This window comes from Clostridium sp. JN-9 (assembly GCF_004103695.1).
GTDB lineage: Bacteria > Bacillota > Clostridia > Clostridiales > Clostridiaceae > JN-9.
On sequence record NZ_CP035280.1, the window covers coordinates 57,672 to 115,342 of the forward strand.

Sequence of the window (57,671 nt, forward strand, 5' to 3'; positions counted from 1 at the left end):
AAGAGATAAGGATTACATTATTAAAAGCATTGGGGCTTTGAATGCTGATAATAATAACCTTATCTCTTTTTGCCATATATTATTTATTATAAATTAAGATGTATCTTAGAAAATTCATAATATGATATAATAAATTTTGAGTTAATCATTAAATTGCATAGTGCAATATTAAAGGATAGAAGGGAATTGAATGGAAAAAGGACGGTATGAAACTACCATGACACCAGTAAAGGGAAGCAATGATGAATATATTATTAAAGATGTTATGGGGATAACCATTGGGCGGGTATATATAATAGAGTATTCGCTGCAAAATGAATACAGCCTTATAAGAATTAAGTTTTATAAACAGGGAAAAGAAAGTTATGGATATCTAAGAAACTTATTATTAAAGCTGCTAAGTACTATCTTTAATAACAGGAAAATTAATAAAATAAACATTATTGTTGATGAAGATAAAAGTGTAAGTGCATTTACAGATATAGGATTTACTTTAGAAGGAATAATTACAAACAGCTCCCTTATGGACAATGTTTTTAAAGATGAATATCTGTTTGCCATAGACAATGAAAAATTTAAGGAAGGCTCAATAGACAGAAATTTTACCTTAAAGGGTGAAAGGATAGAACTTAGATTATTAAGACCAGATAATGCAGAAGAAATGCTAAATTACTATAATAGAAATAAAAAGCATCTGATGCCCTTTGAGCCAAGCAGGGATAACAGTTTTTATACTTTACAGGTTCAAAAACATATTTTAATGGAAGGATACAGACAATTTTTATCCGGTACTGCTGTGAATTTTGGAATATACTTAAATGGAAATCTTATTGGTAAAATACAAATGTCCAATGTTGTATTAGGGGTTTTCAGAAGTGCATTTGTTGGATATTCAATTTCAGAGGAGGAACAAGGAAAAGGCTATATGAAGGAGGCCTTAAGGCTTTTTATAGATTTTGCATTTAATGAAATGGGCTTACATAGATTGGAAGCTTCTACTTTGGTTGATAATATAAGATCACAGAAAGTCCTTGAAGGCTGCGGATTTAAATTTTTAGGAATAAATGAAAAATATTTATATATTAATGGTGAGTGGAGAGATCATAAGGCCTATTACCTTATAAATGGCAATGATTAGTATATAAGAGTGCTTATGAACAATGAAAACTTATTCTGGTGTGTCTATATAAATAATTTGAAGGAAATCAGAGAATAAGCTAGGCTGCTTGAATTAATTTAAGGTGACAGCTTATATTACAGAAGATCAATTAATGTTTTGTGTTAGAATAACAAATGTCGCTTCTGAAAGCGCAGCATCTTAAAGTAGAATTTAAATTCTATTTTAAGGCAAAATGTTTTTCACGAAGATTGTCATAATTAAACTTAAAAAAATAAGTAAAAAAATTGTTGACAATATCGAATAAACATGATAAGATATAAAAGCTGTCGGATGACAGACATGATCTTTGAAAATTAAACAGAGAAGATAACAGGTAAAAACTTGTTAAATAAACCAGCAATTCTTTTATAGAGTATAAAGTAATGAGCAATCAAACTTTTAAATTGAGAGTTTGATCCTGGCTCAGGACGAACGCTGGCGGCGTGCTTAACACATGCAAGTCGAGCGATGAAGTTCCTTCGGGGATGGATTAGCGGCGGACGGGTGAGTAACACGTGGGCAACCTGCCTCAAAGAGGGGGATAGCCTCCCGAAAGGGAGATTAATACCGCATAACATTAGAGCATCACATGATGTTCTAATCAAAGGAGTAATCCGCTTTGAGATGGGCCCGCGGCGCATTAGCTAGTTGGTGAGGTAACGGCTCACCAAGGCAACGATGCGTAGCCGACCTGAGAGGGTGATCGGCCACATTGGAACTGAGACACGGTCCAGACTCCTACGGGAGGCAGCAGTGGGGAATATTGCACAATGGGGGAAACCCTGATGCAGCAACGCCGCGTGAGTGATGAAGGTCTTCGGATTGTAAAGCTCTGTCTTTTGGGACGATAATGACGGTACCAAAGGAGGAAGCCACGGCTAACTACGTGCCAGCAGCCGCGGTAATACGTAGGTGGCAAGCGTTGTCCGGATTTACTGGGCGTAAAGGGTGCGTAGGCGGATGTTTAAGTGAGATGTGAAATACCCGGGCTTAACTTGGGTACTGCATTTCAAACTGGATATCTAGAGTGCAGGAGAGGAGAATGGAATTCCTAGTGTAGCGGTGAAATGCGTAGAGATTAGGAAGAACACCAGTGGCGAAGGCGATTCTCTGGACTGTAACTGACGCTGAGGCACGAAAGCGTGGGTAGCAAACAGGATTAGATACCCTGGTAGTCCACGCCGTAAACGATGAATACTAGGTGTAGGAGGTATCGACCCCTTCTGTGCCGCAGTTAACACAATAAGTATTCCGCCTGGGGAGTACGATCGCAAGATTAAAACTCAAAGGAATTGACGGGGGCCCGCACAAGCAGCGGAGCATGTGGTTTAATTCGAAGCAACGCGAAGAACCTTACCTGGACTTGACATCCCCTGAATAACCTAGAGATAGGCGAAGCCCTTCGGGGCAGGGAGACAGGTGGTGCATGGTTGTCGTCAGCTCGTGTCGTGAGATGTTAGGTTAAGTCCTGCAACGAGCGCAACCCTTATCATTAGTTGCTACCATTAAGTTGAGCACTCTAGTGAGACTGCCCGGGTTAACCGGGAGGAAGGTGGGGATGACGTCAAATCATCATGCCCCTTATGTCCAGGGCAACACACGTGCTACAATGGTGGGTACAGAGAGATGCAATACCGCGAGGTTGAGCCAAACTCTAAAACCCATCCCAGTTCGGATTGTAGGCTGAAACTCGCCTACATGAAGCTGGAGTTGCTAGTAATCGCGAATCAGAATGTCGCGGTGAATACGTTCCCGGGCCTTGTACACACCGCCCGTCACACCATGAGAGCTGGTAACACCCGAAGTCCGTGAGATAACCGTAAGGAGTCAGCGGCCGAAGGTGGGATTAGTAATTGGGGTGAAGTCGTAACAAGGTAGCCGTAGGAGAACCTGCGGCTGGATCACCTCCTTTCTAAGGAGTCGACATGTAAGGATAACTTACATGAAAGCTTGGTTTACTTCTCTGTTTAATTTTGAGAGATCAAAAAACCTAAATGTTTTTTGGTTAATCTCTTTTGTTCTTTGAAAATTGCACAGTATAAAAAAGTTTACATTAAAGTTAAGGTATACAAAATACCTTTGTATTAAGATTACTTTATTTTAAAGGAAAATTGCTAGAAGCGAGCAATACAAGGAAGCAACTGAATGAGGAGCGGAGTTTACTCAAGGTAAATGAGCACCGCAGTGAAGGCAGCTGACGCAGTAATGCGAAGCTTATAGAGATTTTAAAGGTCAAGCTACAAAGGGCGCATGGTGAATGCCTTGGCACCAGTAGGCGAAGAAGGACGCGATAAGCTGCGATAAGCTTCGGGTAGGCGCAAATAGCCTGTGATCCGGAGATTTCCAAATGGGGAAACCCACATACCTAACGGTATGTACTATAAACTGAATTCATAGGTTTATAGGGTTATACCCGGGGAACTGAAACATCTAAGTACCCGGAGGAAGAGAAAGAAAAATCGATTTTCTAAGTAGCGGCGAGCGAAAGGGAAAGAGCCCAAACCAGGAACTTGTTCCTGGGGTTGTGGATAGATCAATATGTGAGACATCATTTAACTGAAGGTTCTGGAAAGGACCGCCGTAGAAGGTAACAGCCCTGTAAGTGAAAAAGGAAGTCTTAAAGATCTATTCCAGAGTACCACGAGACACGTGAAACCTTGTGGGAAGCAGGGAGGACCACCTCCCAAGGCTAAATACTAACTGGTGACCGATAGTGAAGAAGTACCGTGAGGGAAAGGTGAAAAGAACCCCGGAAGGGGAGTGAAATAGAATCTGAAACCGTGTGCCTACAACCGGTCATAGCACTTTAACGTGTGATGACGTGCTTTTTGTAGAACGAGCCAGCGAGTTACGGTATGTAGCAAGGTTAAGTACTTAAGGTACGGAGCCGAAGGGAAACCGAGTCTGAATAGGGCGACTAGTTGCATGCTGTAGACCCGAAACCGGGTGACCTATCCATGGACAGGTTGAAGCGGAAGTAAAATTCCGTGGAGGACCGAACCACATTGGTGTTGAAAAATCATGGGATGAGCTGTGGATAGCGGAGAAATTCCAATCGAACTCGGAGATAGCTGGTTCTCCTCGAAATAGCTTTAGGGCTAGCGTTGAGAATGAGTAGTGGAGGTAGAGCACTGAATGGGCTAGGGGCTGACAACAGTTACTGAACCCTATCAAACTCCGAATGCCATATACTTGAATCTCAGCAGTCAGACTACGAGTGATAAGATCCGTGGTCAAAAGGGAAACAGCCCAGATCATCAGCTAAGGTCCCAAAGTGTAAGTTAAGTGGAAAAGGATGTGGGATTTCTAAGACAACTAGGATGTTGGCTTAGAAGCAGCCACTCATTTAAAGAGTGCGTAATAGCTCACTAGTCGAGAGGTCCTGCGCCGAAGATGTCCGGGGCTAAAACTTACCACCGAAGCTATGGATGTACACTACGTGTACGTGGTAGAGGAGCTTCCTGTATGGGCTGAAGTCGTACCGAAAGGAGCGGTGGACTGTACAGGAGTGAGTATGCTGGCATAAGTAGCGAGAAATAAGTGAGAATCTTATTGGTCGAAAACCTAAGGTTTCCTGAGGAAGGTTCGTCCGCTCAGGGTTAGTCGGGACCTAAGCCGAGGCCGAAAGGCGTAGGTGATGGACAATCGGTTGATATTCCGATACCGCCAACTGACGTTATTACAAATGGGATGACGCAGGAGGATAGGATGTGCGCACTATTGGATGTGCGTCTAAGCACTTAGTCAGGTCAGACAGGCAAATCCGTCTGATCAATGATGAGGTGTCATGGGGAGCGAAATTATCGTCGCGAAGTATCCGATTCCACGCTGCCGAGAAAAGTCTCTATGGAGGAAGTTGGTGCCCGTACCGCAAACCGACACAGGTAGGTGAGGAGGTAGGTGAGGAGAGAATCCTAAGACCATCGGAAGAATTGTTGTCAAGGAACTCGGCAAATTGACCCCGTAACTTCGGGAGAAGGGGTGCCTGCCTCACGGCAGGCCGCAGAGAATAGGCCCAAGCAACTGTTTAGCAAAAACACAGGTCTCTGCTAAAGCGAAAGCTGAAGTATAGGGGCTGACGCCTGCCCGGTGCTGGAAGGTTAAGGGGATCCGTTAACGTAAGTGAAGCGGTGAACTTAAGCCCCAGTAAACGGCGGCCGTAACTATAACGGTCCTAAGGTAGCGAAATTCCTTGTCGGGTAAGTTCCGACCCGCACGAATGGCGTAATGACTTGGGCACTGTCTCGACAACAAATCCGGCGAAATTGTAGTGCAAGTGAAGATGCTTGCTACCCGCGATTGGACGGAAAGACCCCGTAGAGCTTTACTGTAGCTTAGCATTGAGTTTCGGTATTGTCTGTACAGGATAGGTGGGAGACTGCGAAGCAGGGGCGTCAGCTTCTGTGGAGTCACCCTTGGGATACCACCCTGACAGTACTGAGATTCTAACCGGTGGCCATGAAACTGGTCACGGGACATTGTTAGGTGGGCAGTTTGACTGGGGCGGTCGCCTCCTAAAATGTAACGGAGGCGCCCAAAAGTTCCCTCAGTGCGGTTGGAAATCGCGCGAAGAGTGCAAAGGCAGAAGGGAGCTTGACTGCGACACATACAAGTGGAGCAGGGACGAAAGTCGGGCTTAGTGATCCGGTGGTTCCTCGTGGGAGGGCCATCGCTCAACGGATAAAAGCTACCTCGGGGATAACAGGCTGATCTCCCCCAAGAGTCCACATCGACGGGGAGGTTTGGCACCTCGATGTCGGCTCGTCGCATCCTGGGGCTGAAGTAGGTCCCAAGGGTTGGGCTGTTCGCCCATTAAAGCGGCACGCGAGCTGGGTTCAGAACGTCGTGAGACAGTTCGGTCCCTATCCGTCGCGGGCGTAGGAAATTTGAGAGGAGCTGTCCTTAGTACGAGAGGACCGGGATGGACTGACCTCTGGTGTACCAGTTGTTCCGCCAGGAGCATGGCTGGGTAGCTATGTCGGGACGGGATAAACGCTGAAAGCATCTAAGCGTGAAACCCACCTCAAGATTAGATTTCCCATAGCGTAAGCTAGTAAGACCCCTAGAAGAACACTAGGTTGATAGGTTAGAGGTGTAAGCATGGCAACATGTTCAGCTGACTAATACTAATAGGTCGAGGGCTTGACCAAATAATTATACTGTGCAATTTTGAAAGAACAAGATTTGTTCTTTCATATAGATCTGGTAATGATGGCGTAAAGGCAACACCCGTTCCCATTCCGAACACGAAGGTTAAGCTTTATTGCGCCGATGGTACTGCAGGGGAGGCTCTGTGGGAGAGTAGGTAGTTGCCAGGTAATACTTGGTTCACTAGCTCAGTTGGTAGAGCACATGACTTTTAATCATGGTGTCCGGGGTTCGATTCCCCGGTGAGCCACCAAAAGACATTCAATTTTGAATGTCTTTTTTTATTTTTTGCTTGAAGGATTTCTTTTATCATATATAGAATTATGTATATAAATGATATGGTAAACTATATAATCATATAAACAAGTTTATGTAATAAAATAATATACCAGAGGTGTTTTTATATGAACGAGGAATTAGTTTTAAAAGAATTGTGTACTACAGACAGTCCAAGCGGAAGAGAGGATTTAATTTATAATAAGATAAAGGAACTATTTAATGGATTAGGTGAAATATCAATAAATAATATGAATAATATTTATATCCATAAGAAAGGAAAGGATAAATTTAAAGTTATGCTTATGGCCCATTCAGATGAAGTATTCTTAATGGTAACAGATATTTTAGGCAATGGTTTTTTAAAGTTTAATGCTATAGGCATAGATCCTAAAACACTGGTATCTCAGGAAGTAATAGTTCATGGACGGAAGGAGATACCTGGAGTTATAGGTATAAAGCCACCTCATCTTATGAAGGATGAAGAAAAAAAGCAAGGTATTAAAGCAGAACAATTACTTATCGACACAGGATTAGATGATGAAAATCTAAAAAAGCAGGTAAAGATAGGGGATTATGTTACTTTAAGCAGACAATTTTATGAATTACTCAATAATAATGTGACCTGTAAGGCAATAGATGACAGAGCCGGCATTGCAGCTATGTGGTCATGTGCAAATGAGTTAAAGCAGGCACAGCATGATGCAGATGTTTATTTTGTATGCTCATGTCAGGAAGAAGTAGGACATAGAGGAGCTAAAATGGCTGCATATGATATAAACCCTGATATAGGTATAGCAATTGATGTAACTTTTGACGGCGGAGAATTTGGTGATAAAGACAGAGAAAATAAATTAGGAGGCGGGCCTTCTATTTGTGTAGGTCCTAATGTTCATTGCAAATTAAGAGAAAAAATTATTGAAATAGCTGATAAGCATAATATACCATATCAGATTGAAGTGGAGCCGGGGAATACAGGTACAGATGCATGGGATATTCAGATTGCCAGGGAAGGAATAGCTACATTATTAATTTCTATTCCAATAAAGTATATGCATACAACTGTAGAAGTTGTAAATGTAGATGACATAAGAAATACAGGACTGCTTATTGCAGAGCTTATTAAGGAATTATCACAGGATGAATTGGAGGGATTATTTTGCTTTTAGAAACATTAAGTAATAGTTCAGGCCCATCTGGTTATGAAGGGGAAGTAAGAAAAATAATAAAAAGTGAGATAACAAACTTTGTTGATGATATAGTAATTGATAAAATGGGAAATATTATAGCACACAAAAAAGGTAAAGGAAAAAAGGTAGTTATAGATGCTCATATTGATGAAGTCGGATTTATAATAATTGGATATAATGATGATGGAACCTTAAAATTTAGTGCATTAGGCGGTATAAACAGCAAGGTAATTCCATGTAAGGTTGTTCTCATTGGAAAAAATAAAATTCCTGGTGTAATTGGACTAAAACCTATACATCTTCAAAGTCCAGAGGAAAGAAAAAATAATATAGGTTATGAGAACTGCTGCATTGATATCGGTGCCAAAGATAAGGCAGAGGCTAAAAAATATATTAAACTAGGTGACTATTGTGTCTTTGATACCAAATTTAATGAATTTGGAACTGGCTTAATGAAAGGAAAAGCATTTGATGACAGAATGGGCTGCGCTGTATTAATAGATGTATTGAAAGAAAGTTATGAGTGTGATTTGTATGGCGTTTTTAATGTTCAGGAGGAAGTAGGAGAAAGAGGAGCATATGCATCAGCATATAACATACAGCCTGATATAGGTATAGCTATTGAAGGTACAATTTGTGCAGATATGCCTAATATACCTGATCATTTAAAAGCAACTGAAATTGGAAAAGGTCCTGCTATTTCCATAATGGATAAAACCAGCCTTTTTAATAAGGAAATTATTAATGAAATAATTGAAGTAGGACATAAGAAGAACATTCCATATCAGTTTAGAAGAGCTGTAGCTGGAGGAAACGATGCTGGAGCAATTCATATGTCAGGACAAGGTGCTAAAGTTGCTACGATTTCTGTACCATGCAGATACATTCATTCTTCTGTTTCAGTATGCAGCATGGATGATTATACTAATACGGTAAAGCTGTTAAAGGAATATTTATACACTATATAAATTTTAAAGGAGATTTTTGTTATGGATAAATTATTTAATGAATTATTAGATACACTTTCACTAAGTGGAAGTGAGGAATACATAATAAAATTAATAAAAAAGAACCTGCCTGAAAATGTGGTAAATATCAATGAAGATAAAATGGGTAATCTTATAGTTAAAGTTGGCCAGGGAGACAAAAAAATAATGATTTGCACTCACACAGATGAAAAGGGGTTAATAGCATCATACATTGAAAAGGATGGAAAAGTCAGAGTAGAAAAAATAGGGGACTTTAATAATGAATCAGTGCAAAATAGCATAGTTTCATTTAATAATGGCATAAAGGGTAAACTTATAAGCAGCAATAATGAATTACTAATTGACTTAGGAATGAATTCCAGAGATGAAGTTTTAAAAAGTGGCATAAGAGAGGGGTATGTAGCAGGTATAACAGGCAGTATTGTAGATCTTAAAACAAAAATATTAGGCAGTAATATTAGTGATAAAGCGGGCATTTATATTTTACTTAAAACAATAGAACAGGTCAAAGAATTACATAGAGAAATAAATTTTGTGTTTTCTACCCAGGGACAGTTGGGAGGAAGAGGTGCAAGAGCAGCAGCATACAGTATAGATCCGGATTACTGCATAGTTGTTAATGCAATAAATTCTAATGATAAGGGTATTTCTATAGATAAAGGTCCAGTATTAAAAATAATGGATAAAACACTAATTGGGAATAATAAAATTATCAGTTTAATTGAATCAGCAGCAGAAAAAAATAATATTAATATACAGAGAACGTCAAATAGGGATTCCTCATTAGGTTCTTTTGTACACAAGGAGAGATCAGGAATACCTACAGCTGAAATTGATGTCCCATGCAGATATAAGGGATCCAGCATTGAATTGGTTAGCATTGAGGATATAAATAATACTGAAAAACTCATCAAGGATATAATTGAAGCCTAAATACGGAAGGAATATCAATGAAGAAAATAATTAAATGGATACTTTTTGCAGCATGGATGATAGTAATTTTCAACTTCTCAAGTATGCCTGCAGAAGCATCTAATGAAAATAGCAGATATGTAATATACATTTTCAATCTTTTAGGATTAAATTTAAATAGTATATTAGGAAACATGGCCAATTTTGCAGTAAGAAAAGCAGCTCATTTTACCGAATATTTTATTTTATATTTATTTGCATATAATGCTCTTACTGATTGTTATGACAAGAGAAAATGTTTGTGGATTTCTTTAATTATTGTATTTTTATATGCTTCCACAGACGAAATCCATCAGATATTTGTTCCAGGCAGATCGGGTAGATTTAGAGATGTTCTGATAGATACCAGCGGAGGAACACTGGGAATGATAATTAAGGGATTTAATTGTCACATTAAAAAAACATCCGTAAAATAAACTTTTGTAGAAATAGATTAAGATTAAGTGACAGATACAGGACTTTTATATGTACACTTCCAGGTACCAGAGTTATTGCATCAGTAGTTTTTAACTGTTAATGCAATAACTTTATTTTTTATCCAGCCAATTAAAATAATATGCATTAGGATTAATAACAAAATTATAAACTATGAAGAACATCTTTTAGTTTTAACCAGTCTGCTGTATACATTGATTTAAATTCATCATTTCTATTATAGGTTAAAGCCGATGGATGATACATGGGAAATATATTTCTTTTATTATCATTGTCCTGAATCAATGTTCCATGACATTGTCCTATGGAATTAAATTTTGTAAGTCTTTTAAGAGGGATATTACCAAGCGTAATTATTATTTTAGGATTAACTAATAATATTTCTTTATCCAAAATATCCCTAAACATTTCAATCTCTTTTGTCTTAGGAGCTCGATTACTTATGGTTGTTCTCCCGGTTTTTGAAGTGCTGATTTTAATTGGTCTTAAGAAACATGCATTGCTGATTCTGATTTGGCTTCTTGTTAAGCCTACTAAATTTAAATAATACTCCAGGTTTTTACCAGCGACTCCTACAAAGGGCTTATTTTCCTCTACTTCAGTTTTTCCAGGTGCTTCTCCGATAAACATTATTTCACATGGCACAGGGCCATTTCCTGTAATCCATCCACCAGTGGGCTCTTCTTTGTAACTTTCAGCAATTGATTTGATTTCCATATTAAGATCCTCTATTGCAAACATAATTATCTCCCTTTTTATTATATTAAGTACAAATCATATTTTAACATATTATGATGATTTTCATGCAAAATTACAAAGATATTTTGGATAAAGTCTAATAAACTCATTCTGGTGTATCAACACCCCAAATAATTAAATAAAGAAAGATATTAGGAGTATTATTAATATAATCTTAAAAGGTGATGTAATAATACTGTTGGTGTTTTATTTTTTATGATAAAATAACACATGTCGCTGAAAAACGCGGCAGCATCTTAAAATAGAATTTAAATTCTACTTTAAGATAAAATGTTTTTATGTATACTGTCATAATTAAACTTAAAAAAATAAGTAAAAAAATTGTTGACAATATCGAATAAACATGATAAGATATAAAAGCTGTCGGATGACAGACATGATCTTTGAAAATTAAACAGAGAAGATAACAGGTAAAAACTTGTTAAATAAACCAGCAATTCTTTTATAGAGTATAAAGTAATGAGCAATCAAACTTTTAAATTGAGAGTTTGATCCTGGCTCAGGACGAACGCTGGCGGCGTGCCTAACACATGCAAGTCGAGCGATGAAGTTCCTTCGGGGATGGATTAGCGGCGGACGGGTGAGTAACACGTGGGCAACCTGCCTCAAAGAGGGGGATAGCCTCCCGAAAGGGAGATTAATACCGCATAACATTAGAGCATCACATGATGTTCTAATCAAAGGAGTAATCCGCTTTGAGATGGGCCCGCGGCGCATTAGCTAGTTGGTGAGGTAACGGCTCACCAAGGCAACGATGCGTAGCCGACCTGAGAGGGTGATCGGCCACATTGGAACTGAGACACGGTCCAGACTCCTACGGGAGGCAGCAGTGGGGAATATTGCACAATGGGGGAAACCCTGATGCAGCAACGCCGCGTGAGTGATGAAGGTCTTCGGATTGTAAAGCTCTGTCTTTTGGGACGATAATGACGGTACCAAAGGAGGAAGCCACGGCTAACTACGTGCCAGCAGCCGCGGTAATACGTAGGTGGCAAGCGTTGTCCGGATTTACTGGGCGTAAAGGGTGCGTAGGCGGATGTTTAAGTGAGATGTGAAATACCCGGGCTTAACTTGGGTACTGCATTTCAAACTGGATATCTAGAGTGCAGGAGAGGAGAATGGAATTCCTAGTGTAGCGGTGAAATGCGTAGAGATTAGGAAGAACACCAGTGGCGAAGGCGATTCTCTGGACTGTAACTGACGCTGAGGCACGAAAGCGTGGGTAGCAAACAGGATTAGATACCCTGGTAGTCCACGCCGTAAACGATGAATACTAGGTGTAGGAGGTATCGACCCCTTCTGTGCCGCAGTTAACACAATAAGTATTCCGCCTGGGGAGTACGATCGCAAGATTAAAACTCAAAGGAATTGACGGGGGCCCGCACAAGCAGCGGAGCATGTGGTTTAATTCGAAGCAACGCGAAGAACCTTACCTGGACTTGACATCCCCTGAATAACCTAGAGATAGGCGAAGCCCTTCGGGGCAGGGAGACAGGTGGTGCATGGTTGTCGTCAGCTCGTGTCGTGAGATGTTAGGTTAAGTCCTGCAACGAGCGCAACCCTTATCATTAGTTGCTACCATTAAGTTGAGCACTCTAGTGAGACTGCCCGGGTTAACCGGGAGGAAGGTGGGGATGACGTCAAATCATCATGCCCCTTATGTCCAGGGCAACACACGTGCTACAATGGTGGGTACAGAGAGATGCAATACCGCGAGGTGGAGCCAAACTCTAAAACCCATCCCAGTTCGGATTGTAGGCTGAAACTCGCCTACATGAAGCTGGAGTTGCTAGTAATCGCGAATCAGAATGTCGCGGTGAATACGTTCCCGGGCCTTGTACACACCGCCCGTCACACCATGAGAGCTGGTAACACCCGAAGTCCGTGAGATAACCGTAAGGAGTCAGCGGCCGAAGGTGGGATTAGTAATTGGGGTGAAGTCGTAACAAGGTAGCCGTAGGAGAACCTGCGGCTGGATCACCTCCTTTCTAAGGAGTCGACATGTAAGGATAACTTACGTGAAAGCTTGGTTTATTTCTCTGTTTAATTTTGAGAGATCAAAAAACCTAAACGGTTTTTGATTAATCTCTTTTGTTCTTTGAAAATTGCACAGTATAAAAAAGTTTACATTAAAGTTAAGGTATACAAAAATACCTTTGTATTAAGATTACTTTATTTAAAGGAAAATTGATAGAAGCGAGCAATACAAGGAAGCAACTGAGCGAGGAGCGGAGTTTACTCAAGGTAAATGAGCACCGCAGTGAAGGCAGCTGACGCAGTAGTGCGAAGCTTATAGAGATTTTAAAGGTCAAGCTACAAAGGGCGCATGGTGAATGCCTTGGCACCAGTAGGCGAAGAAGGACGCGATAAGCTGCGATAAGCTTCGGGTAGGCGCAAATAGCCTGTGATCCGGAGATTTCCAAATGGGGAAACCCACATACCTAACGGTATGTACTATAAACTGAATTCATAGGTTTATAGGGCTATACCCGGGGAACTGAAACATCTAAGTACCCGGAGGAAGAGAAAGAAAAATCGATTTTCTGAGTAGCGGCGAGCGAAAGGGAAAGAGCCCAAACCAGGAACTTGTTCCTGGGGTTGTGGATAGATCATTATGTGAGACATCATTTAACTGAAGGTTCTGGAAAGGACCACCGCAGAAGGTAACAGTCCTGTAGGTGAAAAAGGAAGTCTTAAAGATCTATTCCAGAGTACCACGAGACACGTGAAACCTTGTGGGAAGCAGGGAGGACCACCTCCCAAGGCTAAATACTAACTGGTGACCGATAGTGAAGAAGTACCGTGAGGGAAAGGTGAAAAGAACCCCGGAAGGGGAGTGAAATAGAATCTGAAACCGTGTGCCTACAACCGGTCATAGCACTTTAACGTGTGATGACGTGCTTTTTGTAGAACGAGCCAGCGAGTTACGGTATGTAGCAAGGTTAAGTACTTAAGGTACGGAGCCGAAGGGAAACCGAGTCTGAATAGGGCGACTAGTTGCATGCTGTAGACCCGAAACCGGGTGACCTATCCATGGACAGGTTGAAGCGGAAGTAAAATTCCGTGGAGGACCGAACCACATTGGTGTTGAAAAATCATGGGATGAGCTGTGGATAGCGGAGAAATTCCAATCGAACTCGGAGATAGCTGGTTCTCCTCGAAATAGCTTTAGGGCTAGCGTTGAGAATGAGTAGTGGAGGTAGAGCACTGAATGGGCTAGGGGCTGACAACAGTTACTGAACCCTATCAAACTCCGAATGCCATATACTTGAATCTCAGCAGTCAGACTACGAGTGATAAGATCCGTGGTCAAAAGGGAAACAGCCCAGATCATCAGCTAAGGTCCCAAAGTGTAAGTTAAGTGGAAAAGGATGTGGGATTTCTAAGACAACTAGGATGTTGGCTTAGAAGCAGCCACTCATTTAAAGAGTGCGTAATAGCTCACTAGTCGAGAGGTCCTGCGCCGAAGATGTCCGGGGCTAAAACTTACCACCGAAGCTATGGATGTACACTACGTGTACGTGGTAGAGGAGCTTCCTGTATGGGCTGAAGTCGTACCGAAAGGAGCGGTGGACTGTACAGGAGTGAGTATGCTGGCATAAGTAGCGAGAAATAAGTGAGAATCTTATTGGTCGAAAACCTAAGGTTTCCTGAGGAAGGTTCGTCCGCTCAGGGTTAGTCGGGACCTAAGCCGAGGCCGAAAGGCGTAGGTGATGGACAATCGGTTGATATTCCGATACCGCCAACTGACGTTATTACAAATGGGATGACGCAGGAGGATAGGATGTGCGCACTATTGGATGTGCGTCTAAGCACTTAGTCAGGTCAGACAGGCAAATCCGTCTGATCAATGATGAGGTGTCATGGGGAGCGAAATTATCGTCGCGAAGTATCCGATTCCACGCTGCCGAGAAAAGTCTCTATGGAGGAAGTTGGTGCCCGTACCGCAAACCGACACAGGTAGGTGAGGAGAGAATCCTAAGACCATCGGAAGAATTGTTGTCAAGGAACTCGGCAAATTGACCCCGTAACTTCGGGAGAAGGGGTGCCTGCCTCACGGCAGGTCGCAGAGAATAGGCCCAAGCAACTGTTTAGCAAAAACACAGGTCTCTGCTAAAGCGAAAGCTGAAGTATAGGGGCTGACGCCTGCCCGGTGCTGGAAGGTTAAGGGGATCCGTTAACGCAAGTGAAGCGGTGAACTTAAGCCCCAGTAAACGGCGGCCGTAACTATAACGGTCCTAAGGTAGCGAAATTCCTTGTCGGGTAAGTTCCGACCCGCACGAATGGCGTAATGACTTGGGCACTGTCTCGACAACAAATCCGGCGAAATTGTAGTGCAAGTGAAGATGCTTGCTACCCGCGATTGGACGGAAAGACCCCGTAGAGCTTTACTGTAGCTTAGCATTGAGTTTCGGTATTGTCTGTACAGGATAGGTGGGAGACTGCGAAGCAGGGGCGTCAGCTTCTGTGGAGTCACCCTTGGGATACCACCCTGACAGTACTGAGATTCTAACCGGTGGCCATGAAACTGGTCACGGGACATTGTTAGGTGGGCAGTTTGACTGGGGCGGTCGCCTCCTAAAATGTAACGGAGGCGCCCAAAAGTTCCCTCAGTGCGGTTGGAAATCGCGCGAAGAGTGCAAAGGCAGAAGGGAGCTTGACTGCGACACATACAAGTGGAGCAGGGACGAAAGTCGGGCTTAGTGATCCGGTGGTTCCTCGTGGGAGGGCCATCGCTCAACGGATAAAAGCTACCTCGGGGATAACAGGCTGATCTCCCCCAAGAGTCCACATCGACGGGGAGGTTTGGCACCTCGATGTCGGCTCGTCGCATCCTGGGGCTGAAGTAGGTCCCAAGGGTTGGGCTGTTCGCCCATTAAAGCGGCACGCGAGCTGGGTTCAGAACGTCGTGAGACAGTTCGGTCCCTATCCGTCGCGGGCGTAGGAAATTTGAGAGGAGCTGTCCTTAGTACGAGAGGACCGGGATGGACTGACCTCTGGTGTACCAGTTGTTCCGCCAGGAGCATGGCTGGGTAGCTATGTCGGGACGGGATAAACGCTGAAAGCATCTAAGCGTGAAACCCACCTCAAGATTAGATTTCCCATAGCGTAAGCTAGTAAGACCCCTAGAAGAACACTAGGTTGATAGGTTAGAGGTGTAAGCATGGCAACATGTTCAGCTGACTAATACTAATAGGTCGAGGGCTTGACCAAATAATTATACTGTGCAATTTTGAAAGAACAAGATTTGTTCTTTCATATAGATCTGGTAATGATGGCGTAAAGGCAACACCCGTTCCCATTCCGAACACGAAGGTTAAGCTTTATTGCGCCGATGGTACTGCAGGGGAGGCTCTGTGGGAGAGTAGGTAGTTGCCAGGTAATACTTGGCCAGATAGCTCAGTCGGTAGAGCAGAGGACTGAAAATCCTCGTGTCCCTGGTTCGATTCCTGGTCTGGCCACCAATAGCACTTTAGATTTTATCTAAGGTGTTATTTTATTTTTTGATTATGTTATAAAAAAAGATCATATAACTAAAATTACATGATCTTTTTGCTAAATTCATTATTTTGTAAGAAAGGATAAAATGTTATCCACATGTTTATCAACTTTTACTTTTCTATATATATTTTCTATTATGCCATCCTCATTAATAATGAAAGTACTTCTCTCAATTCCAATGGATTTCTTACCATACATATTCTTCTCTTTTAAAACACCATATAGATTACATACCACTTCTTCAGAGTCTGATAGCAAAATATAAGGTATGTTCAGCTTTTTTATAAATTTATCATGGGAAGATAAGGAATCTCTGCTAATGCCCAATATTATTGTATTTAAATTAGAAAAGTTTTCATAATTATCTATAAAGCACAAGGCTTCTTTAGTGCATCCTGATGTATTATCCTTTGGGTAAAAATACAGCACTACCTTTTCACCTAAGAAATCCACCAGGGAATGATCTTTACCATCAGAACCCTTCAAATTAAAATTAGGAGCTTTATCGCCAATTTTCAATTCACTTATAGTTTTAACATTTTCCACATTAACACCTCAAATTTCATATAGTATTTAATTCTTATAAGTATATAATATAGTCATTATTAAATAATATCAAGTATTGCTAAAAATATAAATTGTTGCATTAGTAGATATCCATATGTAATAATAGATATGTTAATAATATTTTAGGATAAGGAGAGATAAAATAGTTTATAAATTTATATACAAGTATATTCTGGCATGATATAATATAATCACCAAAAAGGGAGTGATTATATTTGAGTAAGAACTATAAGCCTAAAGAATTTGCTGAATTATTAAATGTATCAGTTTTAACACTACAACGATGGGATAACGCAGGAAAATTAAAAGCATTTAGAACACCAACAAATAGGCGGTTTTATACTTATGAACAGTATAAAGAGTTTATGGGTATAACATCTTCTGGAAAAAAAGTAGTTATATATACAAGAGTTTCAACTTCTAATCAAAAAGATGATTTAAAGAATCAAGTTACATTTCTTAAACAATATGCTAATGCAAAAGGAATTATTGTAGATGAAGTGATTGAAGATTATGGGAGTGGATTGAATTATAATCGTAAAAAATGGAATAAACTTATTGATGAGTGTATGACATCTGAAATAAGCACTATAATGATAACCAATAAAGATAGGTTTGTACGATTTGGATTTGAGTGGTTTGAAGGATTTTTAGGAAAATTCAATGTAAAAATAATAGTAGTAAACAATGAAAGCCTTTCGCCAAACGAAGAATTAGTTCAAGATATAATCTCAATACTTCATGTTTTTAGCTGCAGGATTTATGGTTTAAGAAAGTATAAAAAAAAGATAGAGGAAGATGAAGAAGTTGAAAAAAGCATACAAAACAGAGATTAAACCAACAGAAGAACAAATAACTAAAATTCATCGAACAATTGGTGTAAGCAGGTTCATATATAACTTTTATGTTTCACATAATAAGAAAGTTTATGAAAAAGAAAAATCAAGATGTTAAAGCCTATTTTCCTAAAAACAATAAAACTGATTGGACTATTGAAAGGCATAGAATTAAAATACCAACTTTAGGTTGGGTTAGACTTAAGGAATACGGTTATATACCAGCTAATGGCAGAGTAACAAGTGGAACAGTAAGTCAGAAAGCTGATAGATATTATGTTTCCGTATTAGTTGATGAAGATATCCAAGTAAACAATAAACCCCATTCAGAAGGAATAGGTATAGACCTTGGACTAATGGATTTTGCAATTTGCAGTAATGGAATAACTAAAAAAAATATAAACAAAACTTCAAGAGTTAAAAAATTACAAAAGAAACTAAAACGTGAGCAAAGAAAGCTTTCAAGGAAATATGAAAGTTTAAAATTAAGAAATAAAAAAGAGAAAGGGGAAGCTGCTCGTCAAAATATCCAAAAACAAATAGGCAGAGTACAATGAAACAGGAATTTTCTCAGTATGGATACATTTGACCATATTTTGAGTAGCAGACTAGACATGGATAATAAAGTATTAGCTATTGTAAATGGAAGGGAAATAACAGAAAGGGATATGGAGGAAGCCATTATAAGATTTCCAAAGGAAAGACAGGCATTTTTCCGTTCAGATGAAGGGAGAAAGCAGCTTCTTGATCAAATAATATCCTTTGAATTAATTTATAACTATGCTGTTGATTCTGGACTAGAAAATGAAAAGGGATATATAGAATATTTAGAAAAAGCTAAGAAGGAATTACTTACTCAATGGGGAATAAACAAAGTTCTTTCTCAGGTTACTGTTACTGATGAGGAAGCAGAAGATTACTATAAAGCAAACAATCAGTACTTTAGAACAAACGAAGCAGTTTCAGCAAAGCATATTTTGGTGGATTCATTAGAAAAAGCTAATGAGGTTTTAGAAAAGTTAAACCATGGGTTGAAATTTGAAGATGCTGCTAAAGAATATTCAACATGTCCATCAAAAGCTCAGGGTGGTAATTTAGGTGAGTTTACAAGAGGACAAATGGTTCCTGAATTTGAAGATGCTGCTTTTAAACTAGATATAGGAGTAGTAAGCGAGCCAGTAAAAACACAATTTGGATATCATTTAATAAAGGTTAAAAATAAAAAAGAGGCCGCAAGCAAAGAATTTTCAGAAGTTAAGGACATGATAAAGAGCAGGCTGCTTCAGGAAAGACAAAATTATAAATATGTAGAAATGACAAATGATCTTAAGAATAAATATAATGTTGAAATTAAATAGATATTATTTATGTAAAAAATAATAATAAGTTTTCTATTATTTGGGTAATATATAGTGAAACTTGTCCAAGTGTATCTTTATAAGAAAACTAAAGTATTATTTAATTATTTAGAGTAATATGTATATATTACTCTAAATATAAGCATTATACTATTGTGACCATTAAGCAATCATGGTATTATAGTATACGTCGCTTGAGTGATATGTGATTTATAACAACAATTAAAAAAGTGTTGACAAGATTTCATACAGGTGATAAGATATAAAAGCTGTCAGATGACAGATATGATCTTTGAAAATTAAACAGAGAAGATAACAGGTAAAAACTTGTTAAATAAACCAGCAATTCTTTTATAGAGTATAAAGTAATGAGCAATCAAACTTTTAAATTGAGAGTTTGATCCTGGCTCAGGACGAACGCTGGCGGCGTGCTTAACACATGCAAGTCGAGCGATGAAATCCCTTCGGGGATGGATTAGCGGCGGACGGGTGAGTAACACGTGGGCAACCTGCCTCAAAGAGGGGGATAGCCTCCCGAAAGGGAGATTAATACCGCATAACATTAGAGCATCACATGATATTCTAATCAAAGGAGTAATCCGCTTTGAGATGGGCCCGCGGCGCATTAGCTAGTTGGTGAGGTAACGGCTCACCAAGGCAACGATGCGTAGCCGACCTGAGAGGGTGATCGGCCACATTGGAACTGAGACACGGTCCAGACTCCTACGGGAGGCAGCAGTGGGGAATATTGCACAATGGGGGAAACCCTGATGCAGCAACGCCGCGTGAGTGATGAAGGTCTTCGGATTGTAAAGCTCTGTCTTTTGGGACGATAATGACGGTACCAAAGGAGGAAGCCACGGCTAACTACGTGCCAGCAGCCGCGGTAATACGTAGGTGGCAAGCGTTGTCCGGATTTACTGGGCGTAAAGGGTGCGTAGGCGGATGTTTAAGTGAGATGTGAAATACCCGGGCTTAACTTGGGTACTGCATTTCAAACTGGATATCTAGAGTGCAGGAGAGGAGAATGGAATTCCTAGTGTAGCGGTGAAATGCGTAGAGATTAGGAAGAACACCAGTGGCGAAGGCGATTCTCTGGACTGTAACTGACGCTGAGGCACGAAAGCGTGGGTAGCAAACAGGATTAGATACCCTGGTAGTCCACGCCGTAAACGATGAATACTAGGTGTAGGAGGTATCGACCCCTTCTGTGCCGCAGTTAACACAATAAGTATTCCGCCTGGGGAGTACGATCGCAAGATTAAAACTCAAAGGAATTGACGGGGGCCCGCACAAGCAGCGGAGCATGTGGTTTAATTCGAAGCAACGCGAAGAACCTTACCTGGACTTGACATCCCCTGAATAACCTAGAGATAGGCGAAGCCCTTCGGGGCAGGGAGACAGGTGGTGCATGGTTGTCGTCAGCTCGTGTCGTGAGATGTTAGGTTAAGTCCTGCAACGAGCGCAACCCTTATCATTAGTTGCTACCATTAAGTTGAGCACTCTAGTGAGACTGCCCGGGTTAACCGGGAGGAAGGTGGGGATGACGTCAAATCATCATGCCCCTTATGTCCAGGGCAACACACGTGCTACAATGGTGGGTACAGAGAGATGCAATACCGCGAGGTTGAGCCAAACTCTAAAACCCATCCCAGTTCGGATTGTAGGCTGAAACTCGCCTACATGAAGCTGGAGTTGCTAGTAATCGCGAATCAGAATGTCGCGGTGAATACGTTCCCGGGCCTTGTACACACCGCCCGTCACACCATGAGAGCTGGTAACACCCGAAGTCCGTGAGATAACCGTAAGGAGTCAGCGGCCGAAGGTGGGATTAGTAATTGGGGTGAAGTCGTAACAAGGTAGCCGTAGGAGAACCTGCGGCTGGATCACCTCCTTTCTAAGGAGTCGACATGTAAGGATAACTTACATGAAAGCTTGGTTTACTTCTCTGTTTAATTTTGAGAGATCAAAAAACCTAAATGTTTTTTGGTTAATCTCTTTTGTTCTTTGAAAATTGCACAGTATAAAAAAGTTTACATTAAAGTTAAGGTATACAAAATACCTTTGTATTAAGATTACTTTATTTTAAAGGAAAATTGCTAGAAGCGAGCAATACAAGGAAGCAACTGAATGAGGAGCGGAGTTTACTCAAGGTAAATGAGCACCGCAGTGAAGGCAGCTGACGCAGTAATGCGAAGCTTATAGAGATTTTAAAGGTCAAGCTACAAAGGGCGCATGGTGAATGCCTTGGCACCAGTAGGCGAAGAAGGACGCGATAAGCTGCGATAAGCTTCGGGTAGGCGCAAATAGCCTGTGATCCGGAGATTTCCAAATGGGGAAACCCACATACCTAACGGTATGTACTATAAACTGAATTCATAGGTTTATAGGGCTATACCCGGGGAACTGAAACATCTAAGTACCCGGAGGAAGAGAAAGAAAAATCGATTTTCTAAGTAGCGGCGAGCGAAAGGGAAAGAGCCCAAACCAGGAACTTGTTCCTGGGGTTGTGGATAGATCAATATGTGAGACATCATTTAACTGAAGGTTCTGGAAAGGACCGCCGTAGAAGGTAACAGCCCTGTAAGTGAAAAAGGAAGTCTTAAAGATCTATTCCAGAGTACCACGAGACACGTGAAACCTTGTGGGAAGCAGGGAGGACCACCTCCCAAGGCTAAATACTAACTGGTGACCGATAGTGAAGAAGTACCGTGAGGGAAAGGTGAAAAGAACCCCGGAAGGGGAGTGAAATAGAATCTGAAACCGTGTGCCTACAACCGGTCATAGCACTTTAACGTGTGATGACGTGCTTTTTGTAGAACGAGCCAGCGAGTTACGGTATGTAGCAAGGTTAAGTACTTAAGGTACGGAGCCGAAGGGAAACCGAGTCTGAATAGGGCGACTAGTTGCATGCTGTAGACCCGAAACCGGGTGACCTATCCATGGACAGGTTGAAGCGGAAGTAAAATTCCGTGGAGGACCGAACCACATTGGTGTTGAAAAATCATGGGATGAGCTGTGGATAGCGGAGAAATTCCAATCGAACTCGGAGATAGCTGGTTCTCCTCGAAATAGCTTTAGGGCTAGCGTTGAGAATGAGTAGTGGAGGTAGAGCACTGAATGGGCTAGGGGCTGACAACAGTTACTGAACCCTATCAAACTCCGAATGCCATATACTTGAATCTCAGCAGTCAGACTACGAGTGATAAGATCCGTGGTCAAAAGGGAAACAGCCCAGATCATCAGCTAAGGTCCCAAAGTGTAAGTTAAGTGGAAAAGGATGTGGGATTTCTAAGACAACTAGGATGTTGGCTTAGAAGCAGCCACTCATTTAAAGAGTGCGTAATAGCTCACTAGTCGAGAGGTCCTGCGCCGAAGATGTCCGGGGCTAAAACTTACCACCGAAGCTATGGATGTACACTACGTGTACGTGGTAGAGGAGCTTCCTGTATGGGCTGAAGTCGTACCGAAAGGAGCGGTGGACTGTACAGGAGTGAGTATGCTGGCATAAGTAGCGAGAAATAAGTGAGAATCTTATTGGTCGAAAACCTAAGGTTTCCTGAGGAAGGTTCGTCCGCTCAGGGTTAGTCGGGACCTAAGCCGAGGCCGAAAGGCGTAGGTGATGGACAATCGGTTGATATTCCGATACCGCCAACTGACGTTATTACAAATGGGATGACGCAGGAGGATAGGATGTGCGCACTATTGGATGTGCGTCTAAGCACTTAGTCAGGTCAGACAGGCAAATCCGTCTGATCAATGATGAGGTGTCATGGGGAGCGAAATTATCGTCGCGAAGTATCCGATTCCACGCTGCCGAGAAAAGTCTCTATGGAGGAAGTTGGTGCCCGTACCGCAAACCGACACAGGTAGGTGAGGAGAGAATCCTAAGACCATCGGAAGAATTGTTGTCAAGGAACTCGGCAAATTGACCCCGTAACTTCGGGAGAAGGGGTGCCTGCCTCACGGCAGGCCGCAGAGAATAGGCCCAAGCAACTGTTTAGCAAAAACACAGGTCTCTGCTAAAGCGAAAGCTGAAGTATAGGGGCTGACGCCTGCCCGGTGCTGGAAGGTTAAGGGGATCCGTTAACGTAAGTGAAGCGGTGAACTTAAGCCCCAGTAAACGGCGGCCGTAACTATAACGGTCCTAAGGTAGCGAAATTCCTTGTCGGGTAAGTTCCGACCCGCACGAATGGCGTAATGACTTGGGCACTGTCTCGACAACAAATCCGGCGAAATTGTAGTGCAAGTGAAGATGCTTGCTACCCGCGATTGGACGGAAAGACCCCGTAGAGCTTTACTGTAGCTTAGCATTGAGTTTCGGTATTGTCTGTACAGGATAGGTGGGAGACTGCGAAGCAGGGGCGTCAGCTTCTGTGGAGTCACCCTTGGGATACCACCCTGACAGTACTGAGATTCTAACCGGTGGCCATGAAACTGGTCACGGGACATTGTTAGGTGGGCAGTTTGACTGGGGCGGTCGCCTCCTAAAATGTAACGGAGGCGCCCAAAAGTTCCCTCAGTGCGGTTGGAAATCGCGCGAAGAGTGCAAAGGCAGAAGGGAGCTTGACTGCGACACATACAAGTGGAGCAGGGACGAAAGTCGGGCTTAGTGATCCGGTGGTTCCTCGTGGGAGGGCCATCGCTCAACGGATAAAAGCTACCTCGGGGATAACAGGCTGATCTCCCCCAAGAGTCCACATCGACGGGGAGGTTTGGCACCTCGATGTCGGCTCGTCGCATCCTGGGGCTGAAGTAGGTCCCAAGGGTTGGGCTGTTCGCCCATTAAAGCGGCACGCGAGCTGGGTTCAGAACGTCGTGAGACAGTTCGGTCCCTATCCGTCGCGGGCGTAGGAAATTTGAGAGGAGCTGTCCTTAGTACGAGAGGACCGGGATGGACTGACCTCTGGTGTACCAGTTGTTCCGCCAGGAGCATGGCTGGGTAGCTATGTCGGGACGGGATAAACGCTGAAAGCATCTAAGCGTGAAACCCACCTCAAGATTAGATTTCCCATAGCGTAAGCTAGTAAGACCCCTAGAAGAACACTAGGTTGATAGGTTAGAGGTGTAAGCATGGCAACATGTTCAGCTGACTAATACTAATAGGTCGAGGGCTTGACCAAATAATTATACTGTGCAATTTTGAAAGAACAAGATTTTAATCTTTGTTCTTTAATTTAAATCTGGTAGTGATGGCGTGAAGGTAACACCCGTTCCCATTCCGAACACGAAGGTTAAGCTTCATTGCGCCGATGGTACTGCAGGGGAGGCTCTGTGGGAGAGTAGGTAGTTGCCAGGTAATTCAGCACTAAGCATAATGCTTAGTGCTTTTTATAATTCAAAAATAATTGCATTAATTATAATATATCAACTAATATTAGGTGTATAATGTGAATGTAAGAATCTGCATAATAAGATGAAAACATAATCTGTAAAAGGATAACATATAAAAATATTAGGAGATGATAAAAATGAGTTTAGATGCATTAAAAGAAATTATAGCAAAAAGTGAAAATATAGTATTCTTTGGAGGAGCAGGCGTTTCAACTGAAAGCAATATTCCAGATTTCAGATCTGAAAGCGGATTATATAAATCTAAAAATAAATTTTCATATCCCCCTGAAAAAATGCTAAGCCATAGTTTTTTTGAATCTCATACAGAGGAATTCTATGAATTTTATAAAGAGAAGATGATATTTAAAGATGCAAAACCTAATAAAGCTCATTATTCATTAGCTGAGTTAGAAAAAAGAGGAAAATTAAAGGCAGTAATAACTCAGAATATTGATGGATTGCATCAGAAGGCAGGATCTAAAAATGTATTAGAGCTTCATGGAAGCATACATAGAAATTACTGTACAAAGTGCGGAAAGTTTTTTGACTTAGATTATATTATTAACAGCTCAGATGGTATTCCAAAATGTGATTCCTGTGGGGAAGTTATAAAGCCGGATGTTGTATTGTATGAAGAACCATTAAATATGGATGTCATTGATAATGCTGTAAAATATGTTTCTAATGCAGACGTGCTTATTATTGGAGGAACTTCATTGGTTGTATATCCAGCTGCAGGTCTTGTAGATTATTACAAAGGAAATAAATTAGTGCTTATAAATAAATCATCTACACCATATGACAGGAGAGCTGATTTAGTGATAAACGATTCTATTGGAGAGGTTTTAAGCAGTGTAATATAAAATAGAAATGCTTAGCTGTAAATCCCTAATTTATAGATAAATAAAAGGTAAGAGCTAAACCTAATAGTTGTGATGAAAATTCAGCTTTGCTGAATTTTGTATAAACTCTTACTTTTTATCTCTTAGTTCTTACCTATAAAGGGATTAAAAGACTGTTGACATAATTAAATATTAATGTTACAATATACAAGCGATGATGTTATGTATGGCGCTATAGCCAAGCGGTAAGGCAGAGGCCTGCAAAGCCTTTATCCCCAGTTCAAATCTGGGTGGCGCCTCCAATAAAAGACACTTTGTAATTACAAGGTGTCTTTTATTTTACAACTGGTTCTAAAGTTGAAATTACTCCAGTCTTGCTATTTAAGGATACCCTGGCACCTATAGGTAATGTTAGCTTAGGATAGGAGTGCCCACTCATGAAGTTCATTAATATGGGCTTTTTTAAAGAAAATAAAATGTCTTCAAAAACCTGCTGCAGCGTTAAACTTCTTTCATAATGAGGCAGTTCACAATTTGTAAATTGGCCTAATATTAAACCGGCGCATTGATCTAATTTTCCAGCCAGGGAAAGCTGAGTAAGCAGTCTATCTACTTTATAGGGTTCCTCTTTAACATCTTCAATAAATAAAATATTATCTTTTGTATCAATTTCATATGGAGTACCTAGTGTGCTGCATATTAAAGATAAATTGCCTCCCACCAGTCTGCCTTCAGCTGTGCCAGGACAAATGCATTCACTTGGAAAGCCTTCGGGATTTTTTATGCTATAAGGTTTATTTCCATATAACAGTGTATTAAGAAAACTTTCTAATGTAAATTTATCGTTTAAATTGGAAGAGAGCATAGGGCAGTGAAAGGTAGTTAAGTTACACTTTAAAGCAAAATGATTAAGAAGGGTGGTTATATCACTAAAACCGCCAAATATTTTAGGGTTATCAGCAATTATATTAGTATCTATAAGAGGTAGAATTCTCATAGTACCATATCCTCCCCTTATTGAAAGGATCATATCTACTTCATCATCTAAGAACATATCCATAATATCACTGGCTCTATCCTTATCGCTTCCGCATAGATATCCGTATTTATCATAAATATGCTTTCCTTCTTTTATCTTAAATCCCAAGTTTTTTAGAATTTCTACATTAGATTTTATTGTGTCCTCTTTTTCCTTACTGGCTGGTGACACAAGTCCTATTGTAGAATTCTTTGTTAGTCTTTTACCCAACATAAAATATCAGCTCCAAATCTATTTATTTATTTTAAAGTGGCTTAAAAAAGATCTCTTTTTTTCAATATAAAAATAACAAAAACAGAAGCTAGTGCTGCAGCTAGATAAATCAGCCAAAATGAATTGGGATGGTTTGCAAGGGGGATACCCTGTACATTCATTCCAAAGGAACTAAAAATTATATTTGGAATGGCCATGACTATTGTGATAGAGGCAAGTAATTTCATGACAATGTTAAGATTGTTAGAAATAACAGATGCAAAGGCATCCATAGTGCCGCTTAATATATTACTATATATATTAGCCATTTCAATTGCCTGCTTATTTTCAATTATAACATCCTCTAATACATCCTGGTCCTCAGGATATTTTTGCAGCAGATCAAGTTTCAGCATTTTTTCAAGGGTGATCTCATTAGATTTAAGTGATGTTGAAAAGTACACCAGAGATTTTTCTAATGATAAAAGCTGAATTAATTCTTTATTTTTCATAGATTTATGAAGTTTCTTCTCAATGATAAGACTCTTCTTATCAATTTGTCTTAAATATATAAGATAATAACTTGCTATTCTATATAAAATCTGCAGAATGAATCTGGAACGTTTAAAAGTATAAAAAGATTTTACTTTATTATCAATGAAATCAGCAAGCATTCTACTGTTTTTTAAGCAGACAGTAATAATTTCTTTTTCAGTATGTATAATTGCCAGTGGATAAGTATCATATGTTAAGGAGTTATCCTCCATTTCAGTAAATGGGATGTCAACAATTACTAAATGATTATTTCCCTCAAAATCTAATCTTGATGTTTCCTCTTCATCTAAGGCTGCACGGAGAAACTCTAAGGGCGCGCCTGTTTTTTTAGAAACTAAAATTAATTCCTGATCAGATGGAGCCACAATGTTAATCCAGCAGCCTTGTTCAATTCCATCTATTGGTTGTAATTTTAGCGCATTGTTTATTTCTAATGTTTTATGTATTGAAATCATGGAAAGCAACCTCCAGAAGTTTATTTTAATTATATTATATACTATGGGGTATACATGTCTATAGTTATAGTAATGCTAATAAAATAATATTTATTGCTTTGCTGTGAAAACAAACTCAAAGTTAACTAAATGCAAGCTATATGGATTCATTCTTATATATTCAATTATATTGGCTGAAATAAATAAGAAACGGCCTAAATATAGCCCTAAGTGATGTAGATTATTGTTATAAACCCTAGTATAATAGCTTTGTTGGCAAAAAAACTTAAATAGGGGGACATGATTTTCATGTATAAAGAGTCAATTTTCAGGAGAAAAATATCTTCAGTTATTATGATATTATTAACTTCAGTAGTCTTACTGTACATAGCACAGCTGCTAAATAACTTTATTGTGTATGGATTTAAGGTAAGTAATTTTACAGGAGTATTATTTACATTGGCTGTTTTATTAGTGACACTTATAGAGATTCAAAAATGTAAGATAAGCTATACCTATTCTATAATAGCTAACCAGTTTATTATTCATAAAATAAAAGGAAATATAGATAAAGTGGTAGAAAATATAAAAATAGATGATATTAAATATATTGGAAAAATCCGCAGCTGCAATTTTAGTAAAGAGGTAGCCTTTGGAGGTACACACACCTGCTCATTATTTAATAAAGATTTGTATTGCTGTGTATATGAAGATAGAGACAAGATTAAAAAGTTTAATTTTGAATCCAGTGAAAGGCTTGTAGAAAAAGTAAATAAATTAAGAGAAAAGAGACTAGCTAGTTAGTCTCTTTAGTTTTGGAAAAAAACTCACTTTTTATTTCTGATAAAAGGTTTTTGTTTTCAATGACGTCCAATCCAGTCAATGCAAGAGACTGAGCTGTTTTCATAACCATTTCATGTGCAAAATCAGATATTGTTGCCATGGCAAATTCTATAGAAGAATATTCAATGGAAGTATCATCAACTATAGATATATAGGGATGAATGCAGGGCACCTTATGGCTTACAGTACCTAAACTAAGTCCTGATAATGTATCCTTACAGTCTAAAATATCAATTATACCTGCTTCTTTTAAATTATGAGAGAACAATCTTGATAGTGTTTTATTAGTTATAAGTTCATCATAAGGTGATTCATATATGCTGATATTAAAAGAGATCTCCATGATATTCCCAACAGTGTCAACAAGTTTCCTGATTTTTTTCTCTATTTTTGCAGCATCTGTCATTTTGGAAGCTCTAATATAAAATTCAGATTCAGTTTCTGATGGAATAAGATAAGGAGTTGTGCCTCCATTTACTATAACCCCATTAATACTGAAATCATTTTTAAATCCATTTGTCAGGGAGTTAATTGCATTAAAAGTAAATAAAGTTGCATCCAGAGCAGAGTAACTTCCAATTGATCTATATGCTAAGCCATCATTGCTTTTGTATTTTACACTAAGGGGAAGTATAGCCTTTGATGTTCCGCTTCCAGCTGTTATTATATCAGGATGTGCCATGAGTACTATATCAATGTCATCAAAAACTCCTTCTTTAGCCATCACTACTTTAGATCCATTGATAAATTCACCGGGACATCCTAGAACGATTACAGTTCCTCCAGTGCTCTGAATTACTTTTGATACACCAAGTGCAGCAGCAAGAGACATGGATGATATTAAGTTATGACCAGTAATATGTCCTAAATTCTCAACTGCATCGTATTCACATATATAGCATACCTTAGGGTGGCCGGATCCATATTCACCAAGGAAAGCTGTAGGAATGCCTAGAAAGTTTCTTTTTACATTAAATTTGTTTTTTTCAAGAATATTGGTTATATATTTACAGGCTTTACATTCATTAAAACTTGTTTCAGGATTATTATATAAGTACTTGGATAACTGAAAGATTTCATCACTTATGGTGGTTAAATAAGATATAATCTGTTGTTTCATAATATCAACTCCATTTTAATATGTAAAAATATTATTCCCTAAAAGCTTAATATTATAAACTACAAATTTTAAATAAATATTTATGTGGACAAAATAAAAATGGACACGAACCTGAATAAAATATAATATAAGAGGCAATAATTCAAATTGCAATATTGATTATTAAGGGGGATAAATTTATGAAAGAACCTCACTGTATGATATGTGGAAAGCCTCTAAAAGATGGTATAATATTAAGTAACGGAAGAGGAATATGCAACAACTGTGAAAAAAGATTAATTAAACTGGATATTAATACGGATTTCTATGAATATTACAAGGTTTGCATAAGAAAAAATATCATGTCTGTTATAAAAAAAGGAGAAGAGTACAATTGTCAGAATTACCACTTATAGAAGGTATAATGAATTATGTAAGAGAAAATAATATCCCTTTTTCAATGCCGGGACATAAGTCAGGAAGAGGGTTTTATTATACAAGTCAGGGCAGAGAACTAATAAACAACTTTTTAAAATGTGATATAACTGAGGTAGATGGAGTAGATAATCTTCATAAGCCTGAGGGAATAATTAAAGAATCCTTAGAACTTTTAACTAAATATTATGGCAGCAAAAAATCATATTATTTAGTTAATGGCAGTACAAGTGGAAATTTAGCAATGATTTTTTCATGTTTTAATGAAGGCGATAAAGTAATTGTGGAGCGAAACTGCCATAGATCAGTTTTTAATGGAATAATTATGAGAAAGCTTCATCCTGTTTATATAGAAAATGAGATAAATGAAGAGTATAATGCTCCACTTTCAATTAATATGGAGCATTTTTTGAATACAATTGAATGCAATAAAGATGCAAAAGGCATAATAATCACTTATCCTAGCTATTATGGTGTATGCTGTGATTTAAAGTATATTATTTCAAAAGCTAAGCAATATGGTATGAAAGTTTTAGTAGATTCTGCTCATGGAGCTCATTTTGGAGCCTGTGATGAACTGCCGGAAAGCGCAGTTAAATTAGGTGCAGATATGGTAGTAATGAGTGCACATAAAACTCTGCCAAGCCTAACACAAACTGCATACCTTCATTTGGGAGAAAGTATGGATGAAAGTGTTGTAGATTTTTATGTAAGTTTATTTCTAAGTACCAGCCCTTCCTATTTATTTATGTGCAGTTTAGAATACAGCAGATTTTTTTTAGAGAAATATGGCAATGAGGAGTATAAAAAACTAATTAATTTAACTAATGAATATAAAAGTAAAGTTAATAATTTGGTAGCATTCCATATTATAGGTGATGAGGATATAAAAAGAAATTTTTATAATGAGAAAATTGATCCAACCAGATATATTGTAAATTTAAAAAATAAAAGCACAGGTCATGAATTCTTAAATTATTTAAGAAAAAATGGAATTCAGGGAGAGATGAGTGATGAAAGTAATGTAATTTTAATATTTTCACCATTTAATATCAAAGAGGATTTTGAGAGTTTGTATGAATCTATGAAAAACTTTAAAATAGATAACAGCAGCAGTACAAAAGTTAAAATAAAAAATATACCTATACCTAAAATGGCATATCTGCCATATGAAACTCTGACAATGTGTAAAGAAAATATAAACATTAATAATAGTGAAGGAAGAATAAGCGGTGATAATATAGTCCCGTATCCGCCTGGTATACCAATTGTCATGATGGGAGAAATAATAGATAAGGACTCAGTAAATATGATAAAATATTATATGAAACAAAATATCAGTGTTTTAGGAATGCATGGGGAACAAGTAACAGTGATTAAAGAAACTTAAGAGGAATATTCTATTTTGGAGATGATTTAATATGCAAAGCACGAAAGAAAATAAAGGTAAAGTTATTGCAATAGAAGGCAGCGATGGAAGTGGTAAAGCAACTCAGACTAAGCTTCTTTATGATACATTGATTTCTAATGGAGTAAAGGTTAAGAAGGTAGAGTTCCCAAACTATAAGAGTGATTCTTCTGCACTGGTTAAGATGTATTTAAATGGAGAATTTGGAGATGAACCTGGTGATGTAAGCCCTTATGTAGCTTCTACATTTTATGCTGTGGACAGGTATGCAAGTTTTATGAAGGAATGGAAAAGGTTTTATAATGAAGGCGGCATTATTATAGCAGACAGATATACCACATCCAATATGATTCATCAGGCAGCTAAAATAGAAAATAAAAGTGAAAAGGAAGAATTCCTACACTGGATGTATAATCTGGAGTATAAGATATTTAATCTGCCTGAGCCTGATTGTGTTATTTTCTTAGACATGCCTCCGGAATACAGCTATAAACTTATGAAGGAAAGAAAAAATAAATTTACTGGAGATCAGGAAAAGGATATTCATGAGAAACATAAGGATTATCTTTTGAAATCGTATAATAACGCCCTTTATATAGCCGAAAAATATGCATGGAAAAAAGTTAAATGTGTATATGATAATAATGTTAGAAGTATAGAAAGCATCCATAAGGAAATTTACGATATTGTTATTAAATTAATATAATTGTAGTATAATTAATATAAGTATTTCTAATGAATATAATGATAAAAGGGTTGGGATTATTAATAATAAGGAGAGGATATTATGAAACTTATAATTGCCATTGTACAAGATGATGATGCTGGAGATTTAATAGAACAGATAACTGATTCAGGTTTCAGGGTGACAAAGCTGGCAACTACTGGTGGATTTTTGAAATCCGGAAACACAACATTACTTATTGGTGTTGACGAGGATAAGGTTGATAGGGTACTTGCAGATATTGAGGAAATATGTAAAACAAGAAAGCAGGTTGTTACATCACCTTCACCAGTTGCAGGATCAACAGGAGTTTATGTGCCATATCCTGTTGAAGTAGAAGTAGGAGGAGCCACAGTATTTGTGGTTGACGTAGACAAATTTATTAAAATCTAGCGGAGGCTAATTAAATTGAGCTTTAACCATATTATCGGACATGAACAAATAAAAAGCTGCATAGTTAATTCAATAAAAGAGAATAAGCTTTCTCATGCACATATTTTTGCAGGAGAGAAGGGAATAGGAAAATCCCTGCTGGCTAAAGAGCTGGCTATTCAGGTACTTGGCGGGAATCATGATAAAAAGTATGTGGATATTGTGGAATATTCTGTTCCCTCAAATAAGAAATCTATTGGAGTAGACAATGTACGGGAAATTATTGAAGAGGTTAATAAAAAGCCCTACGAAGGGGATAAAAAGGTAATTATTATTAATAATGCAAGTGAAATGACGGAGGCTGCTCAAAATGCGTTTTTAAAGACTATTGAGAAGCCTCCTAAAGGCGTTTTTATAATTCTGTTATGTGAGAACCTTGGGAACATTTTGGATACTATAAAATCCAGATGCCAGGTGCATAAGCTTCAAAGGCTGAGCAGGTTAGAAATGAAAAGCTTTATAAACAAAAAGCTTAATATATATAATGAGGAAAAAGTTAAGGCTGCAATATCATTTAGTGATGGAATTCCTGGAAGAGCAGAGAGTTTTATAAATGATGAGCAGCTTAAGGTCATAAGAGATTACTGTTTAATTATACTAAAAGGTATAAATGAAGAATCTAAAGATGACTTTTTGAAAAATGATTTATTCTTTGTAAAGTTTAAAGATCAGTGGCAGGAAGTATTAACCTGTTTGATATCCTATATAAGAGATATTATGGTATACAAAGACACAAACAGCCGGGATTTAATTATAAATACTGACAAAATTAATGAAATAAAAAGTTTGTCTGAGAACTTTTCCTTTAACAAACTTAATGGTATAGTGAATATTATTAATGAAAGCAGAGAGAAAATAGAAAGAAACGTTAATGCAGCACTAATCTTTGATTCTTTGCTGATTAAAATGCAGGAGGTATAAAATGATAACTGTAATAGGTGTACGTTTCAAAGGTGCAGGAAAAATATATTATTTTGATCCAGTAAATTTAGATATTAAGAAGAATGATTTTGTAATAGTTGAAACTGCCAGAGGAATAGAATTTGGTGAGTGTGTAATTGCTCCTAAGAGTATAAAAGAAGATCTGATAGTAGCACCTTTAAAAACTGTTATCAGAAAAGCAACAGAAGAGGATATTCAAAAACATAATGAAAATAAGTCAAAAGAAAAGGAAGCTTTCCATATATGCCTTGATAAAATTGCACAGCATGGCTTAAAAATGAAATTAATTGATGTTGAATATACTTTTGATAATAACAAAGTTATATTTTATTTTACAGCGGATGGCAGAGTTGATTTTAGGGAATTGGTAAAGGATTTAGCTGCTATATTCAGAACCAGGATAGAACTTAGACAAATTGGAGTGAGAGATGAGGCTAAAATGATTGGTGGTTTAGGACCATGCGGGAGAACCATGTGCTGTTCCACATTTCTTGGAGATTTTGCCCCGGTATCAATTAAGATGGCTAAAGAACAGAATTTGTCTTTAAACCCAACTAAAATATCAGGAATATGCGGAAGACTCATGTGCTGCTTAAATTATGAGCAGGAAACTTATGAAGAAATAAGAAAGAGGCTTCCTAAGATAGAATCTGTAGTAGATTCTCCTTATGGCAAGGGCGAAGTTATTGCTAATAATGTAGTTAAGGAAAGTGTAAAGATTAAAATTAGAAATAATGATGGTGATGATATTATTCAGGATGTGCCTATAAGTGATATTAAGTTAATATCAGGAAGCTACGAAGGTGCAGTGGAAGAATCAGATATAAAGATTGAAGCTGAAGTTGAGGATGAGGCTATAGTAAAAGAGTTATTCAAGGATAACTAGGGGGGTAAAGCTTTATGAAATCAGTTCTTAAAGTTTGCAATATGAATACAGTAGCTGATATAAATAAAATAAGGAATGCCATTGCCAATAATGAAGGTGTTATAGCATGTCAGATTAATAGAGAAAAAGGAGAAGTTAATGTTGTCTATGATAACTATTTTGTAAATAGCGACAAGTTGATTGATTCTATAGAAAACTTAGGTTATACAGTTATATAAAAGTACTTTTAAAATAAATCTAAACGTGTTAAAATATAGACGGATATTTTTATATCCAAAAATTTAAGGAGGTGTTTTACATATGGCATATAAAATAACAGATGCCTGCATAAGCTGCGGAGCATGTGCTTCGGAATGTCCAGTAAATGCAATCAGCCAGGGAGATACACAGTTTGTTATTGATGCAGACACATGTATTGATTGTGGAAATTGTGCGAATGTTTGCCCAGTAGGAGCACCAGTTCAGGATTAGTAAAAAAAAACCGTCTATTGGCGGTTTTTTTATTATGATAAATATTTGACACATTATAAATATTGTTTTATAATCTAAGAATAACGTGTAACTGTTAAATCAGGCATGAGTTATTTATAACTCGTGCCTTTTATTTTTGTATAAGTGGAGGTTTTTAAATGTTAGGATTATTTAAAAAAAATGTAGAAATAACTGCCCCAGTTAATGGAAATGTAATTGAATTGAATCAGGTGCCAGATAAAGTTTTTGCAGAAAAGCTTGTAGGAGATGGAGTGGCAGTTGATTCAACTGGAAATGTAATTAAAGCACCTGTAGGTGGTACTTTGACACTTATATTTAAAACAAATCATGCTTTTGCAATTACAACAAAACAGGGTATAGAATTGCTTGTACATATTGGTTTGGATACAGTTGAGTTAAATGGAGAAGGATTTGAAAGAATTGCAGAGGAAGGATCCACTGTTAAAGCTGGCGATCCAATTATTAAAATTGATAGAGATTTTATTATAGGCAAGGGAATATCACTTATAACACCAGTTTTGGTTACGAATATGGATATAGTTGATTCTATAAAGATAAATAAAATGGATGGGGTTACAGCAGGGAAAGATTCTATCTTTTCAGTTAAGCTGAAATAAGTTCATAAAGACCACTATTCTGTACTTTTTTATTGTAAAAACTAAGATATTTCATATAAACAATTGGCTGAAGTCTACGAATATATATTATATATAGACTTTGGAGGTTGAATATGGATATTTTTACAATAATATTTTTAGTAATTAGTTTTGGATCTTTAATAGCAGGATTTGTGCTTGAAGGGGGAACTATTGCAGCACTTGGATCTGCATCTGCTGCAGTAATAATATTAGGCGGAACAATAGGTGTAACAGGTTTATCATTTCCTATAACTGAAATTAAAAGAGTACCAGCTATGCTTAAGGTGTTCTTTATCCATAAAGAAACTGATCTGGTGGATCTGGTGTTATATTTTAAGGAAATTTCTTTTAAAACAAGAAAAAATGGATTACTGAGCTTAGAATCAGAAATAACTGAAAATACATCAGTGGATCCATTTATTAAAAAGGGTCTTCAGCTGGCAGTTGATGGAATCGAACCTGAAGCATTAAGAAGTATATTAGAACTAGAAGTAGAGTCAACTTCTGAAAGACATAGAGATGAGCAGCTATATTTGAAACAGCTGGAGGATATGCCCCTACCATGGGTATTATAGGAACAGTTATGGGACTTGTTCATGTACTTGGAAATTTAAGTGATACTGCAAGCCTTGGACCTAAAATTGCTTCAGCATTTATAGCAACACTTTATGGTATTGGTACTGCTAACCTGATTTGGCTGCCCATAGCTGAAAAGTTAAAGGCACTGGATAACAAGGAATTTAATGAGAAGAGGCTTATAGTTGAGGCTGTACTTTATATTCAGGAAGGAGTCAATCCTAATACTATTTCTGAAAAACTTAAGGGATTCCTAAACAAAGAGGAATTAGCTAGGTTTGAAAGTAAAGATGGGAAGGTTGAGGTATGAAGAGAAAGCCTAAAAAATCTGGTAATTCTCAAAGATGGCTGCTTACTTATGTAGATTTGATTACCTTATTAATGATATTTTTTGTTGTTATGTACGCTATGAGCAATGTAAATGCAACAAAGTATTCACAGCTTAGCAATTCTTTGAAGGTAGCCATGGGTGGCGGGAAAAGCATTATTGGCACTTCAGATGCACCAAGTATTTCTAATAGTACTCAGGCAGTTGATACAGCCATTGTAGAACAGGATAAATTAGAGAATGTTAAGAAGCAGCTTGATAAATATTTAAAAGATAATAATATGAGTAATGAAGCCACATCTAAAGTTGAAGAAAGAGGATTAGTTGTAAGCTTAAATGATACATTATTTTTTGATTCAGCACAGGCTGTTATAAAGCCTGAATCTCAAAAGAAACTAATTGAAATGGGCAAAATATTAAACCAGCTGGGAAACTATATTAGGATTGAGGGACATACAGATAATGTGCCTATAAATAATAGCGAATTCAGTTCAAACTGGCAGCTTTCAGCAATTAGAGCAACAAATGTTACAGAACTGCTTATTAATAAGGCCGGTATTGCACCAGAAAGGTTATCATCTGTTGGATATGGCGAATACAGGCCAATTGCTGATAACTCAACAGAAGCTGGCAGAGCAAAGAATAGAAGAGTTGATATTATCATTATGAATACAAAATATAATCAGATAGAAAACAACAAAAAATAACTGCTGCAAAAGAGCAGTTATTTTTTTAAGCATATTTTACAATGAGTTTTTTTATTGTTAAAATAAACATATAAAAACATAAGAAACGAGAGAAGATAATATGATTAATTTAGTTAAAGATGATGAAACTTTAGATGATCTGCAGATAAACAATATACATATAATTCAAAAAAAGGATGCCTTTAGGTTTGGAGTAGATGCAGTACTTTTAGCTAACTATGCAGTAATAAAAAAGGGATCATTAGTAGTTGATTTATGCAGTGGAACAGGCATAGTTCCATTCATAATCTCCGGGAAAACTAAAGCAGCCAGTATAATTGGAATAGAAATACAGCATAATATGGTGGAAATGGCTGAAAGAAGTGTAAAATATAACGAATTGGAACAAAAGGTCAGCTTCATTAATGGAGATGTAAAAGATATAGGATTGTTAAAATCTATACCCAAAGCTGATGTAGTTACTGTTAATCCTCCATATAAACTAAAAAATTCAGGATTAATAAGCATCAGGGACAACAATGCTATTGCAAGACATGAAATACTCTGCACTTTAGATGATGTAATAAGAGCATCAAATATACTGTTAAAAGATAATGGCAGATTTTTTATGGTGCACAGGCCCGGCAGATTAGCAGATATAATGTGCACAATGAGAAAGTATAAAATAGAACCTAAAAGGATACAGATGGTTCAGCCCAGCATAAGTAAAGCTCCCAATATTATTTTAGTTGAAGGACAAAAGTATGGAGGTACATTTCTTAAATGGGAGAAAACCCTTTATGTTCACAAAGAAGATGGAGGCTATACTGAAGAAATTAATAAGATTTATGGAAGAAATGAATAATTATATTTAAGAACTGGAGGACATTTATGGATAAATCAATAGGCAAGTTATATATGGTACCTACCCCTATAGGTAACCTGAAGGATATAACTTTAAGAGCACTTGAAGTATTATCTGAATCAGACATTATAGCAGCAGAAGATACCAGGCAGACATTAAAGCTTTTAAACCATTATAATATAAAGAAGACTTTAATAAGCTATCATCAGCATAATGAAATGAGCAAAAGTGAAGACTTAATAAATATGTTAAAGGATGGGAAGACAATTGCACTGGTAACTGATGCAGGTACCCCTGGAATCTCAGATCCAGGCAGTGTTATTTTAAAGAAATGCATTGAGAGGAATATACAGGTAGAGGTATTGCCAGGAGCTGCAGCTTTAATCACTGCATTAGTTCATTCAGGCTTGGATACCACTAAGTTTATATTCAGAGGTTTCCTCCCAAGGGATAAAAAGGAGAGAAAAGAAGTTATATCGGAACTTGCAGATAGAAAGGAAACTTTAATTTTCTATGAGGCTCCTCACAGATTGCTCAGCACTCTGGAATTTTTATTAACTTCGCTAGGAGATAGAAATATTTCTTTGTGCAGAGAGCTAACAAAATTACATGAAGAAATCTTAAGGACAACAATAAGTTCTGCCATAAAAAAATACACTGAGATAAATCCAAAAGGTGAATTTGTATTGGTTATAGAAGGCATATCAGAGCAGCAGATAGAGGCAGAAAAGGCCATGGCGTGGAATAATCTGACTATGGAAGATCATATAAAAAGTTATATGAGTAAAGGACTTTCGAAAAAGGATGCTATTAAACAAGTGGCCAAGGAAAGAGATATCCCTAAGTCAGAGGTGTATAAGCATTCATTAGGATTATAGACTTATAGGCACCATTGTTAAGTATAATCAAAATATTCTGGAATTAAAATAAGTAATTTCTATATAAAATAAGAAATGTATAATTTTAGGGGTTGAGAAAGTAAAAGGACAAGTGGTATAATAATTCTAGTGTCTTAAATTTTTTTTTTGCGTAAAGGAGGTAGGTATAGTGAGAAAGAGAGCACTATCGGCTGTTCTGGCTATAAGCCTGGTATTAACATTAAAAGGTACTGCTTTTGCAGACCCTGCTGGATTGCAGAAAAGTCAAAGTGCGCTAAAGAGTACTCAGGACAAGAGACAAAGTCTTGAGGATGACATACAAAAGATGGACAACCAAGTTCAGGTATTGACAAACAAAATAGATGACAATAATAAAAATATAGAGAAAACAAAAAAAGATATTGCAGCCACTCAAAAGGATCTTGATAAGTCTGAAGAAGATATTCAAGCAGAACAGGACATATTTAACAAAAGAGTAAGAGCTATGTATATAAGCGGCTCTGACAGCTACATATACGTTATTCTGGAAGCTAAGGGATTAGGCGATTTGGTATCAAGGGTAGAAAATGTTAAAAAGGTTATTGATTTTGATAAAAATATTATCAAAGATTTAGATAATAAGAAAAAAGGTATAGAAGACAAGAAAAAAGCATTGGATGCTGAAAACGATAACTTGTTAGCAATAAAGTCAGATAATGAAAAAAAATTAGCACAGATTAATTCTGAAAAAGATGCTATAGTTAAGAAAGCAAATGAGTATAAGAACGAAGAAAAGAAATATTCTTCACAAATTTCGGCTTTTCAGGCTGAGGCTGCAAAGTATGTAAGCGGTATTACAGCATCGGTGCCTAAATATCAGCCATCAAGAGGTGCTGCATCAATTTCTTCAAATTCTGTAGTTGCTTATGCGGCTAATTTTATTGGAACTCCATATGTATGGGGGGGAACATCACCAAGGCCAGGCTTTGATTGTTCAGGATTTGTTCAATATGTATATGGACATTTCGGTGTTTCACTTGACAGATCAACATATGAACAAATACATGACGGAGCTGAAGTTCCATTAAACAGCATACAGCCAGGAGATTTAGTTTTCTTTGGTTCCTATGACAGTCCTCATCATGTTGGAATATATGTTGGCAATGGAATGTATATTCATGCACCACAGACTGGGGATTCAGTTAAAATATCACCATTATCAAGATCAGATTTCTCCAGAGCAAGGAGAGTTAGATAAATGCATAATACCAGTAAGTTTTAAATAAACTTGCTGGTTTTTTTATATATAGAAAAATCCCACATGAACGGGGAATCCATGTGGGGGGGATAGAGTGTACTATTTATCTATATAAATAATGTTAATTGCAATAAGTTATCTGCCTTCTTTTATTTCTTTTAAGCAGCTTTTGCAGATATTTTTCCCTTTGTAATTTATAACGTCTCTGGCATCTCCACAGAAAATACATGCAGGTTCATATTTCTTTAATATGATTTGCTCACCATCAACATATATTTCTAGAGCATCCTTTTCAGCAATATCTAATGTTCTTCTTAGCTCTATAGGAATAACTATTCTTCCTAACTCATCAACTCTTCTTACTACACCTGTAGATTTCATTTTATATTCCTCCTTAAAATTCTATGTTTCGACATTTGTTTAATTAAATAATAACAAATATGACATTAAAAGTCAACAACTTATATTATTATTTTACAAAAACATTATTTAATTCCATCTATAGTTAATATACTACCAAAATATACAAAAGTCAATACAAATTTCGATAAAAATACAAGTTTTTACTATACTCATAAGTCTAGTAAAATCAAAGGAAGTACAAGAATAATACTTAAAAACCGCATTTAGGTTACATATTTTGTCTGTTTTTATTATTAGAATCACAATTAAATAAAAAAGTAAGTTTATACCATATAATTAATTTGTGTCGAATTTTAATATATTAAATTATGACATATAAGAAGATTATAAGGTTAAAGCAGCTACTTTATCAATAAATACTATTATTCATTTTATAATATTGCCAATAAATTCATATTTTAAAACATATCATATAAATAGTGTAAAAAATAAACAATTTTTTTAAAAATTTATTAACATATTAAAATTCATATAACTTATATTTTATTTTTACAGAAAAGTGGGAAATATTAGAGCCTTAATTATATAAATAAAAAAGCTTTCTGTAAAGATAAGGCCAGTATTTTAGCTGTGTGGTATAATAAGGATATATTATATATTATAGGAGGGATTTTAATGAAGATATTTATTGATACTGCTAATATTGATGAAATTAAAAGGGTTGCTGCCTGGGGGATACTAGATGGAGTTACTACTAACCCTTCGCTAATAGCAAAAGAGGGAAGAGATTTAAAAGATGTTATACAGGAAATATGCAGTATAGTTGATGGCCCCATTAGTGCTGAAGTAATCAGCCTGGAAAGTGATGGAATGGTAAAAGAGGCAAGGGAATTAGTTAAAATACATAAAAACATAGTGATTAAGATACCAATGTGCGAAGAAGGGTTAAAGGCAGTGCATATCCTTTATAAAGAAGGTATTAGAACAAATGTTACTTTAATTTTTTCAGCACAGCAGGCCTTATTAGCTGCTAAGTCAGGAGCAAGTTATGTAAGCCCATTTGTTGGGAGACTGGATGACATTGGAAATGGCGGAGCTCCAGTAATAAGTGATATAGCAGAGATTTTTAACTATTATGGAATAAAAACTGAAATAATTGCAGCAAGTATCAGAAACCCAATGAATGTTCTGGAATGTGCAAAAGCAGGAGCTAATATAGCTACAATACCATATAAAGTATTAAATCAGATGTTAAAACATCCTCTCACAGATATTGGAATTGCCAAGTTTATGGATGATTATAAAAAATCTAGAAAATAATATAAAAGTTATCCACAGGATTTTATAATTTTAATAGAAATATTGCAGCAGCAAGGTAAGATAAATGTGCTCAAAATGAATGATACAGGAAGTTATCCACAGAAAAATGTTGATAAAGCATTTAATAGTGTGGATAACTTCTTTTTTTAATTTTAACCCTAATTATTAAATTTACATATATAAAAAATAAAATATTTATTAAATTATATCAGAGAACTTGTAATAGGTTAACTAATAACTTATAATGTAATTATAAAACAAATTAAATAGTATAGGTTAGGAGGTATCTTATGGAAGGCGAAGAGAGGGGACTGGATTATATAAATAATTTAATTAAAAATATGTCCAAAAGTACCATAATACCATATGAAGATCTACCTAAATATGACCTTTTTTTATCCCAGGTAATAGATTATTTAAATGATAAATTTGAAGGAGAAAAGTACACAAACAACATAGTTCAAAATTACATTAAAAGTGAAGTAATTTCCAAACCAGAGGACGGGAAAAAAAGAGGGTATACAAAGCTTCATCTGGCACAATTGGTATTGTTAAGTTATATGAGACCAGTACTCACAACAGATGAGATAAAAAAAGTATTCGATTTAGCTTTTAATCAGATTAATGATAGATCCGATGATATTATATCCTGGGAATATGCATATAAAATATTTTCAGAGATTCAGGATGAGAGTTTTGAGAAGTTCTTTTCCAAGCAAAGCCTTGATGAGGATAAAATAATGAAGATAGTTAAGGACTGCAATTTAAAGCCTGAAGATGAGGAAAGAATTGTAGTTTTTATGGTGGTTATGAATTTAATTGCACAGGCAAGTACCATAAAGAAATTAGTTCAAAATATTGTAGACAAATATCAAAAAAGCGATCACTAAAATGGGTGTAAAATAAAGTGTTGGAATAGGTTTTATTCTAATGCTTTATTTTTTGTTATGAATATTCCTAAGGATTCATTAATATAGGTATATTTATTTTAATAATACAGATAATTTATTATTGAATTAGTATTTTTTAGTAGTATGGTATAGACAAAAATAGATCTCTTTGCTTATAATTTAACTGTTAGTAGAAATTGGTTTATGGGGAGGAAATATTTATGAAAATAGTATTAGCTTTGGGGGGCAATGCTCTTCAGTCAAACCCAAAAGATAAAAGTGCTGCAGGCCAGTTAGAGACATGCAAAGAAACAGCTAAGTCAATTATAGATTTAATAGAACAGGGACATTCAATTGCTATTGTTCATGGAAATGGGCCTCAGGTGGGACAGATATTAAGCAGTGTGGAGACTGCTCACAAGACTAATGACTCCAATGTATTATTTCCATTTGATGTATGCGGTGCATTTTCTCAGGGATACATAGGTTATCATCTGCAAAATGCAATAGAAGAAGAACTTTATAAAAGAAATATTAAAAAATCTGTAGGAACTGTTATAACTCAGGTATTAGTTGATAAGAATGATTATGGATTTCAGAATCCAACTAAGCCTATAGGTTCATTTTATAGTAAAGATGAGGCTGATATTTTAGCACATGAAAAAGGTTATATTATGAAAGAGGATGCTGGAAGAGGCTATAGAAGAGTAGTTCCATCACCAAAGCCAATTGACGTTATAGAAAAAGATATAATAAAGGGTCTTTTCGAATCAGGTAAGATAGTTATATCCTGCGGCGGCGGCGGTATACCAGTTGTTAAAGAAGGCAGCATGGTAAAAGGTGTAGCTGCAGTAATAGATAAAGATTTTGCAGCAGAAAAACTGGCAGAAATACTTGATGCAGATATGCTCTTAATATTAACAGCTATAGATAAAGTAAGCATAAATTTTAATTCTCCCAATGAAAAGAAATTAGATTCTATAACATTAGACCAGCTTAATAAGTACATTGAAGAGAAGCAGTTTGCCCCTGGAAGTATGCTGCCAAAGGTAGAAGCCTGTAAAAAATTTATAGAATTTGACAATGATAAAATTGCAATTATAGCTTCATTATCAAAGGCAAAAGAGGCAATAAACGGGCTTTCAGGAACAAAAATAATTAAATCTGTTTAGCTTATATTAGATTTTAGGAGTAGTAAGATATGGATAAAAAATATATAAATGTTTATTCTGAAATAGGAAAACTTAAGACAATACTTTTACACAGACCTGGTGCGGAAATTGAAAATTTAATTCCGGAATATCTGGATAGACTATTATTCGATGATATACCTTATTTAAAGGTTGCCAGGGAGGAACATGACAACTTTGCTAATGTATTCAGAAAAAATGGAGTTAAGGTAGAATATTTAGAGGACCTAACAGCAGAAGCTTTAAATAATCCAATAATTAAAGAGAAGTTTGTGAATGAAGCTATTTTAGAAAACCTTTCTCATAATAATGATTATGATAAGCCATTGAAAGAGTATTTATTGTCAATGAACAGCAGGGATATGGTAGATAAAATAATGGCTGGAGTAAGAAAAAAGGATATAGGAATTAATGAAAATTTTGATGATTATCCATTTCTTATGGATCCAATGCCAAATTTATATTTTACCAGGGATCCATTTGCATCAATTGGCAAGGGAATATCTCTAAATTCTATGAGAACTGAAACTAGAAAAAGGGAAACTATTTTTGGTAAATACATATTTAAATATAATCCAGGTTTCAAGGATTCCAATATACCATTATGGTATGACAGAAATGAAAAGTTTTCTATGGAAGGCGGGGATGAACTGGTATTATCAAAAGATGTAATTGCAATTGGCAATAGCGAGAGAACTGATTATAAGGCAGCTATAAAAACAGCTGAGAATATATTTAAATATGGCGACAGCTTTAAAGTTGTTTTACTGTTTGATATACCTAAAATAAGAGCTTTTATGCATCTGGATACTGTATTTACAATGATTGATTATGATAAGTTTACTATTCATAAGGGAATTGAAGGTCAGCTTAAAGTTACTGCAATAACATATAATCATAAAGAGAGAGAAATTGTTTTAAATGAAGAGACTGGAAGCCTTGAAAAAATACTTTCAAAATATTTAGGGAGAGATATTACTCTGATAAGATGCGGCGGCGGAGATAAAATTATTTCTGGAAGAGAGCAGTGGAATGACGGCTCAAATACGCTGGCATTGGAACCAGGGAAGGTTATCACTTATGAAAGAAACTATGTAACAAATGAAATCTTAGACAAAAATAATATAAAAGTTATTTCTATTCCTTCATCTGAGCTTTCCAGAGGAAGGGGAGGTCCAAGATGTATGAGCATGCCTTTATACAGGGAAGATTTATAAAAAAATTAAAAAGGAGAGAATTATTATGGCATTTAATTTGAGAAACAGAAGCTTTTTAACATTGATGGATTTTACACCAAAGGAAATTAACTACATGCTTGATTTAGCTAAGAATTTAAAAAAAGCAAAATATACTGGAACAGAACAGCAGAAATTAAAAGGTAAAAACATTGTCTTATTATTTGAAAAAGATTCTACAAGAACAAGATGCTCTTTTGAAGTTGGTGCACTTGATCAGGGGGCTCATGTTACATATCTTGGACCAACAGGCTCACAGATGGGAAAGAAAGAGTCAATAGCTGATACTGCAAGAGTTCTGGGCAGAATGTATGATGGCATTGAGTATAGGGGATTTGACCAGTCAGTTGTTGAAGACCTTGCTAAATATTCTGGAGTACCAGTATGGAATGGCCTTACAACACAGGATCATCCAACGCAAATATTAGCTGACTTTTTAACAATTCAGGAACATATTGATAAGCCATTAAATAAAATAGTATTTGCTTATTGCGGAGATGGAAGAAACAATATGGCTAATGCTCTTATGATTGGTGCATCAAAAATGGGTATGGACTTTAGAATAGTTTCTCCAAAAGAATTATTTCCAGAAGCAGCATTGGTTGCAAAATGCGAAGAAGTTGCAAAGGAAACCGGAGCAAAGATTACAATAACTGAAAATGTTGCTGAAGGTGTAAAAAATGCCGATGTTCTTTATACTGATGTATGGGTATCCATGGGAGAAGCTCCTGAAGTTTGGGAATCAAGGATAAAGTTATTAAAGCCATATCAGGTTAATGAAGAAATGATTAAATTAACATCAAATCCAAAGGTTATATTTGAACACTGTTTACCATCATTTCATGATTTAAACACAAAAGTTGGCATGGAAATACATGAAAAATTCGGTTTAACAGCTATGGAAGTAACTGATGAAGTATTCGAAGGAAAACATTCAGTAGTATTTGATGAAGCTGAAAACAGGATGCATACAATAAAAGCCGTAATGGTTGCTACCCTAGGACAATAAAATCTGTAATAAGAGGCCTCAGAATATATATTTTGAGGCCTTTATTATTAAAATTTATGCAATAAGTAGCCCAAATAATGTATAATAATTATAAAAATAAAGTGTGCTTTAGGGGGAAATTAAATGGAATTTATTACAGATTTGTTTAAAAAGGAAGCAGTCAAGGAAATATCCGTATTTTTGCTGATTGTCTTATTTTTTTATTCAATGAGAAAAATGTTAAACTTATTCCTTTTAACATTTTTATTTACTTTTCTAATTTATAGTCTGCAGCAATTTATTGTAAAAAAGTTTTTGGTGAAAAACCGCTTAAATGAATTGTTAGTTACCATAATATTATACATATTATTAATAGCAATGTTTTCATACTTTATATACAAATATGTTCCCATTATTATAAATGAAAGTGCTGCACTAATAAATCAATTATCTGCAAGTAAAGATAATTCAAGTATTATTATGTTTCAGCAATACATTGATAAATATATTGGACCTGTGGATATAAAAGGATATATAAAGGGACGGTTTGATTCTTTATTTTTAATGGTTACTAATATTGGTAAAATGGGAATAAACGTATTTCTGGCATTTATATTAAGCTTCTTTTTCATGCTGGAGAAGCAGAAGATAAAACAATTCTTATCTAAATTTAAAACAAGCAGAGTTTCATCAATATATAATTACATAGAACTTTTTTGTATAAATTTCTCAAACTCATTTGGTAAAGTCATACAGGCTCAGATATTAATTGCAATGATCAATACAATAATATCTATTATTATTCTCAGCATTATGGGATTCCCTCAAATAATGGCTTTAGGATTTATGATATTTATCTGTGGATTAATACCTGTAGCAGGGGTTATAATAACATCGGTGCCGCTGTCAATAATAGCATTTAATATAGGCGGTATATCCAAAGTAATCTATGTATTGATTATGATTGCTATGCTTCACGGTCTGGAGAGCTACGTTTTAAATCCAAAACTTATGTCAAATAAAACCGAACTGCCGGTATTTTTTACATTTTTGATACTTATCGTATCAGAACACTTTATGGGCACATGGGGATTATTACTGGGTATTCCTCTGGTAATGTTTATTCTTGATCTGCTTAAAGTTAATGTTAGTAATTGATAAGAAGTTAAAAGCTCAAACAACAATGATATTAAAGTGTTGTTTGAGCTTTTTTAATAATTAAATATTTACTTTCTATATATTAAGCATATGCTCTGGCTGGATATACCCTGGCAGGTACCGGTAAAACCCAAGCCCTCTTCAGTTGTAGCTTTTATATTTACCATATCTATATCTATATCCAGTGCAGAGGAAATGTTTTTTCTCATTTCTGGAATATATGGAGACATTTTAGGTTTTTGAGCTATAATAGTGGCATCAATGTTACAAATATTATAATTCGAATCATCTAAAAGATTTTTAACATATTTAAGTAAAACAAGGCTGGATATACCACTATACTTTGCATCAGTATCAGGAAAGTGCATACCTATATCCCCTAAGGCTGCAGCTCCAAGCAGTGAATCCATAACAGCATGAATCAATACATCTGCATCAGAATGACCCAGCAGGCCTTTTTCATATGGGATGTGAACTCCTCCTAAAATAAGTTTCCTGTTTTCTACAAGTTTATGAACATCATAACCTAAGCCTACTCTCATAGCATCACCTCAAATTAATTATATATAAATAGTTTACCATAAATAAATAAGAACACAAAAATAAATATGTGTTCCATAAGATGATACCAATATTTATATTATTTTACAGAATGCATCTTGTGGTTATCCTTTTTATAATTATTTTCTTTATTAAAAATATTATAGAAAATTCTGCGTATTCTGTAAATTAACATATTGAAGAAGTTATTTTTTTTAATCTTCCTCTTATTTTTTGTGGAGAAGTCAACATAGATAACCTTATTCTTCATAGGCTAACATCCTCCTAAACCTTTATTTTAATATAATAATACCATAATAATTATGAATTGTTAAGAATTTTCCAAATAAAATAAAAATTACAGAGAATACAAAAAAATATATCATTTTATTCTCTGTAAACATGAGGATATTTTAAAGTTGGTTTACAAGTTACACTAGTATAATATAAAATAAATATAAAAATGTGATAAAAGTTATTAACAATATATGCACAACATATCCACAGCAGTGTAGAGAATCAACACTGCTTGCACAAGTTATGCACATAGTAAATGTGGACAATGTTAATAACTATAAAAACTATTTTTGTAAAAATATTTTATTTATGAACTTAAGGTAAGGAATAATGCTGATAAACCAAGCTTTGCCATTAGGTATTTATATTAAAATATTTTGCCAGTAAATATTTTAATATAGGCTTAAATAATGATTATTATATAAAAATAACAAGTTATGCACATGCATTCTGTGGATAATGTGACTAATTTATTGAAAAATGAATTAAATTTTTGTAACTTAATATAATATTATATATATTAGATTTGTATTATAATAAGTATATCAATACAAAATCAGGTAGGGAAGTGGTTATTTGAAGTTAAGGAATATAGCAGTAATTATGGTGTGTGTTCTAACATTAGGAATAGGTGCTTCTTATACTATTGCACATTCTACTAAAGAAAGATCAAAAAAGGATGTGCCTTTAAATACAGCTAAAGCCGATGAAGTGAAAAAAAATAATGAAAAAACTGCAGACATGACGAAAAAGGAAGTCAGTGAAGAAAAAAAAGACAGGACTTTTAAGAATGAAAGCCTGATTTACAATGACAAAGGTATACCAGTACTTATGTATCACTCAATTGATTATGAAAAGAATAATCCTTTAAGGATTCCAAAGGAACAATTCAGAGAGCAGATGAAGTATTTAAAGGATAATGGTTATACCACTTTGACATTAAATGAATTATATAGTTTTTTTGAAAACAATATGCCAGTACCGGATAAGTCTGTAGCTTTAGTATTTGACGACGGCTATGCTGATAATTACATAAATGCTTTTCCAATAATAAAGGAATTTGGTTTTAAAGCAACAGTTTTTGTAATTACTGATACTGTAGATAAAAGTGGAGCTTACTTAAACAGCACTCAGCTTAAAGAAATGGATGCATATGGATTTGATGTTGAGAGCCACACATTAGATCATGAAGAATTAAATAAACAAAGCTATGCAAAACAGTTAAATGAGCTAAAGGAATCAAAATTATTTCTGGAAAAACTGCTAAATAAACAGGTAAATTATTTAGCATATCCAGTGGGAAAATATAATAAAGAAACCATTAAAGCAGCAAAAGAGGCTGGTTATAAAATGGCATTTACAACAAATGGAACATGGTCTGATAAATCAGATGGCATGTATACTTTAGACAGAGTATATATAAGTGCGGAATCACCTATGTCTGAATTTATAAGAAGATTGACAAATAGGAACTATAATAAGTAGTAATAAAGTATATTGTTATATATGATATAATATAAATCTAATTATATACGTAATAAAGGGGTTAATTCATGAGGGGTTTAATTAAGCATCGATTAAAGAAGACATTCATTATAATATTGATATTATACATGGTTTGCATTGTATCCGTAAGAAATTTAAGTTTCAGTTTCAGAAGTGATTTAAAGAATACTAAAGATAATAATCAGGGTATTCCTGTGTTAATGTACCACTCTGTAAAAGATGATAAAAACAATCCATTAGTTGTACAACCTGAATTGTTCAAATCTCAAATGAAATATTTAAAAGATAATAATTACACTACATTATCTATGAGTGATTTATATAATTTCATGAAATACAATAAAAAAGTGCCTAAGAAGTCTGTTGTCATAACATTTGATGATGGTTATGAAGATAATTTTACAAATGCATATCCAATATTAAAAGATTATAATTTTAAAGCAACAATTTTTATAATAACGGATTTATGTAACCAGGGCGGATTATATATAAAATTTCCACAGATGAAAGAGATGATAAATAACGGAATAGAAATTGGGAGCCATACAATAGATCACAGCAAGCTTAGTAAGCTTACTTATAATGAACAGGTATATAATTTAAAGCAGTCAAAAAAAATAATTGATGAAAAATTAGGTATAGATTGCAGATATTTATCCTATCCCTTTGGAAAGTATAATAAAACCACAGTTAATGCTTCAAAAGAAGCTGGATATGATATGGCATTTACAACAAGTGGTAAATGGGCTTATAAATCTAATGGTATATATACATTAAACAGGGTATATATAGGCGGATTTTCAACAATGAATGAATTTGAGCAAAGGCTGACAAATCCAACATATCTGGACTTAACCTGGTTTCTGGATAAATAAAATTTAAGAAGAAGCTTCATTTGGAGGCTTCTTCTGTTTTTGAGGAACTGGAAATAAGCATGTTTATTTCCTTCATTTCACTATTTGTTAAATAGCGCCACTGGCCTATCTGCAGATCTTTAAGCTGTATATTCATAATTCGTATTCTTTTTAATTTATTAACGTTATAATCAAAAAACTCACACATTCTTCTTATCTGTCTGTTTAGACCCTGAGTTAATGTTATATTAAACGTATGGCTGCTCAGCTTTACTATTTTACATGGTTTAGTCCTTGTATTAAGTATATTTACACCGGAACTCATCTTATTTATAAATTCACTTGTAATTGGTTTATCCACAGTTACGATATACTCTTTTTCATGATTGTTCCCAGATCTTAATATTTTGTTTACTATATTACCGTCGTTTGTTAGTAATATCAATCCTTGGGAGTCCTTATCAAGCCTTCCTATGGGAAATATTCTCTGAGGATGATTAATGTAATCTATAATGTTTCCCTTAACCTTTCTTTCTGTTGTACAGGTAATACCAACAGGCTTATTAAATGCAATATATATAAGTTTTTTAGCAGCCTTTATCTGTTTACCATCAAGTGTAACTATATCAGTGGAATAAACTTTTGTGCCTATTTCTGCAATTTTATTATTAACGGATATTCTGCCATGAAGAATTAATTTATCAGCTTCCCTTCTGGAACATAATCCAGAGTCACTTATGAACTTATTTATCCTAATGGAATTTTCAGTATGATCTGTATTCAAACTATTTACCTCCAATTATTTAATAATAATTATTAGAATTTAATAAATACTATTGACATATAATATAAATAAAAATATAATATAAATATAAAGATACCATATAGGGGTATCCAATAGTAATCAAATTATTACTATTAGTTTTAGGAGGGATTTAAATGAAAAATGTTATGATTTATACATCAGATAGCTGTGTATATTGCAAAATGGCAAAGGAATATTTTCACACAAATAATATAGAGTTTCAGGAAAAGAATATAAAAGAACCAGCTGCAAGAAAAGAGTTAATGTCAATGGGAATGAGAAGCGTCCCTGTTATCAAAATTGATGATGAAGTAATATTAGGATTTGATCAGGAAAAAATTGAAAATGCACTTAAAGCTTAAATAGTTTAAAGGAAAAAGAGTAAAGCATGGCTTTACTCTTTTTTATTCTAATATACCTTCTTCTTTAAGAATAGCTTCTATTTCCTCAAGCTTAGAACATAGAAATGTAAAGTTATCCTTGATATTTTCCTTAGAAAAATGAGTTTCCTTTAAGGACTTTTCCATATTTTCAACAAGAGCTAAGGCTTCATCAATATCTTTCTGTGCTAAAACTAGTTTTGTTTCTTCCATATTAAATCTCCTTTAGTTCATACTATTTTTAATTTTATCAAAAGATTTATTATCTAAAAATGGTGCTGAAAATTCAAATGTCTTAAAATGTCCGCATTTTTCACACATACATGAGCAGATATCATAGGGTACATCATCTATAATAACGGGTTCCATCTGTTCAGCAACATAATCTCCTCCGCAAACTTCACAAGGTGTGGAATTTATTACAACTATTTCACTTTCTATATATTTCATAACATCTTTAATGACCATTTTGGACCTCCATCTATATAAATTCATTTTTTATGGTATCACTAAAAATAAATAAATTCAATAATATTTCTCAAATATTAATACTAGTACAAACATATACATAATATAAAATCAGCTATATTTGGAGGATTAAATGATTAATTTTATATGGTTTTTTATATTAGCCTTTGGAATCATATTTGGTATTATCACAGGAAGAGGAGATTTAATATCAAAAGCTATAATATCTTCCTCAGATAATACTGTTCAGCTTATAATAAAGCTTGTTGGTATGATGTGCCTATGGTGCGGGGTCATGAAAATAGCAGAAAAAAGCGGATTAACAGAAAAGCTTGCAGTAATATTAAGACCAATAATAAGGTTTTTGTTTAAAGATGCCGGGAAAAATGAAAAAGCTGTAGGTGCTATTATTATGAATTTAACTGCAAATATGATGGGGCTGTCAAATGCAGCAACTCCCTTTGGAATAAAGGCTATAGAAGAGCTAAGCAGAAATAATATTAATAAGGATACAGCCAGCGATGATATGGCGCTATTTTTAGTGTTAAATGCAGCATGTATACAATTAGTGCCTACCACAGTAATATCCATAAGGGCAGCCATGGGTTCAAAGAATCCGGGAGCAATAATATTTCCTGCTGTAGTTGCTACGGGAACAGCGGCTCTGGTTGGGATTATATCATGTAAAGTGCTGGAGAAATATTTTTAGATATGGGGGGCAGCTAATGGATTATTTTATTAAAGCTATTATTCCAATATTGATTATATCTATTGTAATATATGGTGTATTAAAGGGAGTCAAAGTTTATGAATGTTTTGTTGAGGGGGCAAAAGAAGGCTTAGGAATCTGCCTAAGAATTTTTCCTTATTTACTTGCAATGCTGGTTGCTGTTGGTGTGTTTAGGGAATCTGGAGCATTAGGCTATTTTACAGCATTTGCAGCACCAATAGTTAAAATAATTGGACTACCCTCAGAAATAGTGCCATTAGTGCTTATAAAACCTTTATCAGGAAGCGGGGCATTGGGGGTATTTACAGATATTATAAAAAATTATGGACCAGACACATATATAGGCATTGTGGCATCCATTTTAATGGGATCCACAGAAACCATATTTTACACTCTTACAGTATATTACGGAGCAGTTGGTGTAAAAAAAATAAGGCATACTCTGTGGGCAGCCTTATTTGCAGATATGACAGCAATAATTATGGCAGTAGTGTTAGCCAGATGAAATCTAGCTAACACTACTGCCAGGTAAGAACTAAGAACTAAGAAGTAAGAGGTAAACATATTTTTTAGCGGAGCTGAAAAATATGTTGCTTTTTATCTTTAGCATATTGTAAAGTATTATTAGGAACATTATGGAATAGGTGGGGAGATTTAAATGTCTAATAAAGGAATAAAAACTATGATAATAGGTGTAGTTATAATTTTGATAGGTATTTATATTGGAATACTAAGTCTTAGTGGTCTTAAAACACATGATAATGAATTGTTTTTGATAATTATAGGTGCTGTTGTAAGTATATTTGGATTTTTTGAAAAATAACATATATAAATATGAGAAATGCTGAAATATATTTTAATTAGCCTGTCCCTGACGGGAATTTGTTAACGTATCAACACTATTGAATAAAAGAGCCCTATATCTAAATAACAAAGATTAAATAACAGAGAACAAAGATTGTTGTTTTGCTTACAGCAAAACTTAAATTAAAGATTTCCTGCTAAAGCAGAAAATCTACATTATTTGTTATTTGTTCTTTAATCTTTAATCTTTAGTTTTAAAAGGAGCCCCGCTCAACAGTTTTAACTGCTAATGCGACAGCCCCATTTAGAAATGAAATCTTTGAACTATTAATTTTCAACTTTTAACTATTAACTGTAGAAGCTGTTAACTGATTCTGCTTCCTGTTGGCAATTCACCTGGAATTGATACTGCAAACAATTTAGTATCATCATCATTAGCTGCAGCTAAAATCATTCCCTGTGAAAGTTCTCCACGTAATTTAACTGGTTTTAAATTTGCAGCTAATACTACTTGTTTACCAACTAAATCTTCGGGCTTATAGAATTTGGCAATACCTGATACAACCTGTCTTTCTTCACCGCCAAGGTCAACCTTAAGCTTTAAAAGCTTATTGGAACCTTTCACTTTTTCGCAGGAAATAACTTTTACGACTCTTAAATCAATTTTATCAAAGTCATCTATTGTAATTTCAGGTTTAATTGGCTGAATTTCATGTGCAGCCTGCTTGGAATTTTCATTTTTTAATTTGTTAAGTTCTTCTATTTTAGCATCAACATCTATTCTTGGAAATAAATTTTCACCTTTTTTCACTTTGGTGCCGGCGCTTGTTCCATCAAAGGAGGCTAAGCTGTCCCATGATGTTAATTCTACAGACAACTGTTCATTTATTTTAGCACTGGTATCTGGTAAAAATGAGCTTAAGCATACTGAGACAAACCTTAGGCTTTCTGCCAGATTGTAAAGAACAGTACCCAATCTTTCTTTTTTAGAATCATCCTTAGCTAATACCCATGGAGTAGTTTCATCTATATATTTGTTGGCTCTTCCAATCAAAGCCCATATTTCATCCAATGCCTCCGGAATTCTCAGTTTATCCATTGCTTTTTCAGCCTTAATTGGAGTTTCCAAGGCTAAATTTATTAATTCATCATCTAAAGGCTCTTTTGCCAGAGGAGCAGGTATTACACCCCCAAAATATTTTACTATCATAGCAGTTGTTCTTGACAAAAGATTGCCTAAATCATTTGCTAGATCTGAATTGATCTTTTTAATAAATATTTCATTATTAAATAATCCATCCTGACCAAAGGGAATTTCTCTTAGCAGATAATATCTCACTGCATCTGTTCCAAAATGTTTTATAAGCACAACAGGATCTACTACATTTCCCTTTGATTTTGACATTTTTCCGCCATCAACTAATAACCAGCCATGACCAAATATTTGTTTTGGAAGGGGCAGACCTAATGCCATAAGCATAATTGGCCAGTAAATTGTGTGGAATCTCAATATATCCTTTCCTACAAGATGAACATCTGCAGGCCAGAATTTATTGTATAGTTCTTCATTATCTGTTCCATAACCTAATGCTGTTATGTAATTTGCCAGAGCATCCACCCAAACATAAATAACATGTTTAGGATCAAAAGTAACAGGAATTCCCCAATTAAAAGATGTTCTTGAAATACATAAATCCTGCAGACCTGGTTTTAGAAAGTTATTTATCATTTCATTTTTTCTTGTTTCAGGCTGAATGAATTCAGGATGGCTTTCAATATATTCAATAAGTTTGTCTGCATATTTTGACATTTTGAAAAAATATGCTTCTTCTTTAGCCTTTTCCACTGGTCTGCCGCAGTCAGGACAGTTGCCATTTACCAGCTGAGTTTCAGTCCAGAAGGATTCGCATGGAGTACAATACCAGCCCTCATAGGATCCTTTATAAATATCACCCTGATCATATAGCTTTTTAAATATTTTCTGAACAGCTTTCATATGATAATCATCTGTGGTTCTAATGAATTTATCATAACTTATATTCATGAGCTTCCATAGATCCTGAATGCCAGCAACAATCTCATCTACATAAGCCTTTGGAGTAACTCCTTTTTCTTCTGCGATTCTCTGGATTTTCTGCCCATGTTCATCAGTTCCAGTAAGAAACATAACGTCATAACCTGTAAGTCTTTTAAATCTAGCCATTGCATCAGCAGCAACTGTGGTATAGGTATTGCCTATATGCAGATTGGCAGATGGATAATAAATTGGTGTAGTAATGTAAAATGGTTTTTTAGTCATTAAAATCCCTCCTTTAAACTATAAAAAAACCTCTATATGGATTATAACCATATAGAGGCGTAATTACGCGATGCCACTCTAAATTATTCATATCTCGCAATATGAAACTCTGCAGGTGACTAACATCACCCTGCACTGTAACGTGTGCTTACGTATTATCTTACTAAGCTTCAGATAATATGCTCAGGAGCCATGTTCATAAACTTTTGGACCATGGGTTTTCACCAATATCCCATTCTCTTTAGGAACATCCGTTTACTACTCTTTCCTTCAATGCAAAGTATAAAATATGTTATATAGCTCAATAATAGGTTATCATATTAATTATGTCAATATTTTTTTGTAATTTCGCTGTATTTTTCCTTTATTATTTTTAGGTCATTCCAGAACAAGGATTTTTTGCTCTCATCTCTAAATAATGCGGCAGGATGAAAAGTTGCAATCATGTAAAAGCCCTTTCTCTCTACCCACTTTCCTCTATCTCTTGTTATTCTAAAACCTTTGCCTAATATATATTTCATTGCAGTTGCGCCTAAACAAACTATTATCTTTGGTTTTATAAGAGCAACCTGATTCCTGAGATAGGGAAGGCATGCCTCAGCTTCTTCTTCAAGGGGGGTTCTGTTGTTTTCCGGTCTGCATTTGCAAATATTACAAATGTAATACTCATTACGTGTAAGCTGCAGTGCTTCTAATCCCTTTGTAAGAAGCTGACCAGCCCTGCCTACAAAAGGTATGCCGGTTCTATCCTCGTCTGCCCCAGGAGCTTCTCCTATAAACATTAAGGGAGCTCTGATATTTCCATCTCCAAAAACCACGTTAGTTCTATTAGTATGGAGGGGACATTTTTCACATGTGATGCAGGTTTGATATAATTCCTGAAAGTGCATCAATAGTAATCACCTCTGTATTTTGTGTATTAATTACATTCTAGCACATATTCTGTTTTAAAGTCCTGAGTTTTATTAAAGCCTTTATTTAAAGATTCAATATTTATTTTCTTCTCAGCATTATTGCTGTAAGTAAATTTGTACAAGTTATAAGCTCCTTTTTTATATTCAAGGGTTGTATCATCATCTTCATAATAGCATGATGATCCACTGCCGGGGAATAATTTTAAAGTAACTGGAAGCTCTTTCTCTCCTACATAATTAAAGAAATCTTCATATACTGGTATTATTGAATTTTCTTTTACAAAAACACCAATATTGTTAAGTGGAATACTTATTGTATAATACTTTCCGCCTTCATATTTTTTATGAGTAAAGTAGTCATACCAGTACCCCTTAGGGAAGTAAACTAATTTTTCCCTTTCACCCTGATAAAGAATAGGTGCAACTAAAATATTATCGCCAAACATAAATTGAGAATACATATCAATTACGTTTTCATCATCATAAAAATCAAAAATCATTGGTCTGAATACAGGTATTCCTTCTTTATATGATTTATAGTATTGATTATAAATATAAGGCAGTAAATTATATCTGAGATTAATAGCGTTTTTGCAGATTTTTTCAGCGTCAGGGCCAAAACTCCATGGCTCCTGCCTTCTTGTAAATATTGCAGAGTGATTTCTGAATATGGGCAGAAAAGTTCCAAGCTCCATCCATCTTATAAAAAGCTCTTCTGTACAATCACCGCCGAAGCCTCCTACATCATTGCCTGTAAAGCTGAATCCTGAAATACCTAAATTGCAATTCATTGGAATTGACATCCTAAGGTGCTCCCAGGTACTGTAATTATCTCCAGTCCATATTGATGAATATCTCTGCCCTCCTGCAAAGG

General features: G+C 35.8%; 48 protein-coding genes, 3 tRNA genes, 9 rRNA genes, 2 pseudogenes and 1 other annotated feature (1 of these 63 only partly in view). Of the genes and pseudogenes, 48 read left to right on the forward strand and 14 right to left on the reverse strand.

Annotated elements, in window-relative coordinates:
* Positions 1–190: 190 nt before the first annotated feature.
* From EQM05_RS00325 to EQM05_RS00365, 9 genes are all read left to right on the forward strand, one after another.
* On the forward strand, positions 191–1,138 hold the full coding sequence (locus EQM05_RS00325; protein ID WP_128747895.1) for a GNAT family protein: 948 nt from the start codon (positions 191–193) through the stop codon (positions 1,136–1,138).
* A 421-nt stretch (positions 1,139–1,559) separates the two neighbouring features.
* A 16S ribosomal RNA gene (locus EQM05_RS00330) occupies positions 1,560–3,071 on the forward strand.
* Positions 3,072–3,389: 318 nt separating this feature from the next.
* Positions 3,390–6,309: ribosomal RNA gene (locus EQM05_RS00335) — 23S ribosomal RNA — on the forward strand.
* Between the two features lie 51 nt (positions 6,310–6,360).
* A 5S ribosomal RNA gene (gene rrf, locus EQM05_RS00340) occupies positions 6,361–6,477 on the forward strand.
* Together the 16S, 23S and 5S rRNA genes with 1 tRNA gene alongside form the textbook arrangement of a ribosomal RNA operon.
* A 7-nt stretch (positions 6,478–6,484) precedes the next feature.
* Positions 6,485–6,560: transfer RNA gene (locus EQM05_RS00345), tRNA-Lys, on the forward strand.
* A gap of 151 nt (positions 6,561–6,711) precedes the next feature.
* Positions 6,712–7,752 (forward strand): M42 family metallopeptidase, encoded by a 1,041-nt coding sequence (locus EQM05_RS00350; RefSeq protein ID WP_128747896.1) that lies wholly within the window; start codon positions 6,712–6,714, stop codon positions 7,750–7,752.
* On the forward strand, positions 7,743–8,741 hold the full coding sequence (locus EQM05_RS00355; protein WP_128747897.1) for a M42 family metallopeptidase: 999 nt from the start codon (positions 7,743–7,745) through the stop codon (positions 8,739–8,741). The genes EQM05_RS00350 and EQM05_RS00355 overlap by 10 nt, the downstream gene beginning before the upstream one ends.
* Before the next feature lie 21 nt (positions 8,742–8,762).
* On the forward strand, positions 8,763–9,695 hold the full coding sequence (locus EQM05_RS00360; protein ID WP_128747898.1) for a M42 family peptidase: 933 nt from the start codon (positions 8,763–8,765) through the stop codon (positions 9,693–9,695).
* 17 nt (positions 9,696–9,712) lie between these two features.
* Positions 9,713–10,150: a VanZ family protein gene (locus EQM05_RS00365; protein WP_128747899.1), complete on the forward strand. Its 438-nt coding sequence runs from the start codon at positions 9,713–9,715 to the stop codon at positions 10,148–10,150.
* A 163-nt stretch (positions 10,151–10,313) separates the two neighbouring features.
* Here EQM05_RS00365 and EQM05_RS00370 read toward each other — a convergent pair whose 3' ends face one another.
* Positions 10,314–10,910 (reverse strand): uracil-DNA glycosylase, encoded by a 597-nt coding sequence (locus EQM05_RS00370; RefSeq protein WP_128747900.1) that lies wholly within the window; start codon positions 10,908–10,910, stop codon positions 10,314–10,316.
* Positions 10,911–11,404: 494 nt separating this feature from the next.
* Here EQM05_RS00370 and EQM05_RS00375 point away from each other — a divergent pair.
* The 4 genes from EQM05_RS00375 (at position 11,405) to EQM05_RS00390 (ending at position 16,393) form a co-directional block, all read left to right on the forward strand.
* Positions 11,405–12,916, forward strand: a 16S ribosomal RNA gene (locus EQM05_RS00375).
* Between the two features lie 318 nt (positions 12,917–13,234).
* Positions 13,235–16,142: ribosomal RNA gene (locus EQM05_RS00380) — 23S ribosomal RNA — on the forward strand.
* Positions 16,143–16,193: 51 nt separating this feature from the next.
* Positions 16,194–16,310, forward strand: a 5S ribosomal RNA gene (gene rrf, locus EQM05_RS00385).
* A gap of 7 nt (positions 16,311–16,317) precedes the next feature.
* A tRNA-Phe gene (locus EQM05_RS00390) sits at positions 16,318–16,393 on the forward strand.
* Positions 16,394–16,493: 100 nt separating this feature from the next.
* On the opposite strand, the gene EQM05_RS00395 is transcribed toward EQM05_RS00390, so the two are convergent.
* Complete coding sequence (locus EQM05_RS00395; protein WP_128747901.1) at positions 16,494–16,976, reverse strand: peroxiredoxin; 483 nt, start codon at positions 16,974–16,976, stop codon at positions 16,494–16,496.
* A 236-nt stretch (positions 16,977–17,212) separates the two neighbouring features.
* Between EQM05_RS00395 and EQM05_RS00400 the strand changes: the two genes are divergently transcribed.
* The 8 genes and pseudogenes from EQM05_RS00400 to EQM05_RS00435 all read left to right on the forward strand — a co-directional run bounded on the left by EQM05_RS00400 (position 17,213) and on the right by EQM05_RS00435 (position 25,669).
* Positions 17,213–17,833: an IS607 family transposase gene (locus EQM05_RS00400; protein ID WP_128747902.1), complete on the forward strand. Its 621-nt coding sequence runs from the start codon at positions 17,213–17,215 to the stop codon at positions 17,831–17,833.
* Positions 17,805–18,387 (forward strand): annotated as a pseudogene (locus EQM05_RS00405) (helix-turn-helix domain-containing protein); the annotation flags it as partial. The gene EQM05_RS00400 and the pseudogene EQM05_RS00405, both read left to right, overlap by 29 nt.
* Before the next feature lie 60 nt (positions 18,388–18,447).
* On the forward strand, positions 18,448–19,191 hold the full coding sequence (locus EQM05_RS00410; RefSeq protein WP_128750987.1) for a peptidylprolyl isomerase: 744 nt from the start codon (positions 18,448–18,450) through the stop codon (positions 19,189–19,191).
* A 385-nt stretch (positions 19,192–19,576) separates the two neighbouring features.
* Positions 19,577–21,088 (forward strand): 16S ribosomal RNA (locus EQM05_RS00415).
* Positions 21,089–21,406: 318 nt separating this feature from the next.
* Positions 21,407–24,314, forward strand: a 23S ribosomal RNA gene (locus EQM05_RS00420).
* Positions 24,315–24,373: 59 nt separating this feature from the next.
* Positions 24,374–24,490 (forward strand): 5S ribosomal RNA (rrf, locus tag EQM05_RS00425).
* A gap of 172 nt (positions 24,491–24,662) precedes the next feature.
* The gene (locus EQM05_RS00430; protein ID WP_128747903.1) at positions 24,663–25,388 is read left to right on the forward strand and encodes an NAD-dependent protein deacylase; all 726 of its coding nucleotides are present in this window, start codon (positions 24,663–24,665) and stop codon (positions 25,386–25,388) included.
* 207 nt (positions 25,389–25,595) lie between these two features.
* Positions 25,596–25,669, forward strand: a tRNA-Cys gene (locus EQM05_RS00435).
* A 32-nt stretch (positions 25,670–25,701) separates the two neighbouring features.
* Here EQM05_RS00435 and EQM05_RS00440 read toward each other — a convergent pair.
* Together EQM05_RS00440 and EQM05_RS00445 are read right to left on the reverse strand one after the other, a co-directional pair.
* On the reverse strand, positions 25,702–26,619 hold the full coding sequence (locus tag EQM05_RS00440) for an LD-carboxypeptidase (RefSeq protein ID WP_128747904.1): 918 nt from the start codon (positions 26,617–26,619) through the stop codon (positions 25,702–25,704).
* Positions 26,620–26,660: 41 nt separating this feature from the next.
* Positions 26,661–27,608: a magnesium transporter CorA family protein gene (locus EQM05_RS00445; RefSeq protein ID WP_128747905.1), complete on the reverse strand. Its 948-nt coding sequence runs from the start codon at positions 27,606–27,608 to the stop codon at positions 26,661–26,663.
* Positions 27,609–27,896: 288 nt separating this feature from the next.
* Between EQM05_RS00445 and EQM05_RS00450 the strand changes: the two genes are divergently transcribed.
* Positions 27,897–28,391, forward strand: a complete 495-nt coding sequence (locus tag EQM05_RS00450) for a hypothetical protein (protein ID WP_128747906.1) — start codon at positions 27,897–27,899, stop codon at positions 28,389–28,391.
* Here the strand turns inward: EQM05_RS00450 and EQM05_RS00455 are convergent.
* Complete coding sequence (locus EQM05_RS00455; protein ID WP_128747907.1) at positions 28,384–29,550, reverse strand: M20 family peptidase; 1,167 nt, start codon at positions 29,548–29,550, stop codon at positions 28,384–28,386. The two genes, EQM05_RS00450 and EQM05_RS00455, sit on opposite strands and share 8 nt — an antisense overlap.
* A gap of 179 nt (positions 29,551–29,729) precedes the next feature.
* Here EQM05_RS00455 and EQM05_RS00460 point away from each other — a divergent pair, with 179 nt between their 5' ends.
* The 14 genes and pseudogenes from EQM05_RS00460 to EQM05_RS00525 all read left to right on the forward strand — a co-directional run bounded on the left by EQM05_RS00460 (position 29,730) and on the right by EQM05_RS00525 (position 40,056).
* A complete protein-coding gene (locus EQM05_RS00460) occupies positions 29,730–29,945 on the forward strand; it encodes a sigma factor G inhibitor Gin (RefSeq protein WP_128747909.1) in 216 nt (71 codons plus the stop codon).
* Positions 29,924–31,354, forward strand: a complete 1,431-nt coding sequence (locus tag EQM05_RS00465; protein WP_128747911.1) for an aminotransferase class V-fold PLP-dependent enzyme — start codon at positions 29,924–29,926, stop codon at positions 31,352–31,354. Before EQM05_RS00460 ends, EQM05_RS00465 begins: the two co-directional genes overlap by 22 nt.
* Positions 31,355–31,385: 31 nt before the next feature.
* Entirely contained in the window at positions 31,386–32,078 is a 693-nt protein-coding gene (locus tag EQM05_RS00470; RefSeq protein WP_128747913.1) for a thymidylate kinase, read from the forward strand.
* A gap of 81 nt (positions 32,079–32,159) precedes the next feature.
* Positions 32,160–32,489 carry a cyclic-di-AMP receptor gene (locus EQM05_RS00475; protein WP_128747915.1) on the forward strand — a complete coding sequence of 110 codons (330 nt, stop codon included), beginning with the start codon at positions 32,160–32,162 and terminating at the stop codon, positions 32,487–32,489.
* A gap of 15 nt (positions 32,490–32,504) precedes the next feature.
* Positions 32,505–33,449 carry a DNA polymerase III subunit delta' gene (locus EQM05_RS00480; RefSeq protein ID WP_128747917.1) on the forward strand — a complete coding sequence of 315 codons (945 nt, stop codon included), beginning with the start codon at positions 32,505–32,507 and terminating at the stop codon, positions 33,447–33,449.
* Position 33,450: 1 nt separating this feature from the next.
* Positions 33,451–34,356, forward strand: a complete 906-nt coding sequence (locus EQM05_RS00485; protein WP_128747919.1) for a stage 0 sporulation family protein — start codon at positions 33,451–33,453, stop codon at positions 34,354–34,356.
* Positions 34,357–34,370: 14 nt separating this feature from the next.
* Positions 34,371–34,574 (forward strand): heavy-metal-associated domain-containing protein, encoded by a 204-nt coding sequence (locus tag EQM05_RS00490; RefSeq protein WP_128747921.1) that lies wholly within the window; start codon positions 34,371–34,373, stop codon positions 34,572–34,574.
* Between the two features lie 82 nt (positions 34,575–34,656).
* Positions 34,657–34,827, forward strand: coding sequence for a 4Fe-4S binding protein (locus EQM05_RS00495; protein ID WP_128747923.1), 171 nt, complete (start codon positions 34,657–34,659; stop codon positions 34,825–34,827).
* A gap of 158 nt (positions 34,828–34,985) precedes the next feature.
* A complete protein-coding gene (locus EQM05_RS00500) occupies positions 34,986–35,465 on the forward strand; it encodes a PTS glucose transporter subunit IIA (RefSeq protein WP_128747925.1) in 480 nt (159 codons plus the stop codon).
* A gap of 113 nt (positions 35,466–35,578) precedes the next feature.
* A pseudogene (locus EQM05_RS00505) lies at positions 35,579–36,372 on the forward strand (flagellar motor protein).
* Positions 36,369–37,097 carry an OmpA family protein gene (locus EQM05_RS00510; RefSeq protein WP_128747927.1) on the forward strand — a complete coding sequence of 243 codons (729 nt, stop codon included), beginning with the start codon at positions 36,369–36,371 and terminating at the stop codon, positions 37,095–37,097. Before EQM05_RS00505 ends, EQM05_RS00510 begins: the two are co-directional and overlap by 4 nt.
* Before the next feature lie 100 nt (positions 37,098–37,197).
* Positions 37,198–37,941, forward strand: coding sequence for a tRNA1(Val) (adenine(37)-N6)-methyltransferase (locus EQM05_RS00515; protein WP_164917147.1), 744 nt, complete (start codon positions 37,198–37,200; stop codon positions 37,939–37,941).
* Positions 37,942–37,967: 26 nt separating this feature from the next.
* Entirely contained in the window at positions 37,968–38,819 is an 852-nt protein-coding gene (rsmI, locus tag EQM05_RS00520) for a 16S rRNA (cytidine(1402)-2'-O)-methyltransferase (protein WP_128747929.1), read from the forward strand.
* Positions 38,820–38,988: 169 nt separating this feature from the next.
* Positions 38,989–40,056, forward strand: coding sequence for a C40 family peptidase (locus EQM05_RS00525; RefSeq protein WP_128747931.1), 1,068 nt, complete (start codon positions 38,989–38,991; stop codon positions 40,054–40,056).
* A 135-nt stretch (positions 40,057–40,191) separates the two neighbouring features.
* On the opposite strand, the gene EQM05_RS00530 is transcribed toward EQM05_RS00525, so the two are convergent.
* Complete coding sequence (locus tag EQM05_RS00530) at positions 40,192–40,437, reverse strand: AbrB/MazE/SpoVT family DNA-binding domain-containing protein (protein ID WP_128747933.1); 246 nt, start codon at positions 40,435–40,437, stop codon at positions 40,192–40,194.
* A gap of 657 nt (positions 40,438–41,094) precedes the next feature.
* Here EQM05_RS00530 and fsa point away from each other — a divergent pair.
* The 6 genes from fsa (at position 41,095) to EQM05_RS00560 (ending at position 47,200) form a co-directional block, all read left to right on the forward strand.
* Entirely contained in the window at positions 41,095–41,739 is a 645-nt protein-coding gene (fsa, locus tag EQM05_RS00535; protein ID WP_128747935.1) for a fructose-6-phosphate aldolase, read from the forward strand.
* A gap of 290 nt (positions 41,740–42,029) precedes the next feature.
* A complete protein-coding gene (locus EQM05_RS00540; RefSeq protein ID WP_128747937.1) occupies positions 42,030–42,629 on the forward strand; it encodes a DUF1836 domain-containing protein in 600 nt (199 codons plus the stop codon).
* A gap of 221 nt (positions 42,630–42,850) precedes the next feature.
* Complete coding sequence (gene arcC, locus EQM05_RS00545; RefSeq protein WP_128747938.1) at positions 42,851–43,801, forward strand: carbamate kinase; 951 nt, start codon at positions 42,851–42,853, stop codon at positions 43,799–43,801.
* A gap of 29 nt (positions 43,802–43,830) precedes the next feature.
* A complete protein-coding gene (gene arcA, locus EQM05_RS00550; protein WP_128747940.1) occupies positions 43,831–45,036 on the forward strand; it encodes an arginine deiminase in 1,206 nt (401 codons plus the stop codon).
* Between the two features lie 25 nt (positions 45,037–45,061).
* Positions 45,062–46,063, forward strand: coding sequence for an ornithine carbamoyltransferase (gene argF / locus EQM05_RS00555; RefSeq protein WP_128747942.1), 1,002 nt, complete (start codon positions 45,062–45,064; stop codon positions 46,061–46,063).
* Positions 46,064–46,186: 123 nt separating this feature from the next.
* Positions 46,187–47,200: an AI-2E family transporter gene (locus EQM05_RS00560; protein ID WP_128747944.1), complete on the forward strand. Its 1,014-nt coding sequence runs from the start codon at positions 46,187–46,189 to the stop codon at positions 47,198–47,200.
* Positions 47,201–47,268: 68 nt separating this feature from the next.
* Here the strand turns inward: EQM05_RS00560 and ispF are convergent, their stop codons facing one another.
* Both ispF and EQM05_RS15610 read right to left on the reverse strand, forming a co-directional pair.
* The gene (ispF, locus tag EQM05_RS00565) at positions 47,269–47,742 is read right to left on the reverse strand and encodes a 2-C-methyl-D-erythritol 2,4-cyclodiphosphate synthase (protein WP_128747946.1); all 474 of its coding nucleotides are present in this window, start codon (positions 47,740–47,742) and stop codon (positions 47,269–47,271) included.
* Between the two features lie 98 nt (positions 47,743–47,840).
* A complete protein-coding gene (locus EQM05_RS15610) occupies positions 47,841–48,011 on the reverse strand; it encodes a hypothetical protein (protein ID WP_164917148.1) in 171 nt (56 codons plus the stop codon).
* A 602-nt stretch (positions 48,012–48,613) separates the two neighbouring features.
* Here EQM05_RS15610 and EQM05_RS00570 point away from each other — a divergent pair.
* Entirely contained in the window at positions 48,614–49,522 is a 909-nt protein-coding gene (locus EQM05_RS00570; protein ID WP_243108086.1) for a polysaccharide deacetylase family protein, read from the forward strand.
* A 68-nt stretch (positions 49,523–49,590) separates the two neighbouring features.
* Positions 49,591–50,418, forward strand: a complete 828-nt coding sequence (locus EQM05_RS00575) for a polysaccharide deacetylase family protein (protein ID WP_128747948.1) — start codon at positions 49,591–49,593, stop codon at positions 50,416–50,418.
* Between the two features lie 16 nt (positions 50,419–50,434).
* Here EQM05_RS00575 and rluF read toward each other — a convergent pair whose 3' ends face one another.
* Positions 50,435–51,181: a 23S rRNA pseudouridine(2604) synthase RluF gene (rluF, locus tag EQM05_RS00580; RefSeq protein WP_164917149.1), complete on the reverse strand. Its 747-nt coding sequence runs from the start codon at positions 51,179–51,181 to the stop codon at positions 50,435–50,437.
* Between the two features lie 155 nt (positions 51,182–51,336).
* Between rluF and EQM05_RS00585 the strand changes: the two genes are divergently transcribed.
* Positions 51,337–51,564 (forward strand): glutaredoxin family protein, encoded by a 228-nt coding sequence (locus EQM05_RS00585; protein ID WP_128747952.1) that lies wholly within the window; start codon positions 51,337–51,339, stop codon positions 51,562–51,564.
* A 42-nt stretch (positions 51,565–51,606) separates the two neighbouring features.
* Here the strand turns inward: EQM05_RS00585 and EQM05_RS00590 are convergent, their stop codons facing one another.
* Positions 51,607–51,795, reverse strand: coding sequence for a hypothetical protein (locus EQM05_RS00590; protein ID WP_128747954.1), 189 nt, complete (start codon positions 51,793–51,795; stop codon positions 51,607–51,609).
* A 12-nt stretch (positions 51,796–51,807) separates the two neighbouring features.
* Positions 51,808–52,050 carry a metal-binding protein gene (locus tag EQM05_RS00595; protein ID WP_128747956.1) on the reverse strand — a complete coding sequence of 81 codons (243 nt, stop codon included), beginning with the start codon at positions 52,048–52,050 and terminating at the stop codon, positions 51,808–51,810.
* 133 nt (positions 52,051–52,183) lie between these two features.
* Here EQM05_RS00595 and EQM05_RS00600 point away from each other — a divergent pair, with 133 nt between their 5' ends.
* The 3 genes from EQM05_RS00600 (at position 52,184) to EQM05_RS15615 (ending at position 53,603) form a co-directional block, all read left to right on the forward strand.
* On the forward strand, positions 52,184–52,759 hold the full coding sequence (locus EQM05_RS00600) for a nucleoside recognition domain-containing protein (RefSeq protein WP_128747958.1): 576 nt from the start codon (positions 52,184–52,186) through the stop codon (positions 52,757–52,759).
* Positions 52,760–52,775: 16 nt separating this feature from the next.
* A complete protein-coding gene (locus EQM05_RS00605; protein WP_128747960.1) occupies positions 52,776–53,285 on the forward strand; it encodes a spore maturation protein in 510 nt (169 codons plus the stop codon).
* 153 nt (positions 53,286–53,438) lie between these two features.
* Positions 53,439–53,603 (forward strand): hypothetical protein, encoded by a 165-nt coding sequence (locus tag EQM05_RS15615; RefSeq protein WP_164917150.1) that lies wholly within the window; start codon positions 53,439–53,441, stop codon positions 53,601–53,603.
* 345 nt (positions 53,604–53,948) lie between these two features.
* Here the strand turns inward: EQM05_RS15615 and metG are convergent, their stop codons facing one another.
* The 3 genes from metG to EQM05_RS00620 form a co-directional block, all read right to left on the reverse strand.
* Positions 53,949–55,883: a methionine--tRNA ligase gene (gene metG / locus EQM05_RS00610; RefSeq protein ID WP_128747962.1), complete on the reverse strand. Its 1,935-nt coding sequence runs from the start codon at positions 55,881–55,883 to the stop codon at positions 53,949–53,951.
* 50 nt (positions 55,884–55,933) lie between these two features.
* Positions 55,934–56,166, reverse strand: a binding site (T-box leader).
* Positions 56,167–56,212: 46 nt separating this feature from the next.
* The gene (locus EQM05_RS00615; protein ID WP_128747964.1) at positions 56,213–56,776 is read right to left on the reverse strand and encodes a uracil-DNA glycosylase; all 564 of its coding nucleotides are present in this window, start codon (positions 56,774–56,776) and stop codon (positions 56,213–56,215) included.
* A gap of 26 nt (positions 56,777–56,802) precedes the next feature.
* A protein-coding gene (locus EQM05_RS00620) for a TIM-barrel domain-containing protein (protein WP_128747966.1) crosses the window boundary here: on the reverse strand, positions 56,803–57,671 show its end. The gene runs 1,378 nt beyond the window's last position; 869 of the gene's 2,247 nt are visible here — the last part of the coding sequence; its start codon lies off the right edge, out of view; it ends in the stop codon at positions 56,803–56,805.

What these genes read in the sequence shown, in the direction of transcription:
- EQM05_RS00500 (WP_128747925.1), top strand. Translation starts at nt 34,986, where the DNA reads ATGTTAGGATTATTTAAAAAAAATGTAGAAATAACTGCCCCAGTTAAT.
- EQM05_RS00430 (WP_128747903.1), top strand. Translation starts at nt 24,663, where the DNA reads ATGAGTTTAGATGCATTAAAAGAAATTATAGCAAAAAGTGAAAATATA.
- EQM05_RS00560 (WP_128747944.1), top strand. Translation starts at nt 46,187, where the DNA reads ATGGAATTTATTACAGATTTGTTTAAAAAGGAAGCAGTCAAGGAAATA.
- metG (WP_128747962.1), bottom strand. Translation starts at nt 55,883, where the DNA reads ATGACTAAAAAACCATTTTACATTACTACACCAATTTATTATCCATCT.
- rsmI (WP_128747929.1), top strand. Translation starts at nt 37,968, where the DNA reads ATGGATAAATCAATAGGCAAGTTATATATGGTACCTACCCCTATAGGT.
- EQM05_RS15615 (WP_164917150.1), top strand. Translation starts at nt 53,439, where the DNA reads ATGTCTAATAAAGGAATAAAAACTATGATAATAGGTGTAGTTATAATT.
- EQM05_RS00510 (WP_128747927.1), top strand. Translation starts at nt 36,369, where the DNA reads ATGAAGAGAAAGCCTAAAAAATCTGGTAATTCTCAAAGATGGCTGCTT.
- EQM05_RS00515 (WP_164917147.1), top strand. Translation starts at nt 37,198, where the DNA reads ATGATTAATTTAGTTAAAGATGATGAAACTTTAGATGATCTGCAGATA.
- EQM05_RS00595 (WP_128747956.1), bottom strand. Translation starts at nt 52,050, where the DNA reads ATGGTCATTAAAGATGTTATGAAATATATAGAAAGTGAAATAGTTGTA.
- EQM05_RS00370 (WP_128747900.1), bottom strand. Translation starts at nt 10,910, where the DNA reads ATGTTTGCAATAGAGGATCTTAATATGGAAATCAAATCAATTGCTGAA.
- EQM05_RS00450 (WP_128747906.1), top strand. Translation starts at nt 27,897, where the DNA reads ATGTATAAAGAGTCAATTTTCAGGAGAAAAATATCTTCAGTTATTATG.
- argF (WP_128747942.1), top strand. Translation starts at nt 45,062, where the DNA reads ATGGCATTTAATTTGAGAAACAGAAGCTTTTTAACATTGATGGATTTT.
- arcC (WP_128747938.1), top strand. Translation starts at nt 42,851, where the DNA reads ATGAAAATAGTATTAGCTTTGGGGGGCAATGCTCTTCAGTCAAACCCA.
- EQM05_RS00490 (WP_128747921.1), top strand. Translation starts at nt 34,371, where the DNA reads ATGAAATCAGTTCTTAAAGTTTGCAATATGAATACAGTAGCTGATATA.
- EQM05_RS00470 (WP_128747913.1), top strand. Translation starts at nt 31,386, where the DNA reads ATGCAAAGCACGAAAGAAAATAAAGGTAAAGTTATTGCAATAGAAGGC.
- EQM05_RS00325 (WP_128747895.1), top strand. Translation starts at nt 191, where the DNA reads ATGGAAAAAGGACGGTATGAAACTACCATGACACCAGTAAAGGGAAGC.
- EQM05_RS00460 (WP_128747909.1), top strand. Translation starts at nt 29,730, where the DNA reads ATGAAAGAACCTCACTGTATGATATGTGGAAAGCCTCTAAAAGATGGT.
- EQM05_RS00575 (WP_128747948.1), top strand. Translation starts at nt 49,591, where the DNA reads ATGAGGGGTTTAATTAAGCATCGATTAAAGAAGACATTCATTATAATA.
- EQM05_RS15610 (WP_164917148.1), bottom strand. Translation starts at nt 48,011, where the DNA reads ATGAAGAATAAGGTTATCTATGTTGACTTCTCCACAAAAAATAAGAGG.
- EQM05_RS00600 (WP_128747958.1), top strand. Translation starts at nt 52,184, where the DNA reads ATGATTAATTTTATATGGTTTTTTATATTAGCCTTTGGAATCATATTT.
- EQM05_RS00585 (WP_128747952.1), top strand. Translation starts at nt 51,337, where the DNA reads ATGAAAAATGTTATGATTTATACATCAGATAGCTGTGTATATTGCAAA.
- EQM05_RS00350 (WP_128747896.1), top strand. Translation starts at nt 6,712, where the DNA reads ATGAACGAGGAATTAGTTTTAAAAGAATTGTGTACTACAGACAGTCCA.
- EQM05_RS00605 (WP_128747960.1), top strand. Translation starts at nt 52,776, where the DNA reads ATGGATTATTTTATTAAAGCTATTATTCCAATATTGATTATATCTATT.
- EQM05_RS00445 (WP_128747905.1), bottom strand. Translation starts at nt 27,608, where the DNA reads ATGATTTCAATACATAAAACATTAGAAATAAACAATGCGCTAAAATTA.
- EQM05_RS00530 (WP_128747933.1), bottom strand. Translation starts at nt 40,437, where the DNA reads ATGAAATCTACAGGTGTAGTAAGAAGAGTTGATGAGTTAGGAAGAATA.
- EQM05_RS00475 (WP_128747915.1), top strand. Translation starts at nt 32,160, where the DNA reads ATGAAACTTATAATTGCCATTGTACAAGATGATGATGCTGGAGATTTA.
- EQM05_RS00365 (WP_128747899.1), top strand. Translation starts at nt 9,713, where the DNA reads ATGAAGAAAATAATTAAATGGATACTTTTTGCAGCATGGATGATAGTA.
- EQM05_RS00590 (WP_128747954.1), bottom strand. Translation starts at nt 51,795, where the DNA reads ATGGAAGAAACAAAACTAGTTTTAGCACAGAAAGATATTGATGAAGCC.
- fsa (WP_128747935.1), top strand. Translation starts at nt 41,095, where the DNA reads ATGAAGATATTTATTGATACTGCTAATATTGATGAAATTAAAAGGGTT.
- arcA (WP_128747940.1), top strand. Translation starts at nt 43,831, where the DNA reads ATGGATAAAAAATATATAAATGTTTATTCTGAAATAGGAAAACTTAAG.
- EQM05_RS00410 (WP_128750987.1), top strand. Translation starts at nt 18,448, where the DNA reads ATGGATAATAAAGTATTAGCTATTGTAAATGGAAGGGAAATAACAGAA.
- ispF (WP_128747946.1), bottom strand. Translation starts at nt 47,742, where the DNA reads ATGAGAGTAGGCTTAGGTTATGATGTTCATAAACTTGTAGAAAACAGG.
- EQM05_RS00495 (WP_128747923.1), top strand. Translation starts at nt 34,657, where the DNA reads ATGGCATATAAAATAACAGATGCCTGCATAAGCTGCGGAGCATGTGCT.
- EQM05_RS00360 (WP_128747898.1), top strand. Translation starts at nt 8,763, where the DNA reads ATGGATAAATTATTTAATGAATTATTAGATACACTTTCACTAAGTGGA.
- EQM05_RS00455 (WP_128747907.1), bottom strand. Translation starts at nt 29,550, where the DNA reads ATGAAACAACAGATTATATCTTATTTAACCACCATAAGTGATGAAATC.
- EQM05_RS00540 (WP_128747937.1), top strand. Translation starts at nt 42,030, where the DNA reads ATGGAAGGCGAAGAGAGGGGACTGGATTATATAAATAATTTAATTAAA.
- EQM05_RS00485 (WP_128747919.1), top strand. Translation starts at nt 33,451, where the DNA reads ATGATAACTGTAATAGGTGTACGTTTCAAAGGTGCAGGAAAAATATAT.
- EQM05_RS00440 (WP_128747904.1), bottom strand. Translation starts at nt 26,619, where the DNA reads ATGTTGGGTAAAAGACTAACAAAGAATTCTACAATAGGACTTGTGTCA.